Annotated in this window: 48 protein-coding genes, 1 tRNA gene and 2 riboswitches (2 of these 51 running past the window's edge); of the genes, 20 read left to right on the top strand and 29 right to left on the bottom strand. The window is 37.0% G+C overall.

Annotated elements, in window-relative coordinates:
• Together ACNARN_RS03540 and ACNARN_RS03535 are read right to left on the bottom strand one after the other, a co-directional pair.
• Positions 1-339 carry the 5' end (the start) of a hypothetical protein gene (locus ACNARN_RS03540; RefSeq protein WP_198632217.1) on the bottom strand. 492 nt of this gene lie to the left of the window's left edge, so 339 of the gene's 831 nt are visible here — the first part of the coding sequence; its start codon is at positions 337-339; the stop codon falls past the left edge of the window.
• Between the two features lie 226 nt (positions 340-565).
• Positions 566-1414, bottom strand: coding sequence for a hypothetical protein (locus tag ACNARN_RS03535; RefSeq protein WP_198625740.1), 849 nt, complete (start codon positions 1412-1414; stop codon positions 566-568).
• A gap of 312 nt (positions 1415-1726) precedes the next feature.
• On the opposite strand from ACNARN_RS03535, the gene ACNARN_RS03530 reads away from it, so the two are divergent.
• From ACNARN_RS03530 to ACNARN_RS03505, 6 genes are all read left to right on the top strand, one after another.
• Complete coding sequence (locus tag ACNARN_RS03530; RefSeq protein WP_232797464.1) at positions 1727-2173, top strand: DUF6386 family protein; 447 nt, start codon at positions 1727-1729, stop codon at positions 2171-2173.
• Between the two features lie 615 nt (positions 2174-2788).
• A complete protein-coding gene (locus ACNARN_RS03525; protein ID WP_198621004.1) occupies positions 2789-3319 on the top strand; it encodes a fimbrial protein in 531 nt (176 codons plus the stop codon).
• Positions 3320-3382: 63 nt separating this feature from the next.
• On the top strand, positions 3383-4108 hold the full coding sequence (locus ACNARN_RS03520) for a molecular chaperone (protein WP_198625739.1): 726 nt from the start codon (positions 3383-3385) through the stop codon (positions 4106-4108).
• A 16-nt stretch (positions 4109-4124) separates the two neighbouring features.
• The gene (locus tag ACNARN_RS03515; RefSeq protein WP_311748651.1) at positions 4125-6653 is read left to right on the top strand and encodes a fimbria/pilus outer membrane usher protein; all 2529 of its coding nucleotides are present in this window, start codon (positions 4125-4127) and stop codon (positions 6651-6653) included.
• Positions 6650-8029 (top strand): fimbrial protein, encoded by a 1380-nt coding sequence (locus ACNARN_RS03510; RefSeq protein WP_232797463.1) that lies wholly within the window; start codon positions 6650-6652, stop codon positions 8027-8029. Before ACNARN_RS03515 ends, ACNARN_RS03510 begins: the two co-directional genes overlap by 4 nt.
• Positions 8030-8031: 2 nt before the next feature.
• Entirely contained in the window at positions 8032-8721 is a 690-nt protein-coding gene (locus tag ACNARN_RS03505) for a molecular chaperone (protein WP_368887841.1), read from the top strand.
• A gap of 236 nt (positions 8722-8957) precedes the next feature.
• Here the strand turns inward: ACNARN_RS03505 and ACNARN_RS03500 are convergent.
• Positions 8958-9033: transfer RNA gene (locus tag ACNARN_RS03500), tRNA-Lys, on the bottom strand.
• Positions 9034-9292: 259 nt separating this feature from the next.
• On the opposite strand from ACNARN_RS03500, the gene cycA reads away from it, so the two are divergent.
• The 3 genes from cycA to ACNARN_RS03485 all read left to right on the top strand — a co-directional run bounded on the left by cycA (position 9293) and on the right by ACNARN_RS03485 (position 12348).
• Entirely contained in the window at positions 9293-10705 is a 1413-nt protein-coding gene (cycA, locus tag ACNARN_RS03495; protein WP_198621008.1) for a D-serine/D-alanine/glycine transporter, read from the top strand.
• 175 nt (positions 10706-10880) lie between these two features.
• Positions 10881-11315, top strand: a complete 435-nt coding sequence (locus ACNARN_RS03490; protein ID WP_100160390.1) for a universal stress protein — start codon at positions 10881-10883, stop codon at positions 11313-11315.
• A gap of 214 nt (positions 11316-11529) precedes the next feature.
• Positions 11530-12348 carry an MBL fold metallo-hydrolase gene (locus ACNARN_RS03485; protein ID WP_198621009.1) on the top strand — a complete coding sequence of 273 codons (819 nt, stop codon included), beginning with the start codon at positions 11530-11532 and terminating at the stop codon, positions 12346-12348.
• 191 nt (positions 12349-12539) lie between these two features.
• Here the strand turns inward: ACNARN_RS03485 and ACNARN_RS03480 are convergent, their stop codons facing one another.
• Positions 12540-12986 carry a universal stress protein gene (locus tag ACNARN_RS03480; protein ID WP_368887839.1) on the bottom strand — a complete coding sequence of 149 codons (447 nt, stop codon included), beginning with the start codon at positions 12984-12986 and terminating at the stop codon, positions 12540-12542.
• A gap of 235 nt (positions 12987-13221) precedes the next feature.
• On the opposite strand from ACNARN_RS03480, the gene psiE reads away from it, so the two are divergent.
• Positions 13222-13635 (top strand): phosphate-starvation-inducible protein PsiE, encoded by a 414-nt coding sequence (psiE, locus tag ACNARN_RS03475; protein WP_023581865.1) that lies wholly within the window; start codon positions 13222-13224, stop codon positions 13633-13635.
• Positions 13636-13781: 146 nt separating this feature from the next.
• Positions 13782-14597 carry a 23S rRNA (guanine(745)-N(1))-methyltransferase gene (rlmA, locus tag ACNARN_RS03470; protein ID WP_416304156.1) on the top strand — a complete coding sequence of 272 codons (816 nt, stop codon included), beginning with the start codon at positions 13782-13784 and terminating at the stop codon, positions 14595-14597.
• 91 nt (positions 14598-14688) lie between these two features.
• Here rlmA and mntP read toward each other — a convergent pair whose 3' ends face one another.
• The 4 genes from mntP to pabB form a co-directional block, all read right to left on the bottom strand.
• Complete coding sequence (gene mntP / locus ACNARN_RS03465; RefSeq protein ID WP_109374204.1) at positions 14689-15276, bottom strand: manganese efflux pump MntP; 588 nt, start codon at positions 15274-15276, stop codon at positions 14689-14691.
• A gap of 85 nt (positions 15277-15361) precedes the next feature.
• A riboswitch (yybP-ykoY riboswitch) is annotated at positions 15362-15474 on the bottom strand.
• Positions 15475-15965: 491 nt separating this feature from the next.
• Positions 15966-17327 (bottom strand): L-serine ammonia-lyase, encoded by a 1362-nt coding sequence (locus tag ACNARN_RS03460; RefSeq protein ID WP_416304155.1) that lies wholly within the window; start codon positions 17325-17327, stop codon positions 15966-15968.
• A 184-nt stretch (positions 17328-17511) separates the two neighbouring features.
• Positions 17512-18075: a CoA pyrophosphatase gene (locus ACNARN_RS03455; RefSeq protein ID WP_109374206.1), complete on the bottom strand. Its 564-nt coding sequence runs from the start codon at positions 18073-18075 to the stop codon at positions 17512-17514.
• The gene (gene pabB / locus ACNARN_RS03450) at positions 18062-19447 is read right to left on the bottom strand and encodes an aminodeoxychorismate synthase component 1 (RefSeq protein WP_198621012.1); all 1386 of its coding nucleotides are present in this window, start codon (positions 19445-19447) and stop codon (positions 18062-18064) included. The genes ACNARN_RS03455 and pabB overlap by 14 nt, the downstream gene beginning before the upstream one ends.
• Positions 19448-19559: 112 nt before the next feature.
• Here pabB and ACNARN_RS03445 point away from each other — a divergent pair, with 112 nt between their 5' ends.
• Both ACNARN_RS03445 and yebF read left to right on the top strand, forming a co-directional pair.
• Positions 19560-19742, top strand: a complete 183-nt coding sequence (locus ACNARN_RS03445; RefSeq protein WP_109374208.1) for a YoaH family protein — start codon at positions 19560-19562, stop codon at positions 19740-19742.
• Positions 19743-19838: 96 nt separating this feature from the next.
• Positions 19839-20228: a protein YebF gene (gene yebF, locus ACNARN_RS03440; protein WP_198621013.1), complete on the top strand. Its 390-nt coding sequence runs from the start codon at positions 19839-19841 to the stop codon at positions 20226-20228.
• Between the two features lie 104 nt (positions 20229-20332).
• Here yebF and ACNARN_RS03435 read toward each other — a convergent pair whose 3' ends face one another.
• Positions 20333-20566: a DNA polymerase III subunit theta gene (locus ACNARN_RS03435; RefSeq protein ID WP_100160381.1), complete on the bottom strand. Its 234-nt coding sequence runs from the start codon at positions 20564-20566 to the stop codon at positions 20333-20335.
• A 1343-nt stretch (positions 20567-21909) separates the two neighbouring features.
• On the opposite strand from ACNARN_RS03435, the gene ACNARN_RS03430 reads away from it, so the two are divergent.
• Positions 21910-23382 carry an alanine/glycine:cation symporter family protein gene (locus tag ACNARN_RS03430; RefSeq protein ID WP_198625734.1) on the top strand — a complete coding sequence of 491 codons (1473 nt, stop codon included), beginning with the start codon at positions 21910-21912 and terminating at the stop codon, positions 23380-23382.
• 99 nt (positions 23383-23481) lie between these two features.
• Positions 23482-24321 carry an N-acetylmuramoyl-L-alanine amidase gene (locus tag ACNARN_RS03425; protein WP_416304154.1) on the top strand — a complete coding sequence of 280 codons (840 nt, stop codon included), beginning with the start codon at positions 23482-23484 and terminating at the stop codon, positions 24319-24321.
• A 141-nt stretch (positions 24322-24462) separates the two neighbouring features.
• On the opposite strand, the gene brnQ is transcribed toward ACNARN_RS03425, so the two are convergent.
• From brnQ to ACNARN_RS03410, 3 genes are all read right to left on the bottom strand, one after another.
• The gene (brnQ, locus tag ACNARN_RS03420; RefSeq protein ID WP_198621016.1) at positions 24463-25809 is read right to left on the bottom strand and encodes a branched-chain amino acid transport system II carrier protein; all 1347 of its coding nucleotides are present in this window, start codon (positions 25807-25809) and stop codon (positions 24463-24465) included.
• 302 nt (positions 25810-26111) lie between these two features.
• A complete protein-coding gene (yidA, locus tag ACNARN_RS03415) occupies positions 26112-26918 on the bottom strand; it encodes a sugar-phosphatase (protein WP_198621017.1) in 807 nt (268 codons plus the stop codon).
• A 127-nt stretch (positions 26919-27045) separates the two neighbouring features.
• The gene (locus tag ACNARN_RS03410) at positions 27046-27432 is read right to left on the bottom strand and encodes a helix-turn-helix domain-containing protein (RefSeq protein WP_006533085.1); all 387 of its coding nucleotides are present in this window, start codon (positions 27430-27432) and stop codon (positions 27046-27048) included.
• A 338-nt stretch (positions 27433-27770) separates the two neighbouring features.
• Here ACNARN_RS03410 and mgrB point away from each other — a divergent pair, with 338 nt between their 5' ends.
• Both mgrB and ACNARN_RS03400 read left to right on the top strand, forming a co-directional pair.
• Positions 27771-27947, top strand: a complete 177-nt coding sequence (gene mgrB / locus ACNARN_RS03405; protein ID WP_229096604.1) for a PhoP/PhoQ regulator MgrB — start codon at positions 27771-27773, stop codon at positions 27945-27947.
• Positions 27948-28096: 149 nt separating this feature from the next.
• Positions 28097-29479 (top strand): amino acid permease, encoded by a 1383-nt coding sequence (locus ACNARN_RS03400; protein ID WP_198621018.1) that lies wholly within the window; start codon positions 28097-28099, stop codon positions 29477-29479.
• 103 nt (positions 29480-29582) lie between these two features.
• On the opposite strand, the gene pagP is transcribed toward ACNARN_RS03400, so the two are convergent.
• Positions 29583-30218, bottom strand: coding sequence for a lipid IV(A) palmitoyltransferase PagP (pagP, locus tag ACNARN_RS03395; protein ID WP_416304153.1), 636 nt, complete (start codon positions 30216-30218; stop codon positions 29583-29585).
• 613 nt (positions 30219-30831) lie between these two features.
• Positions 30832-31476: a hypothetical protein gene (locus tag ACNARN_RS03390; protein WP_196573928.1), complete on the bottom strand. Its 645-nt coding sequence runs from the start codon at positions 31474-31476 to the stop codon at positions 30832-30834.
• Between the two features lie 316 nt (positions 31477-31792).
• Positions 31793-31881: riboswitch (TPP riboswitch) on the top strand.
• A gap of 51 nt (positions 31882-31932) precedes the next feature.
• Between ACNARN_RS03390 and thiD the strand changes: the two genes are divergently transcribed.
• Entirely contained in the window at positions 31933-32730 is a 798-nt protein-coding gene (gene thiD / locus ACNARN_RS03385) for a bifunctional hydroxymethylpyrimidine kinase/phosphomethylpyrimidine kinase (RefSeq protein ID WP_198630529.1), read from the top strand.
• A 51-nt stretch (positions 32731-32781) separates the two neighbouring features.
• On the opposite strand, the gene fbaB is transcribed toward thiD, so the two are convergent.
• From fbaB to ACNARN_RS03345, 8 genes are all read right to left on the bottom strand, one after another.
• Positions 32782-33831: a class I fructose-bisphosphate aldolase gene (gene fbaB, locus ACNARN_RS03380; protein ID WP_006533078.1), complete on the bottom strand. Its 1050-nt coding sequence runs from the start codon at positions 33829-33831 to the stop codon at positions 32782-32784.
• 49 nt (positions 33832-33880) lie between these two features.
• Complete coding sequence (gene yegS / locus ACNARN_RS03375; RefSeq protein WP_416304152.1) at positions 33881-34774, bottom strand: lipid kinase YegS; 894 nt, start codon at positions 34772-34774, stop codon at positions 33881-33883.
• 297 nt (positions 34775-35071) lie between these two features.
• On the bottom strand, positions 35072-36451 hold the full coding sequence (yegQ, locus tag ACNARN_RS03370; protein WP_109374219.1) for a tRNA 5-hydroxyuridine modification protein YegQ: 1380 nt from the start codon (positions 36449-36451) through the stop codon (positions 35072-35074).
• A 120-nt stretch (positions 36452-36571) separates the two neighbouring features.
• Positions 36572-37279: a two-component system response regulator BaeR gene (gene baeR / locus ACNARN_RS03365; RefSeq protein ID WP_198621022.1), complete on the bottom strand. Its 708-nt coding sequence runs from the start codon at positions 37277-37279 to the stop codon at positions 36572-36574.
• 37 nt (positions 37280-37316) lie between these two features.
• Positions 37317-38693, bottom strand: coding sequence for a two-component system sensor histidine kinase BaeS (gene baeS, locus ACNARN_RS03360; RefSeq protein WP_198621023.1), 1377 nt, complete (start codon positions 38691-38693; stop codon positions 37317-37319).
• Entirely contained in the window at positions 38690-41773 is a 3084-nt protein-coding gene (gene mdtC, locus ACNARN_RS03355) for a multidrug efflux RND transporter permease subunit MdtC (RefSeq protein WP_416304151.1), read from the bottom strand. The genes baeS and mdtC overlap by 4 nt, the downstream gene beginning before the upstream one ends.
• Positions 41770-44901 carry an MdtB/MuxB family multidrug efflux RND transporter permease subunit gene (locus ACNARN_RS03350; RefSeq protein ID WP_416304150.1) on the bottom strand — a complete coding sequence of 1044 codons (3132 nt, stop codon included), beginning with the start codon at positions 44899-44901 and terminating at the stop codon, positions 41770-41772. Before ACNARN_RS03350 ends, mdtC begins: the two co-directional genes overlap by 4 nt.
• Complete coding sequence (locus ACNARN_RS03345; protein WP_416304149.1) at positions 44901-46136, bottom strand: MdtA/MuxA family multidrug efflux RND transporter periplasmic adaptor subunit; 1236 nt, start codon at positions 46134-46136, stop codon at positions 44901-44903. Before ACNARN_RS03345 ends, ACNARN_RS03350 begins: the two co-directional genes overlap by 1 nt.
• A gap of 562 nt (positions 46137-46698) precedes the next feature.
• Here ACNARN_RS03345 and dtpA point away from each other — a divergent pair.
• Complete coding sequence (gene dtpA, locus ACNARN_RS03340) at positions 46699-48165, top strand: dipeptide/tripeptide permease DtpA (protein WP_109374225.1); 1467 nt, start codon at positions 46699-46701, stop codon at positions 48163-48165.
• 118 nt (positions 48166-48283) lie between these two features.
• Here dtpA and ACNARN_RS03335 read toward each other — a convergent pair whose 3' ends face one another.
• On the bottom strand, positions 48284-49657 hold the full coding sequence (locus ACNARN_RS03335) for an MFS transporter (RefSeq protein WP_109373667.1): 1374 nt from the start codon (positions 49655-49657) through the stop codon (positions 48284-48286).
• A 773-nt stretch (positions 49658-50430) separates the two neighbouring features.
• Between ACNARN_RS03335 and ACNARN_RS03330 the strand changes: the two genes are divergently transcribed.
• Complete coding sequence (locus tag ACNARN_RS03330) at positions 50431-50652, top strand: hypothetical protein (protein ID WP_416304148.1); 222 nt, start codon at positions 50431-50433, stop codon at positions 50650-50652.
• Positions 50653-50724: 72 nt separating this feature from the next.
• Here ACNARN_RS03330 and mgtE read toward each other — a convergent pair whose 3' ends face one another.
• The 6 genes from mgtE to purM form a co-directional block, all read right to left on the bottom strand.
• Complete coding sequence (gene mgtE / locus ACNARN_RS03325) at positions 50725-52188, bottom strand: magnesium transporter (protein ID WP_109373665.1); 1464 nt, start codon at positions 52186-52188, stop codon at positions 50725-50727.
• Between the two features lie 232 nt (positions 52189-52420).
• Positions 52421-53953 carry an exopolyphosphatase gene (gene ppx / locus ACNARN_RS03320; protein ID WP_196532479.1) on the bottom strand — a complete coding sequence of 511 codons (1533 nt, stop codon included), beginning with the start codon at positions 53951-53953 and terminating at the stop codon, positions 52421-52423.
• Between the two features lie 4 nt (positions 53954-53957).
• Entirely contained in the window at positions 53958-56039 is a 2082-nt protein-coding gene (gene ppk1, locus ACNARN_RS03315; RefSeq protein ID WP_196532480.1) for a polyphosphate kinase 1, read from the bottom strand.
• Between the two features lie 46 nt (positions 56040-56085).
• The gene (gene speG / locus ACNARN_RS03310; protein WP_088495291.1) at positions 56086-56676 is read right to left on the bottom strand and encodes a spermidine N1-acetyltransferase; all 591 of its coding nucleotides are present in this window, start codon (positions 56674-56676) and stop codon (positions 56086-56088) included.
• Positions 56677-56782: 106 nt separating this feature from the next.
• Entirely contained in the window at positions 56783-57412 is a 630-nt protein-coding gene (gene purN, locus ACNARN_RS03305; protein ID WP_416304147.1) for a phosphoribosylglycinamide formyltransferase, read from the bottom strand.
• A 13-nt stretch (positions 57413-57425) separates the two neighbouring features.
• Positions 57426-57671, bottom strand: partial view of a phosphoribosylformylglycinamidine cyclo-ligase gene (gene purM / locus ACNARN_RS03300; protein WP_349443324.1) — the final stretch only. Its footprint extends 795 nt past the window's final position; 246 of the gene's 1041 nt are visible here — the last part of the coding sequence; its start codon lies beyond the right edge, outside the window — the gene reads right to left on this strand; the stop codon is at positions 57426-57428.

The raw sequence follows: 57671 nt of genomic DNA, 5'->3' as shown, positions 1-57671 counted from the left end.
GTATTTATATTTGATATTATAAGGTGTTGACATTCTTACAAGATTTGTTTCGATTCGCTCATGAATATATTCTTGCGTAGAAGAATCAAATTTAGTAAGAGAGCCACATTCATCAAATTGTATTTCACCTTTATAGGCTTTAAATCGACCTTTTTCAGGTAATGTACTAGTGATGATGATTGATTTTATAGGCCCATAATAAAACTCTAACAGAGTGGGCATATTATTAGACTGGTTCACCTGTTTTTGTAGATCTTTACAAGATGTTGATGTCGCAAATACTGGGAGTGAAATAAAAAGTGTGTATAGAGAAAAAATAAAAAGAAGTGATAATTTCATATAATGCGTCATCTTAAATTTTATTAAAAGAGAACATGCTATAAAGCATATTCATCATTAATTGATTTAAGTAGTTTTACACAAATTGTTTTTTAATGAAAGTATCACGAAGAAGTATCTAACCATAGATAAGAAGATATGTAATAAATATAAAAACCAGTCTATTTTTGATAGTCTGATTTTTATATTATTAACTTAAATTTGATACAAAAATATAATGTAAATATTATTCGTAGTAAATAAACTCGTTATGAAGCATGGCTTTACTGAAATTAATCACTTCATCATTAAATTTAATCGTACTTTCAAGTTCCTCTTTTGAACAATTAGCAAATTTGTCCCATTCAAGGCAAGTAGTGATAAAGGCTTTATCTTCTCCATTAACGCCTTTGATATAGTTTGATTGAGTAACGACTTTTCCTTTTGGATCATACTGATACTCTACATTTATTTTACCGTCTTCTATTACGGATTGTAGTTTTCCTTGAGGATTATAGATGTACTCTGTTGTGATAGTCTCAGTTGTAGGATCAGACGATTTACTCGTTTCTTTAATAATGCGCCCATCTTTATAGTCGAATTGGCTGGTGATTGTATCCAGTAAAGCGCCATCATTTGCATAATATTGAATTATTTTTTTGTTGAACCGGTTCTGTCCATCTTTATGATAGGTTTCTTGCATGTAGATAGAGTGTGAGCCATAGGCATTTTTTATCTGAAATTGATATCGGATAACAGAAGGATTATTAGGTAATGTTCTTATTAAATTAGTTTCTACATTACCTTCAAAGTACTCTTGCATTGATGTGCTATCTTTCAATAACTTTCCACATTCATCAAAGTAAATTTCACCTTTTAGTGCTTTAAAACGCCCGTCATGGGGTATAGAGCTTGTCATCGTGACTGATTTAACAGGGCCGTTGTAAGAACTGAGCAATATAATATTGCTATTAGCAATATTGGTTTGTTTTTCAATATCAGTACATTGAGTCGACGTAGCGATTGCTGGCAATGAGGATACCGCATAAAGGGAAAGAGAGATAAGGAGTTGTTGTAATTTCATAAGACCGTCCATGTATATATTTGTCATATTTTAAGCTACAGCGCTACTCGTCATACTTCAAGCTACAGCGTTGTTGCCTATGTTCATTCACACTAGTCACATACTTATGTATGCTCCTAGTGACTCATTCACTTGTCGCCTAGCTGTAACTTGAATTATTTAGAGTATTTGTTTGCATATATTCAAGTTGTTGCAAATTATTTAGCGTATAAGTAGTACATAAAATATAGGTCTAGTATAGATAAAATCCTATATAATTAAACAATACATAAAGGTAAGAAAAATATTTTGGTACGATCAGAATTGTTTTTTTGGGGCATGAATATGTTAAACGCATTTTCTTTTATGACTGATACGGCAACTCTGGCCATTTTTGATTTACAAGCGATCCGGCATAGAAAATCAGATACAGCAGATTGGTGGAGCATACCTGATGATGAGTTAAATGAAATGAACAAAGGTAATATCGCATTTATTGGTTTGGGTAATGATGGTTTTTACACTATTAACCTATGCGATAAAATTGAAGATCCAGATGTAAAAATAAACATACATTGTCCATCAGGTGAAATTTTTATTGGTGCAGGAGAGGATACAACTGGCGGTAATTTAGAGCCAGATGATCCACAATATCGTGCAGGAGAGATTATTTTTCTTCCAGTAGGATATTATGATGTATCATTAAAAAAGGTAAATAGCCTACTTTTTATTTCTATTATTTACAGTAAAGTGAAAATAAATAAATTTGAGAGTGTTTTACGTTTATATTAAAGGAATATATAAATGGTAACATAAAGGTATAATAACAATTTAAAAATACTATTATTTAAAGCGCCATTCCTGTACTTTATTAATAAGTTAATAAATGTAGATTAAAAAAACATGGTTATGTTAAGTGCAATATAACGAATACGGTAATTATAAATAAAGTTAATCAATTAACTACATCTTAATTAATTAAGATGGTTTAAATTTCACTAAAAGAAAAAATAATATTTCAATAATAAAATAAAGAATGGGAAAGGTTTTATTAAATTTATTGTTCTTATTTTATTGAAAATGACAAATATCAATTTGAACTGGATTAATATAATTTTTAATATTAATCCTAATAAAATTAATAAATATTTTACCAAAAATACGTAATAGTCATATTTAGATTATAAGAATATACTTAAAATCGAAAAATGTATACGTATTAACATCTATGCTCGGCGAATTTAGTTGCATTTTATGAGTAAATAAGCTGATAATTATACATACTTAAATATTAGTACGTAATAAACATGAAATAAGGTTATTAATAAACTTATTTCATGTTCGCCTTTTTATATTACCAATACAATAAACTAGTCTTATTTTGATATATTACCGGAGAGTTTTATTATGAATAAAATACTTCTTGCTACTGTTATAGCAGGTGTTTTTTCTTCTACCGCTTTTGCAGCTTCTGATAATACCATTCGTTTCCAAGGTGAAGTTTCTGATGAAACTTGTACTGTAACTGTTAATGGTAATTCTGCACTTCCTGTTGTTTTATTACCTACTGTTCCTGTTACAGCATTAGACACAGCAGGTAAAACTGCAGGACAAACACCATTTACTATCGCAGTGAGTGGTTGTACTGGGTCTAAACCAACAGATACAAATATTAAAACCATTTTTATTGCTAATAATCTGACAACAGAAGGTCGTATTGGTAATACAGCAGCAAATAACAATGTTAGCTTAGAAATTATTGATCCTGCGAAAACAGGTACCAAAATTGATTTAACTGGTGTAGGTAACGAAGGTTTAGTATTAAAAGCAAACGAAAAATCAGCATCTTATGATTATGCTGTACGTTATTATGCCGATGATGTTGCAACAGCAGGTAAAGTAGAAGGTAGTGTGCAGTACTCTATCTCTTATCAATAATGCTTATATGTCTCCTTTATATAAAGGAGACATTTTTCTATTTATATAAGAGGAAGATAAGTAATGAAAAAAATAATAATGCTAATTGCCGTATTTTTCTTAAGTTATAGCACAGCATCATATTCTAGTGTCACTATGCTAAAAACACGTATTGTTTATTCATCGGATTCACGCTTTGAAGTTTTAAAGTTTATGAATAACGATGAAATTCCCTACATTATGCAAATATGGGCGGATAAAAATAATCCTAATTCGACCCCAGATAATGCAGATGCGCCTTTTGTTATTCAACCCCCCGTGTTTCGTATCGACCCTAAGACAGGGAGAGACGCGCGATTAATTTATACTGGTGAAGGTTTACCACAAGATAAAGAATCTATTTTCTATTTAAACGTAGCACAGATCCCACCTAAAGATTTGAATAAAGATATAAAAGAAGGAAATAGCTTTACGGTTATTGTGCATCATCGATTAAAAATATTTTATCGCCCAACAGCGATTGTCTCGCAGCTAAATAATATCGAGAAACAAATATCTTTCTCAAAAGAAAGTAATGGCAATATAAAAGTTAAAAATGATTCACCTTTCTTTGTGTCATTTGCACAACTTGAGGCCACTAATGCTTCGGGACAAAAATTTATATTTAAATCAACTATGGTTTCTCCGTTATCAACGGAGATATTAGTCGCTGAAAATGGCGGAAAGCTTTCATTTTTACCCGATAAAATGACCTATAAATACCTTAATGATCTAGGTGGACAAAATAGCATGACAGATTTAATTCATTAATAAAAATGGCATTGAAATGAAAGTCATAGAAAAAAGCACAGCACAATTAAATAATAGAATAAAAGTCGTACTCTTAATCGGCTCATTTTCTCTATTTATTCAATCAATGACTTCTGCATTTGCTGATGATTATGAATTTGATCCTTCTTTATTATTAGGTAGCAAAAATAATATCAACATTAATCAGCTTCATGATAGTAATTATGTGGAGCCTGGTGATTATGATGTTGACATCTACATTAATAATCGTTTTTTTGAAAGAAAAACTGTGCGTTTTCAACTAAATGATAAAGGTAAAGTGACACCTTGTTTTAATCAACAACAAATTGATGAAATGGGGATCTTGCTGGATAACGAGATCAGTCAAGATAATAGTCAATGTTTAGTATTAAACCAAATTAATACAAACATTGTAGATTCGTTTGATGCTTCTAACTTTAGAATAATGATTGCAGTGCCTCAAATCTTATTAAAACGAAGACCACAAGGCTATGTCAATGAAGACGATTTAGATGCGGGCAACACCATGTTGTTCACCAATTATTCGGGTAATTACTATAAGAATAAATCGAACGGACAAACTTCAGACTATGGTTTTGGTAGTGTCAATATGGGCGTAAATCTGGGAACTTGGCAATTTCGTCAACAAGCATCTTACTCTTATAATTCATCAAAATCGGGAAGTAATAGTGACTTTAATTGGATAAGAACTTATCTACAAAAGCCGTTACTGACATTAAAATCGATGTTAGTTGTCGGCGATATTTATACAACAGGCGCACAATTTTCAAGTCTGGCATTTAAAGGTATTCAATTAATGTCTGATGAAAGAATGTTGCCAGATTCTCAAAAAGGCTATGCACCTGTTATTCGTGGTATTGCGACGACTACCGCCCGTGTAGTGATAAAACAAAACGGCACTGAAATTTATCAAACAACGGTATCACCTGGACAATTTGAAATAAACGACCTTTATCCAACCAGTTATGAAGGGGATTTATTAGTCGAAATCCACGAAAGTAATGGCAAAGTTTCTTCTTTTACAGTGCCATTTACCGCATTACCTGAGTCAGTAAGGGCTGGTCGCTTTAAATATAACTTTACTGCGGGTGAAGTGAATAACTTTGGTTCAGAAAATAGTTATTTTTCAGATATCGCTTTGCAATATGGTGTGAATAATACGGTAACGCTAAATACAGGGATGCGTGTAGGTCATCAATATCAGGCAGTATTTGTCGGCTCTGTTATTGCTACAAAATTAGGGGCGATAGGTTTTAATTCGGCTTTTTCAAATGCTGAAGTCGGCGGTAATAATTATCAAGGTGGACGATTAGGTATTAGTTATAGCCGTACTTTTAGCCCAACCAATACCGTTATTACACTCGCAGGTTATAAATATTCAACAGAGAATTTCCGCGAATATAATGATGTCTTGGGATTGAGAAAAAGTGCAAGCAATGACATGGAATGGAATTCCAATAGTTATAATCAAGAAAGCCAGTTTACACTGAGTGTTAATCAGTCTCTTGATAAGTGGGGGCAACTTTATATTTCAGGCTCTATCAGTAATTATTATGGTAATAAAGGACATGATGCCCAGTATCAAATCGGTTATTCCAATACCTATAAAGATATTGCTTATAGCCTCGCTTATAGCCGCCAAAAAACGGGGCAAATGACGGCAAATAATACTTTTACATCAATAACAACCGATCCGATATCGGAAGATATGGTGATGTTATCTGTTTCTATGCCATTAGGACGCTCTGATTATTCACCAATGCTATCATTATCTTCTAGTCATTCTAGTGATGATTCAAGTTACCAAACGAATTTATCAGGACTTTTAGGGGAAGATAAAACACTTTCTTATAGTGTAAATGCAGATTACGACACACAAAATAGAGCGGTGGGCAGTGGTTTGCATTTAATTAAACAGCTTCCTTTTACTACGTTATCAGGCAGTATCTCTAATGGTAAACATTACACTCAAGGCAGTGTGGGTATTCAAGGTGCCTTAGTTGCACACAGTGGCGGGGTAACATTAGGGCCTCGTATTAGTGATTCTTTTGCTTTAGTGGAAGCAAAGGGTGCAAGTGGTGCGAGTGTGAGTAATGGTATGGGGGCACGCATTGATCCTTTTGGTTATGCTATTGTGCCTTCCCTTGTTCCTTATCAATATAACAATGTTAGTTTGGATGGGAAAAATATTAGAAATAATAATATTGAGCTACTGGAAAATACTAAACAAATAGCACCGTATTCAGGTTCAAGTACCAAAATCGTTTTTAAAACCCAAGTCGGATATCCTGTATTGATTTCGGTTAAGCCTGAAAGTCCATTGGCATTAGGTGAAAATGTTTATGATAAAGATAAGCACATTGTTGGCATGGTGGGGCAAAGTAACCAGATTTATGTCAGGGTTGAAAATAAAAAAGGGACACTGACCGTCGGTAAAGATGAAGATAGCTGCCAAATCGATTACTCAATACCAGAAGAAAAAGAAGCCGATAAACTCATTTTATTATCAGGTCAATGCTTATGAAATTAAATCGCTGTTTACTTTCTTGTCAGTTCTCTATTTTATTAGCGTTGATGCTATTTCCTTATTTAGCTTCGGCAACATGTTATAAAATAACAACCACGACGACGAATCCCAATAGTGTACTTTATACTGAGCCTGGTAAAGGTTCAGCGAAAAATTGGCAAGGCGCGCGGGATGATTCAGGATCAATGGGAAGTACGCCTAAAGTAATTAATGTTAATAACGATCAGTTTCAAATTCCGGGTACATTAGTGGCGAGTGGCTTTGTCTCTTTTTTTGAGGCGGGTTATGAAGTTTATGATCCTGAACAAATATTATTTCGTTGCACCGCCGATGAGGAAGGAAAGTTAAGAGAATTTTATTCAACGAATGGTGATTATAACTATGGTGGCAAAAATTTAGTTAATCCAGCTTTAGGATTACAAGAAACATATATTAGTCTTGCAAGAGGATTAGGTATCCGTATTAAAAATACTATTACGGGTGAATATTATAGCCGCTATTGGAAATCGCGACCATTAACAAATTTAGAAAGAGATAGCAAAGGGTGGATCTTAGTAAAAGCAAAAGACTTCTCTAATATGGAAGTGGAGTTATTTAAGATTAACTATGAAAGAACAAGTGATATGCCACCCGCACAATCAAGTAGCGGGCTAATTACGTTTATTAACCAACCAGCAGGTTATATCGCTTTTCAAAGCTCTAACTTCTCTTATTTATTAAAAGATGGTACAGATCACGCTACAAATTATCATGGCTTTTATGCTTATTGGCCTGCTGCTGTAAATATGTCTCGTCGTATTTATATTCGTAATGCGTCTACTTGTTTTGTACGAAATGTTACGCCTTATGTTTCATTCCCATTGGTCACTATTAATGAGTTAGCAAGTGGCAAAAAAGTGACTTTACCTATTACTATTGATTTTTATTGTCAATTAGCACCACCTGCGAACGATGGCATGAGTAATATTTCCAGCGGAACGGGAGCAGGGCAAACTGCAATGGGATTTTTACCTAGACCTACAAATGTTAACAAGGCAATTGAATTAGGATTAACAGTACCTAATGGTGCCGCAATTACCCATTTAGTGACAGACGGTTATGGTACTGACTCAAATATGGCAAAAGGGGTTGGTGTAAGAATATATCGCCCATCAGGTATGCCATTAAACTTGTTATCAACATTAGCTAATGAAGGGCAAGGTGAGGGTTATGGTTGGTATCCTATTTATGATGATGCTAGTTCAGTCTCATATAATAATGGTATTGCCGATTTAACTAAAACATTATATGCCTCATTAGAAGCGTTACCGAGAGAGAAAATAACTGCTGGTAAATTTAATGCGACATTACAAGTAATTATACAGGTGCAATAAATATGAAAAGGATCAGTATTTTTATTCTGTTACTGTGTTTTTCGTTTATCGCCAAAGCGAATTTAGCATTAGAGGGGTCAAGAGTGATCCTTTATCATTCAGACAGAGAAGCATCCTTAAATATAAAGAATGATGGTGAGTTTCCTGTGGTGGTTCAAACATGGGTGGATGATGGTAATCCAGAAAATACTCCAGAAACCATAACTGATGTTTCCGCTTTATCATTACCGCCAGTATTACAATTAAAACCGAGTGAATCACAACGAGTACGAGTAATTAATAAATTTACCAATACAGATAAAGAGAAAGAGACACTTTACTGGCTTAATTTATATGAAATCATGCCTAAGCCTGAGAACAAAAAATATGATGAAGGTTTAATTAATGTCGTTGTCAGATTACAAGTAAAAGTATTCTATCGCCCTGATGATTTAATTATGGTGATTTCCGATGTCAGTAGCGCTCTTGTTTTTACGAGATCAGATAAACAGTTAACAATTGAAAATCCGACACCTTTTTATGTCACCATTAAATCAGCATCTGGCGAAAATAATCCTAATATTCTCATTCCTATGATAGCGCCATTTTCAAAACAACAAATTACATTAGAAAACAGTCAAATAAACCAAATTAGCTATATTCTTATTGATGATTTTGGTGGCGAATTTAAAGATAAAAAAGAGATAAAGTAGATTTGCTGGTGGTTTGTATTGGATTATGTAATTAAATTAGACTAATTGTTTGTTTTAATTAGTCTCATTAATTATAAAAATTGAATGAAATATAAGCCAATGTTATTTTTTAATTACCGTATTATTTTGAGTTTCTAGATTAAGATAAATGCGCCATTTTGTCGCCACTTTCTTTCAGATACAAAAAAGCCACTTATTACTAAGTGGCATAAATGTCTGATTTATCAGCTTAAAATTGGTGGGTCGTGGGAGGCTCGAACTCCCGACCAATTGATTAAGAGTCAACTGCTCTACCGACTGAGCTAACAACCCGATGCGCTGATTATTCTCCTCTCAAATGCGATGGTCAAGTGCTTATTTTGATTTTTTTTTAATGGATAAAATATCGCCGATTAAATTAAAGAAAGGATCTTATCTGGTTATCAAAGCATCATTCATTTTACTAAAAGTGATCTTTTCATTACTTATACTGAGATTTGTGTCACAATAATTTCGCAAACATATTACCGCGTCAAAAAATAAAATAGCGGTAAAAACAACATCGAAAATATGAAAACACTTCAGGTATTGTATGGAAGATCAAACAGAAATTTCTCCTCCCGCTAGAGTGAAAAATGCCACTCTACAGCGCGGGCTAACAAATCGTCATATTCAATTAATTGCTATTGGTGGTGCTATCGGTACTGGTCTATTTATGGGATCAGGGAAAACCATTTCGTTAGCTGGACCATCAATTATTTTTGTTTATATGATAATTGGCTTTGTCTTGTTCTTTGTGATGAGAGCGATGGGCGAGCTGTTGTTATCAAATTTAGAATATAAGTCATTTAGTGATTTTGCTGGTGATTTATTAGGGCCGTGGGCTGGTTTTTTTGTCGGCTGGACTTATTGGTTTTGCTGGGTCATTACGGGTATTGCCGATATCGTCGCTATAACGTCCTATATTAGTTATTGGGCTCCTAATTTTCCTGAATGGGGAACATCCTTTATTTGTGTGCTGACATTGCTTATTTTAAATTTAGCAACAGTCAAACTCTTCGGAGAAATGGAATTTTGGTTCTCCATGATAAAAATAACCGCAATTGTCTCTTTAATTATTGTTGGTATTGTTCTTATCAGTATTGGGTTTGAATCGCCAGCAGGACATACAGCAGCACTAGAGAATATTTGGAATGATGGGGGAATGTTCCCTAAAGGGTTAAGTGGATTTTTTGCTGGATTCCAAATTGCTATTTTTGCGTTTGTTGGGATTGAATTAGTCGGGACTGCGGCTGCAGAAACTCGTGATCCAGAAAAATCCTTGCCGAAAGCTATCAATGCTATTCCTATCCGTATTATTACTTTTTACGTATTAGCATTAGCAATTATCATGTCGGTAACTCCATGGCGTTCTATTTTGGCGGATAAAAGCCCATTTGTTGAGTTATTCGTTATGATAGGAATACCCGCAGCTGCAAGTTTAGTAAACTTCGTGGTATTAACGGCAGCAGCCTCTTCTGCAAATAGTGGGATATTTTCCACAAGCCGAATGTTATTCGGTTTATCTAAAGAAGGCGAAGCACCAAAACAGTTTAGCCAATTATCTAAACGTGCAGTACCTGCCAATGGACTGTTATTTACTAGCTTATGTTTGTCATGTGGAATTATATTAATCTACTTTATTCCTGATGTTATGCACGTATTTACCTTGGTAACAACAGTCTCTGCGTTATTATTTATGTTTATTTGGAGTATGATTTTATGCTCTTATTTGGCATATCGTAAAAAACGCCCACAATTGCATGAAAAGTCTATCTATAAAATGCCTTTGGGAATTATTATGTCGTGGCTGTGTCTTGCATTTTTTGCATTTATGACGTTGCTACTCGCTTTTGAACATGATACTCGCCAAGCATTAAGTGTGACTCCATTATGGTTTATTGCATTAGCAATTGGCTATCAGTACGTTAAAAAACGTAAACAAAAAATGGCAATAGAAAAATAAATTACGCATTCTTTTTTTATTAAATGTATAGCCTTATCAATCCATGATAGGGCTATTTTTTTAATTAAAAATTAGGTGTCATTCAAGTGAGTTAAAATATTTTTAGAATATGTTAACTATATCCAGCAATTTTTTAAAAATACACTATCCTACAATTAAAATAAAAGGAGACGGTATGTATAAGAATATTTTGGTTCCCATTGATATTGATGAAGATAACCTGATGAACAAAGCAATTCCGTTAGTGGAAAATATTGCAAAAAATGAAGATCCTTATGTTCACTTTTTGTATGTGTTACCTAAACTTCCACAATCTTCTTATTATCGACTTGTTATGAATGGCGATCAATTAGATCAAGGATGCTTAAAAACGTCAGCGGAAAAAGAGCTTAAAAAAATAATCGAACGTTTTGATTTACCTGATGACAGAATGCAAACTCACATTTGTATTGGTACACCACGAGATGCAATATTGCAGATTGCTGATGAGGTGAATGCGGATTTAATTGTGATTGGTTCGCATAATCCTGAAGATGATTCTTATCATATCGGTTCAACCGCCGCAGATATTACACGTTATGCAAAACGTTCTGTTATGGTAGTAAGATAATAGAGCCGTAAGATAACTCTAACGTGTTTATAAGTGAAAAATAAGAATATTTGCAGAGTTTAGTGATATCGCTGTTATGTTTTGTTCACACGTAACAGCGATTATGCGATTAAAAAGGTAAAGCAATCGCACAAATCAGCAGCTTTTATATTTGGAACAAATTCTTTTTTTAATTACTATTACGTTATCTCCTGATAATAATTAAAAAATCCTTATGTTAACGATCACCGCATTACTAGAAAACAAATCGATTAATCCTGAACTTAACCATTATCCTGGTTTATCATTATTGTTAGAAGATGATGAGTGCCAAGCTAAAATTCTCTTTGATACTGGAAAAGACCTTACCTTTATTTCAAATGCAAAAAAAATGGGTATTGATTTAACCACATTGAAAACGATTGTTGTGTCTCATGGGCATTATGATCATTTTGGTGGACTTACACATTTGTCAGCAGATTTTTTCACCCATAAACCACGAATTATCGCCCATCCTCATTTATTTTCTGTTCGTTATTCAGCCCTTTTTTTAGGTAATAAAAATATTAAATTTAAACGTTTAGCACCTTTATTTGATCGAGCAAAACTCGAAGCGCAGTTTTCTTTTGAATTAACACAAGCACCGTTAGTAATCGAAAAAAGTTTTATCTATTCGGGACAAGTGACTCAACGTCAAGTGAATAAACGCTATGGTGTTATTATTCATGAATCAGGTGAAGAAGATGATTATGTTCTTGATGATAGTTTTCTTGTTTGGCAAGGAAAAAAAGGCCTAGTGATTATCACTGGTTGTAGTCATTCTGGTATTGAATCTATCATTGAGCACGCGAAAAAAATAACCGGAAATAACCAAATTCAAGCGATTGTCGGGGGATTGCATTTACGTTGTGCAACACCATTTGATTTACAGCGTGCTAAAAAAGCCATAGATGAAAATATTGATGTGTATGGATGCCATTGCACTGGGGTATTAGGGCGAAAATATCTTAATGCGAAAGATTTCAATGCAGGACAATCTTTATCTTTTGAGTAGTATTTAATAGAACGAAGTCTATTGAAAGAGACGAAATTTTTGTTTTTTTGGTTTGCATTCTAACAAAATAAGCTATTGAAACAAAAAAATTAAAGTGCATTTAGTGCTATTTATAATGAAGAGAATAGTCGAATACTTATTGGCAATAAATAATATAACTTTATTGCCAAAAGGAAAGTGTTTTGGTGATTTTACTTGCGGATAACCATTACTGAACGCGACGTATTGTTTACAATATAATCCGCTGTCGAACCCAGTAAAATATTACGTTTATTACGAGAACTTGAACCAATAATAATGGTATCTGCATCAATTTTATCTGCTAACTCTAGAATATTATAATTAGGCGTACCAATAACGGCATGGCATTGGTATTGCTCTTTGAGTAAGTTAAATTGTTGTTTTACGCATTGCTCTAATTTTTCAGTCAATAAAACTAAAGCTTGTTGCTTTTTCTCAATGACCGACGAGCTGTCACAATTAAGCCCATAAGCTTCTAAAGAGCGCAAATTAGGCATAACTGTAATGAAATGGAAATAATTTTCTGGTTTCCTAGCTAGGAAGTGAATATCTTCGATCATGCGCTGAATTCTGCTATCTTCTAATAAATCAATTGCAACGAGGTATTTGTTAGCCATAGTGTGCCTTTTCAATAAATTAGCCCTTAAATTAAGTATAAGTAAATCGGCTTACAAGTTGAAATTTAAAAGTAAATATTGCGATTATTGCATCATTATTCTTGGTTTTTTGGCTCTAAAAGATAAAAAAATGGTGTGGTGAATGCGTAAATCCATTAAAATTTAGTAAAATTGTCTAATAGATCTTTTATTGTTTTTACACATCACGGAATGATCCCACTAGGTTATAGTTTATATGAGAAAATCAAGCGAAGACTTACTGAAATGTATTGCCACTATATTACAGTGGGTGCTTAATATTGGGTTACTTATTTTAGCGATTGTATTGGTCAGTTTTCTTATCAAAGAAACATATGTAATTGCTTCATTATTATTTAATTTAGGTGCAGAAGAGTCGTCTTATCAATTATTAGAAGGTATTTTGATCTACTTTCTTTATTTTGAGTTTATTGCACTTATTGTTAAGTATTTTTTATCTGGTGGGCATTTCCCATTAAGGTATTTTATTTATATCGGAATAACAGCAATAGTACGACTCATTATTGTTGAGCATAAAGACTCCGTTGATACGCTAATTCAATCAGGTGCAATATTGTTGTTAGTTATTGCGTTATTTATCGCTAACACTGAAAAACTAAAACGAACTTAATTCGCCTATAAGTTGTGCTTAGTAAGCTACTCAGCATAGAAAGCATGACTTAAGATTAAAAATAAAGAGTAAGGTTTTCCGCAAGATTGGGAGAGGTATGTTATTATCTCTCCCAATTCTATTCTGGGTTATACAAAAATATTACTATGTCTTATCAATGTCCATTATGTTATCAGGCGCTTTCTCTTCAAGCTCACAGTTGGGTCTGTGAAAATAATCATCAATTTGATTGTGCTAAAGAAGGGTATGTCAATTTGTTGCCAGTGCAATTTAAACGCTCAAAAGAGCCTGGTGATAGTGCTGAAATGATTAACGCACGCCGTGAGTTTTTAGATGCAGGTTTTTACCAGCCAATGCGAGATAAAGTGGCTGAGTTAATACAAACATTATTGCCTGAAGATAACAGTGTTGTATTGGATATTGGTTGTGGTGAAGGTTATTACACCAATCAATTTTATCAAAATCTAAAATTACATAATTCACAAGTTTATGGCTTAGATGTTTCTAAGGTTGCAATTAAATATGCAGCTAAACGTTATTCATCCATTCATTTTTGTGTAGCTTCAAGTCAACGTTTACCTTTTTGTGATGCTTCTTTAAATGCGGTTGTGCGTATTTACGCCCCCTGTAACAGTGATGAATTAGCAAGAGTCATTGTGCACAATGGTTATATTATTACTGCTACACCAGCCCCTCGTCACCTTTATCAGTTAAAAGCACTGATTTATTCAGAAGTACATCTTCATCCATTAAAAGAAGAACATTTTGATGGGTTTAATAAAGTGTCTGAACATCAAGTTGCTTATATGATGAATTTAAACGGTAAGCAGGCTTTTGATTTATTACAAATGACGCCGTTTGCATGGCGTGCAAGCGAAGAAGTAAAACAGACATTAGCGGAAAGTAAAAACTTTGAATGTGAAACAGACTTTTTAATTCGAGTCTATCAACGTCATGCTTAATAATGTGAAATAACAATATTTTATTAAGTTAATAAAAAAGCTTAGGTCGTGATATTTCAAACCTAAGCTTTTTAATATGCTTTATTAGCGATTATTTGGCGTACATAAATAATTCTAAGTGTTCGAATACAATATTAAAGCCGATAGCAATTAATACGATCCCGCCAATAATTTCTGCTTTTTTTCCAAGTACTGGGCCAATGTAGCGCCCAATTAGCATACCCAGCGTAGCCATGATCATGGTCATCATACCAATCGTCATTGCGGTATGAACAATATTGACTTGAAGGAACGCTAAACCGACACCAATTGCCATTGCATCAAGGCTTGTAGCAATACCTGTGGCGATTAAAGACAGTGAGCCGTGGCGTTGTGGGGCTTCTTCTTCACAAGGACAATCATCGCCACGTTTTAAGCTTTGGTAAATCATCCGGCTACCAAGAACAAACAGTAATCCAAAGGCAACCCAGTGATCCCATTGAATAATATATTGGCTAGTATATAAGCCTATCGCCCAACCAATAACGGGTGTGCTGGCTTCAATAATACCGAATATAAATCCAGTGCGGAGTGCTTCGCGAAAACGAGGTTTGTGTAATGTGGCTCCTTTACAGACAGCAACAGCAAATGCGTCCATAGAAAGGGCAAGGGCGAGAATGATAGTAGCGTAGAAACTCATAATAAAGCCTCGGTTGGGGTATTTCCATATACACACAATTGACCCCCAACCAAAGAAGTACAATTATGTGTCTATGGTCTTGCCAACCGTATTACGGCATCTGCACCACGCTAGATGAAAATAAGCGAGTATGTTGATACAGATTTCTTAAAATAATTATTCTTATTTTAAGACAGGCTACTCCCCAATGACTTGGTGCAGAAGATAACATATTATTTTCGAAAGGCAACATATTATTTATTATATTTCAAAGATGATATTGATAATAATTATCATTATTAAATCAGATTGCTTTAAATATATTTTAAACGATCTTTAAATGTTAAAAAAATGATAAAATTCAATATGATGAATTATTAACTATATAATAAATAATGGGTTTTAATTATTTTTATAATAAGAAATTAATATTTTATAGAAATGAGTACACCTAAAAATTATAAGCTCTATTTCCTTCAAAATTAAATGAATATTAAATGAGCCTATATTTAATAAGTATATTTAGTGATGAAATTTAATATATAAAAATAAAAAGTTTTAAATTATAAAAAGATAGATTGCTTAATTTCAAATGTATATTTAATAATTATTTTCTTTAGTTATCTAAGGGTTAAGCGATGATTAAAAATAAAGTAGCTGAAATAAAAAAGCCATTCAAAATGAATGGCTTTTCGTCTAAATAGTATTAATTAGTCACACTGTACTTTGATTGCAAGACCACCGCGCGATGTTTCGCGGTATTTAGCATTCATGTCTTTACCCGTTTCATACATAGTTTCAATGACTTTATCGAGAGAAACACGAGGTTCACTGGTACGACGAATTGCCATACGCGCGGCATTAACGGCTTTAACAGAAGCAATGGCATTACGTTCAATACAAGGAACTTGAACTTGGCCTGCAACAGGGTCACAAGTTAAACCAAGGTTGTGTTCCATACCGATTTCAGCAGCGATACAGACTTGTTCTGGACTTCCGCCTAATAATTCAGCAAGACCCGCAGCTGCCATTGAACAAGCTACGCCAACTTCGCCTTGGCAACCTACTTCTGCACCAGAAATAGAAGCATTCATTTTGTAAAGAATACCAATTGCGCCAGATGCTAAGAAATAGCGTAAGTAGATTTCTTGTGTAACAGGTTCGATGCAACGATCGTAGTAAGCCAATACAGCAGGAACGATACCACATGCGCCATTTGTTGGTGCTGTTACAACGCGTCCACCTGCTGCGTTTTCTTCATTAACCGCCAGTGCAAACATATTGATCAGATCAACGACTTTCATTGGATCGTTTGACAGGCTGTTGCTTGATGTCAATAAGCGATTTAATGCAGCAGCACGACGAGGTACACGTAATGGCCCTGGTAATACGCCTTCTGTATTTAAACCGTGTTCAATACACTCTTGCATTGTTTTATAAACATCAGCGAAATAAGCATTAATTTCTGCTTGAGTATGCAGATCCAGCTCATTTTTCATCATTAAGCTGGAAATGGATAAACCCGTTTCTTTACAGTGTTTTAATAGCTCTTCTGCGCTAGCATAAGGGTATGAAACAGGCTTGCTGTTTAATGTTGATTTACCGAAGTTTTCTTCATCAACGATAAAACCACCACCAATAGAGTAGTACGTTTTTCTATAGACTTCTTTGTCGCCAGCAAAAGCATGGATTGTCATACCATTTTCATGTAATGACAGGTTGTCATTGCTAAAATGCATACTTTCTGCTGGGAAATCGACCACTTTTAAGCCGTTTGCTAATGATAGCTTGCCAGTTTCTTCAACTTCACGAATAAAACCGAGAATGCTGTCAATATCGACAGTAGCTGGTGCATTACCTGCTAACCCCATAATAATTGCGATATCAGTATGGTGACCTTTGCCTGTCAAAGACAAGGAGCCGTAAACATCAACAGCTACGCGAGTGACAGACGCAATCAATTCCTGGCTGACTAAATCATCGACAAATTCTTTACCCGCTTTCATTGGCCCTACGGTGTGAGAGCTAGATGGTCCGATGCCCACTTTAAACATGTCGAAAACGCTAATCACGTCAGACTCCTTAATAATAAGAGAGAGGGTTAAAAAGAATGAAATATAGTTATTTATAGTAAAGGGATCGTTTTTACGATTATATCGTCCCGTTAATGATGTAGTTTACAACATTTTTTTAAAATAGCTAAGTAGAGTTGTGAAGGCGATGATAAAAAGCACAAGCTGAATATAAAATAGCGTGTTAAGTAATATGTAAAGCGAGTCTATGTAAAATAGCGGCGGTTAATCCCCAGACGAGATGTCCATTATAGGGATAAAAGTAGATACGATGATTTTCACCAGCACGATGAAAATCTAGTGGTTGATAATGTTGGGCATTAAGTACATGGCTTAGTGGCATTTCAAAGATAGAGGCGACTTCAGCGGGGTTATGGCGTAAAGGTAAACCCGCAGGAATAACACCCACAATAGGGGTAACTAAATATCCGCTAGAACTTTGCAAAGGGGCTAATTGACCAATAACGGATACGGCATGGGGGGGAATAGCCACTTCTTCATGCGCCTCCCTTAGAGCTGTTGCAATAAGGTTGCTATCTTCAGGATCGCGTTTACCGCCGGGTAAAGCGACTTGCCCTGCATGAGAGCGTAACGTTGATGCACGCTCAGTTAATAATAATGTTGGGTTAGGTTTATTGATAATCGGCAGCAAGACGGCTGCCGATTTTTGGGCATGAAGAGGCTGATTTACCTTGTCATCAGGTAATGTGAGTTGAAAACGATTGATAAAAGTATCAATGGGTGTCATCGATAGTAGACTCACTTAAAACAGTTAATATTTGCCCAAGTTTATCGAATGTTTCTTGGTACTCTTTTTCAGCAACGCTATCAGCAACAATACCACCGCCTGCCCAACAGTAAATTTTATTTTTTTCAGTTAATAAAGTGCGAATGCTGATATTGGTGTCCATTGTGCCACAAAAACTGATATAACCAATTGCACCACAATATCCATGGCGACGATGAGGCTCTAATTCTTCAATGATCTCCATAGCTCTGATCTTCGGCGCTCCGGTAATTGAACCACCAGGAAAAGCTGCTCTTAATAGATCCGTTGCTTTTAAATGCTCAGGAAGCGCTGCGGTGATGGTACTGACTAAATGGTGTACTGCAGGGAAACGCTCGACAACAAACAATTCAGGAACCTTAACAGAACCTGTTACTGCAACTTTGCCAATATCATTACGCATCAAATCTACAATCATTAAGTTTTCAGCGCGATCTTTACGTGAATTTGCTAATAATTGAGCTTGTTCATCATCTTCTTTTGGCGATGCTTTACGAGGTAGTGTGCCTTTTATAGGACGTGTTTCAATTTTATTATCAACTAAATGAATAAAACGTTCAGGTGAAACACTAATCACAAAGTTATTTGGCAAACACATAAACGAAGAAAAAGGTGCCTTATTAGCTTGATTCAATGTTAAGAATGCGTTCCACTCACTGCCTGTATAGCTTGCACAAAAACGTTGAGCTAAATTAACTTGATAGCAGTCACCCGAAAGTAAGTATTGATGAATTTTAGCAATTTTCTCGTTATATTCATCACTACTAATGTTTGATTGCCAATCTGTTGTTAAGGTGAATTGTGAATCAAGAGCTGTGGAAGTTTGGCTTTCTAACCACTGTAAGCGCTCATCAATATTGTGATAGCTAATTAAAGTGGCTTTTTTTAAGTCGTGATCGACAATAAGTGCCCAATCATAAATACCAATTGCCATATCTGCGAAACTAAGTTCATTTTTCGCTATTTCAGGTAGATTTTCAAAACGACGACCTAAGTCATAACTCCAGATACCTAAAGCGCCACCCAAAAAAGGCAATGAATCACTTTGTTCTGGGTGAAAATCGAATTGGTCCAACGCAGATTGAATGAGAGTGAAGGGATCTTTTTTGGAACGTTTGACCGTACCGTTTTTTTCTTTAATCGTTGTCGTTTGTTTGCGAGTTTCTAAAGTCACAGCAGGATCGGAGACAACAATATCAAAACGATTATGAGGATGTTCGGCAAAGCCAGAATGAAGTAAACTAGACCAAGGCAATGACGCAATAGGAGAAAATACCCGCAATGCTAGATCAGGGGTATAAGTTAGTTCGCGTTGTTGTAATTGCATATCCATCTTATGACCATGTAAACAAAGTGTGTTGTATTATTTGCACAATAAATTGTAATCAAAAAGATTACATTCATGTAAATACAAAATAGACGTTAATAAAGATAAGAGTAACATTATGTTTCTAGGAATGCCTACATTAACACATGAAGAGCAACAAAAAGCGGTAGAAAAAATCCAATCTCTTATGGCTGAGGGAATGAGCAGTGGAGAGGCTATCCAACTAGTAGCTCAAGAGTTAAGAGAGAAACACGCGACCCGTGAATCTGTTTCTATTGTATTTGATGATGAAAATGAATAAAACAATTTTTTAACAAATGTCACAATTGTGTTATTAACCATATGCTATGCTTAATGAAAACACATCCTGTTTTAAGGGATATTTTCGGGAGGTTATATGAAATTAAGCAAGCTTGTGAGTCAAACAGGGATACTTGGAGCAGGTCTTTTACTTGCCGTTTCTTTTGGAGCATTTGCAGAAAATATCGAAAATGTGAATAAAGATATTGTGCGCTCTGCACCATTTTCGAGTTGTGTTAATTTAGATAACAATCAACTTGTTACAAGAGTAAAAAATGATTATTTACAAAATCGTTTACCTCGCTGGCAAGATGATAAAAATGCATTAGGATCAAAACCTGTTGCAAGTATTAATGCTAATGAAGTTATCAAGATGGATAATAACTATCAGATGGTATTGAATGTAAGAGGGGCGAGAACAGATCTTCGTTACAATGTTCAAGTCAATTGTGATGACAATACTATTACTTATGTTTCCCCTAAATAATAGATAGGTGATAGTGAGTTGTAGTTAATCGATTGAAAGAAAAAGAGATAAACCAAGGTTTATCTCTTTTTTTTACCATTATCAAAATAACGGAGAGTGTTTGACTATTTTTTTACCGGTGGGTCATAAGGTAAACGAGAATAGTGTTGGCTTCTTGCACGATAAAATACCAGCCTTTCTTGAAAGAAGGCTTGAAAAGCTTGAGGCTGTTCTCTTAAAACAGCATCTGCTACAACGGGCATGTTATAGCGCTCTTTAAAAGCAACGCCTGAAGCGGCTAAGCTTATATTTAGCTTATCTTTTTCTTCTTGTGTTAATTCTGAAAGGTTATAACTCATTATCTTTCCCTCTATAACAATATAAGTAAGGTAAAAGAGCGTGCTTATTAATGCAAGTAAATAAAGATATTAGTCATTAATGTGTAGTAAAAATGATGTGCTTTATTTGGGGCGATTTTTAATCAAGGTCATTAAATATAACAATAAAAGTCTATCCTTCTTGAATTGTTATACCACTTTATGAGTAATTCAAATAAGGCTAATGATAAAATGAGCATTTTTAATCCTTATTAAATAGATTTTAAAATAGAGAAAAAAGCAGTTTATCTCTGAAAAGAGTAAATAATATGAATGTTTAATTTGATTTAGATCAATGAAAAGAGTGATGGATTTTGCATTAAAAATAGGTAAATAATGTTAATTTATTAATGAGATATTTCATGTGTTTTTATTTTGTATTATTTGACAATGAGTTATGATAAGGCACTGAAATATTGAGATAAAAAAATGCCCTGTTGGGGAAACAGGGCGAAAATTAATACAACACCAGGGAAAAACATAGTATAAATAAAATTAACCAAATGGTTAATAGGTAAACTTACGTGATTCTACATTTTTTTATTAATATTAAATAAAGGTTATTAAACTTTAATTAATGTTCAAAAAAGAATAAGGTTATTAATGAATAGCTAGTGAATAAAAAAGAGAAGAGAAAGCAATCAACAGTATTCATTAAAAATGAAAGATAACAAACCATGCTAGAATTAATGCATTAGGAAAGTATGATAAAATAAAGATGTAAAGTTTATTTTTATCTTATTTTAATATATTATTAATATTAAAGCATTTTATTGACATGACAATATAAAATATTTATTGTTAATTGTTATAAAAATCTTTATTTCTTAAATGTTAATTACTGAAATTTTAAATCTGACATTAAAGAAAATCTTAATTAAACACTTTAATAGTTCATTTAAATCTTATTTTAGATAAATAGAAAAGATTATTAATTGATGTTTTTTTAATCTGTTTGTTCTTTTTTCTAAAATGACTGATTAACTTAATGACTAAAGTATTTACTTTACTTTTCTGAGTTAATAAAATAAAGAAATAATTATTTATCCTAATGATATGTATGGTTTTTTATCTTTTCAATATTGTTCATTTTAGTTAACGATATAATTAAATTAAAATAATAACATGTAAAAAAATAAACAAAAAATATACATATCACGCAATATTGTGTTACATTTAGTTCGCTTTTCACACAGTAATTTTTGATATTACTTTAAGACGGATTCGGTTCAGTAATTGACTCAATTACACGATATCTGCTTACTTTTTTATTTCAATAGCGATGTAAGGATAGGTTATATACGTTATTACATAAGGGGATTGATTTGACAGGGCTAATAAACTTTGCGAATAACATTTTATGGGGATATGTTCTTATCTACTTACTTCTTGGAGTAGGTATTTACTTTACTATCCGTACTGGATTTATACAAATCCGACATTTTAGTCATATGTTCTCTATTTTAAAAAATAGCCATAAGTCAGATAAATCAGGGATTTCTTCCTTTCAGGCATTATGCACCAGTCTAGCTGCGCGTGTAGGTACTGGAAACTTGACGGGAGTCGCGATTGCTTTAACTGCGGGCGGCCCTGGCGCTATTTTTTGGATGTGGGTAGTCGCTTTAATTGGTATGGCGACATCATTAATAGAAAGTACACTCGCACAACTTTATAAAACAAAAGATGATGATGGTAACTACCGTGGTGGTCCTGCTTATTATATGACAAAAGGACTGAAAATGCGCTGGATGGGGGTTCTCTTCGCCATTTTCTTAATTATCGCTTTTGGCTTAGTTTTTAATGCTGTTCAAGCGAATTCGATTGCTCAAGCTACAGCTTCTGCCTTTAATTTTGATCCACTCTATGTGGGGATCTTTTTAGTACTCACCAGCGGATTTATTATTTTTGGTGGCCTGCGTTGGATTGCTCGTGTTGCTGAATTAGTTGTTCCTGTCATGGCAACAGCTTATTTATTATTAGCATTTTGGGTTGTTGCAGATCATATTGAACGCTTACCCGAAGTTTTCATTTTAATTTTTAAAAGTGCTTTTGGATTACAAGAAGCGGCTGCTGGTGCCATTGCTTACGGTATTAGCCAAGCGATGACACAAGGTATTCAACGCGGTCTCTTTTCTAATGAAGCTGGTATGGGTTCTGCACCGAATGCGGCTGCTTCAGCAACACCTTATCCACCGCATCCCGCATCTCAAGGCTATATTCAAATGCTAGGTGTTTTCATGGATACCTTGGTTATTTGTAGTGCCACTGCGGTGATCATTTTATCATCAGGTGTACTAGACAGTTATCCTGAAGGTATTAACGGTATTCAATTAACACAATTAGCCTTGTCATCTAGTGTGGGTGGTTGGGGAAGTACTTTTATTGCAATTGCAATTTTCTTCTTTGCTTTTACCTCCATTATTGCCAATTATGCTTATGCTGAGAGTAATATGATTTTCCTTGGACGTAATCACACAACAGGGCTATTTCTTTTACGTTCAGCGGTTTTAGCTATGGTGATGTTTGGCGCTTTAGCGGATATGCCTCTTGTTTGGAAAATGGCCGATCTCTCAATGGGATTAATGGCAATGACTAATTTAATTGCAATTATCTTGCTTTCTGGTGTCGCCTTAAAATTAGTTAAAGATTATAACCAGCAACGACAAGCAGGTTTACTGCCGACATTTGATATTCGCCAATATCCAGAGTTACAAGATGACATTGAGGAAGGAATTTGGGACGAGAATATTGTTCCTGATGAACCTTTAGTTCGATGTGAAAAAGTGAGCAATAACTAAAGCACTAATAAAAAAGAGTCAAAACGCAGAACCCATATTCTTTAATATGGGTTTTTTTATTACAATTTAACTTTGGGAATAATCAATCAAGGATCAGAAATGAGGTCTAGTCGGTATTATATAGGATTACTTATTGCAATAAGCCTCCTAACCAGTTGTGCCAAACAACCAGTATTTATTGATAGAGCTGAATATATAGTTAAAGTTATTCCTAATAAGCAGGAAGCAAATGACTGCGTAAAATATCTGGTGATGCACTATACCGCGCTAGATGATGAACGCTCGCTTAAGGTTCTTATTGGGGGGCGAGTCAGTAGTCACTATTTGATCTCTACACATCCTTCATCTATTGATGGAAAGCCAGTGATTACTTCATTAGTGGATGAAAGGCAAATTGCATGGCATGCGGGCATTAGTCAGTGGGGAGACGCAACTAGCTTAAATAATTGCTCTATTGGGATCGAGATAGTCAATCTGGGTTACCGTGATAATGGCAAGTTTAGGTATTGGTATTCTTATACAGCGGATCAAATCGTGACGATTTCAGCGGTAATGAAAGATATTATTGACCGTTATGATATCGAACCTCAAAACGTTTTGGGTCACAGTGATATTGCACCTCTCAGAAAAGTTGATCCGGGTCCTTTATTTCCTTGGGAAAGATTAGCCAGTCAAGGTATAGGTGCTTGGCCTGATAAGCAATTAGTGAAAACTTATTTAGCAGGTAGAGATCCTTCAGAGCCTGTTGATGTCGCGAACTTCCAAAAGTTATTACAGCAATATGGTTATCAAACACCAACGAATGGTGTGTTAGATAATAATGCACAAAAAGTAGTGAAGGCTTTTCAAATGCATTTTAGGTCGAGCAAAGCAGATGGTATTCCTGATGCTCAATCAGAGGCGATTTTAAAGGCATTGATTGAGAAATACCGAACTTAAAGTTTCCTGTGATAAGCTGTACTGAATAGATAGTAAAAATGCAGGTAATAGAAAAGCAAAAAGCGTCTCCAATATAAAATTTGGAAGACGCTTTTTTTATCAACTTATAATCAGCATTACAAATTAGGTGATATATGCTGGTTATTTCGCTGTATTTTCTATTGGAAGATTTTCTTCTTTAAAATTTAAGCTAACAACCAGCGAGATCACAAATGCAATCGCACCTGGTAATACCCAACCTAAGCCATAATCAGACAGTGGGATATAGCTAAATAATTGCAGTAAATCAGCATTTAACCATTTCAATTGTTTCAACGTATCGAAAAGGCTCATCAAAACAATGATTGCAATTGTAAAGCGATAGGTAAAGCGAGGCGCTTTTAATTTATTACGAATAAATTGCAGTAATACCAATGTGACTGATGTTGGATAAATCATTAATAATGCAGGAATAGTCACTCGTAATAGTGTATCAAGACCAAACGTTGATACGACGGTGGTCATTAATGTAAATACCACAACCCAAAAGCGATAGCCTAAACGGTGATGGAATGTCGCAAAGTAGTCTGCCGCAGCACTTGTTACACCGACAAGTGTTGTCATACTGGCTAATAAAACAATACCTCCCATCAACCAAGTACCCACAGAGCCAAATAACGCATCAACATAACGTGAGAAAATCTGGCCACCGTTAGTAGCATTGAGTGCTGGATCAGCAAAAACAGAAACAGAGTGGCTTGTTGCACCTAAGTAGAAAAGGCACAGATAAAGTGCTGCTAATAGTAAGACTGAAATCATGCCTGCTTTTATGGTAATAAAACCGATCTGGCGTGGTTCAGTAATGCCTTTGGTATATAAAGCACGAGCAACGATACCACCAAATGCCATAGCAGAGAGGACATCCATGGTTTGGTAACCATCAATAAAACCAGAGAAGAAGCCATTTACCGCATAAAGGCCTGTTGGTTCACCAATTGGGGAAATCGGTTTAGCCACAACAGCAATACCCACAACCACCAGCAGAATTAACAGTGCTGGTGTCATAAACTTACCAATGGCGCTTATCATTGTGCCTTGTTTGAGCATGAAAAACATACTTGTGATATTGAAAACAAGTGCGAAAGTAAGGTGTGTTGCCGTATTTTTCTCAATAAGCCCTAAAGGTAAGAAACCCATTTCATAAGCAGTATTGGTGACACGAGGCATCGCAAAAGTAGAACCTACGATAAGATACAGTGCTACCCAGAAAATCACAGCCACCCATGAAGGCAAATCAACAGAAAGGCGCTCTCCACGTCCACGAATTGCGACGATAACCAAGGTAAGAAAAGGGAGTAAGACACCTGTAACCAGGAAGCCTAAAGATGTACTAAACCAGAGGCTTCCTGATTGGAAACCCGCCATAGGAGGGAAAATAATATTGCCAGCGCCAAGGAAGAGTGCGAAAACCATCATCCCAAGAACGAGCATGTCTTTTGTAGAAAGCATAACTAAAACTACCTGTCTGTGAAGAAAATATATTAATGATTTATATTTGTTATTCTATATCTAGCCTAATTAACAGCTTAATATGTTGTGAAAATGCAGTTTGAATAACGAAAAGTGAATTGATAGTAACAAATTCTGAAGGATATGTAAGAAGAAAGGCAGATTTAACGCTCATTTAACAGTAATTATAGAATAATAAAAGGCTATGTTTTTGGTCGAAAAGCAGTGTGATCCTCTGCTAAGGATCACAATTGCTATATAATTTTGTAGACATTCGCGATAAAACACAAAAAAGATCGTGTTTAAATAAATTTATCGATAGCTACTGCAACACCGTGCTCTTCATTAGAAAGTGTGACGAATTTAGCGACTTTCTTCACTTCTTCAGGCGCATTTCCCATCGCAACACCTAAACCCGCATATTTTAGCATTGCCAAATCATTACCTTGATCACCAATACACATGATTTTTTCTGGTGTGATTTTCAAATGTTCAGCAACTTTTTTAACCGCACTCCCTTTATTGACATTGGTATTTAATACTTCAATAAAATAAGGGGCACTACGTAATATGCTGTATTGTTCATAAATATTAGTAGGAAGATATTGAATAGCATTATCCAAAACGGCAGGTGCATCAACAATCATAAACTTACTAAAATACATATCAGTTTGCATTTCATTCAGTGGACGATAATAAAGCGGAGTCCAAGATAAAAAGGCTTCTTGGCAGGTGAAATGGCTAATATGACTGTTGGTAGTATAAATCTTATTATCGCTGATAACGTGAAAATGGACGCCAATCTCACGAGCAAGGTTTTCAAAATAGAGATAATCTTCAAAATTGAGCAGATCTTGAATAATCACTTCACCATTATCTGCTTGATGGATTTGGCTACCATTATTGCTGATGCAGTAACAATCAGAGGTATCAAGACCGAGTATTTTTAAATAGGGATAGATGCCATTGAAGGAGCGTCCTGAAGCTAATACAATCTTAACTCCCGCCTCTTTTGCTCGCTGAACTGCTTGTTTTACTTCTGGCGTAATTTCGTGTTGTTTGTTAAGCAAGGTTCCATCTAAATCAATCGCGATAAGCTTAATACTCATTAGCATCCCCATATTAAATAAAAGCAATTATGATAAAGGAAGGGCGAAGCGGTCTATCATCACATAGCTTGAGTATTATTTATGTGACATTAAAGGCTATCTGTATAATGCCACATAAATGGAAGGGTTAATCACAACAAGGTGATTGTAAATGTAAAGGCTGTTTGGTTTCTAAAACGATCTCTTGATTTTGCCGAAAGTCGAAAGGCGTGATGCCATACTCTTTACGGAACATATAAGTAAAGTGAGATTGTGAACCAAAGCCGAAATCAAGGGCGATATCGAAGATAGAGCGCTCACTGGTACGTAATAAGTGAATAGCACCAGCTAATCTACGCTGACGGATATACTTTCCTAAAGAGGTGCCCGTGACTTCTTTAAAGATTTTCTGCATGTGCCAAAGAGAATACCCAGAATAAGCCGCCAACTCTTCAAGATGGATAACACGGCCTAAATGCTCCTCAATCCATTTACTTAGGGCGCAAACCAATGCGAGATGATTATCTTGTGGCATTACAGTTCCATTCTATCAATGAAGTTAAGGTAAAAATCAAAATTAACTCCCTAATCTTATACAAAAAATAGCAGACAGAGAAATCCATATTAATGGACAGCTATCTCTAATCGTTGGCAAAATGTGTACTTAAATAATATAAGGTCATTTTACATACAGTTTAGAGCGAAATAATGCAAATTATCTGAAGTCTGTCGAGGAAGCGTTTACCTTTCATAATGAAAGTTATGCTAAATTTACTCATAGAGATAATTGATTGCGAATTTTATAACAACAACTCCCTGTCTTGTTATCGTATTTAAGCGAATGCTTATAATGTGATAAGTCATACTAACAAAATGTATTTAAAGGATTTTAAATTGAACGCAAAGAAAATAATTATTAGCTTAATTATTGCATTAGTCATTACCTTTGGCCTCTATCTTGTGGCTTTAGATAATTTTTGCGATCGAGGAGAGGATTTCCAACAAGGTCTTTGTCGCTTTACCACATTATTCCCCTCTAAGCATCACTAAAAGATAGCTTTTCTTATTATTTTTCGCCTAGCATAAAATGTATTTGTTATTCAAGTCAGAATAGTGTTTTAATGGTGGCTTGAAATAAACAAAATCGTAAATATTAGTTTACACGTTAAGTTGATAAAATAATAAAGAGAAGAGGATGTATGGCGAGAGAGTCGCAACAGACAGAACTTAAGCGCGGTCTGAAAAATCGACATATCCAGTTAATTGCGCTGGGTGGTGCTGTCGGCGCTGGTCTGTTTCTTGGTATAGCGCAAACTATTAATATGACAGGCCCATCAGTAATATTAGGATATGCTATTGGTGGTTTTATTGCGTTTATGATCATGCGCCAATTAGGCGAAATGGTTGCCGAAGAGCCAGTTGCGGGTTCATTTAGTCACTTTGCTAATAAATATTGGAGCCCATTTGCTGGCTTCTTATCTGGCTGGAACTATTGGGTGATGTTTATTCTTGTCGGTATGGCAGAATTAACAGCAGCAGGTAAATACATTAACTATTGGTTACCTGATATTCCTGTTTGGGTTTCCGTTGCTATCTTCTTTGTGGCAATCAACTTAATCAATTTGATCAACGTTAAGATGTATGGTGAAACAGAGTTCTGGTTTGCCATTATTAAAGTATTAGCGATTGTTGGTATGATTTTATTTGGGAGTTACTTACTGGCAAGTGGTAATGGTGGCCCTCAAGCTTCGGTTAGCAATTTATGGGAGCTAGGCTTTTTCCCTCATGGTTTTACGGGGTTCATGTCTGCATTAGCCATTGTGATGTTCTCTTTTGGTGGACTTGAGCTGGTGGGGATCACTGCGGCTGAAGCTGAAAACCCAAAAGTGAGCATCCCAAAAGCGACTAACCAAGTTGTTTATCGTATTTTAATTTTCTATATCGGTTCATTGTTAGTGTTACTTTCACTTTATCCTTGGACTCAAGTTGTGAAAGGTGAAAGCCCATTTGTTCTGATTTTCCATAACTTGGATAATTTCTTAATCGCGAATATTTTAAATGCCGTGGTATTAACTGCTGCACTGTCTGTTTATAACAGTGGTGTTTATTCTAATAGTCGTATGCTTTATGGTTTGGCAAAACAAGGTAATGCGCCACATGCGCTTTCTCGCATTAATAAACGTGGTGTACCGGTAGTGTCGTTACTATTGTCAGCAATTGCGACTTCATTAGGTATCTTAGTTAACTATTTATTACCTGATCAGGCACTAGAACTATTAATGGCGTTGGTTGTAACCACGTTAGTACTTAACTGGATCATGATCTGTTTAGCGAATTTAAAATTCAGAGCGGCAAAAACAAAAGAGGGTGTAGAGCCTTTCTTTAAAGCACTTTGGTATCCATATGGTAACTATATCTGCCTTGCTTTCTTATGCATGATTTTAGTGATTATCTTATTTATGCCACAAGTGAATATTTCGGTGATTTTAATGCCATTCTGGATTGCGTTCTTATGGGTTGGATTTAAGATTTCCCGCATGAAAAAAATACCTAATAGCGCCCAAGCAAGCCAAGATATTTAAATACTACTGACTTATTTGGATAATAAAAAACGCATCATTAAGATGCGTTTTTTATGTTCTATTTTTATTATTTGCAATTATTTTGAACGGAAAAAATAAAAAATTACTGCCAACGTAACCAAGCAAATAACACGTTACCATTGTTATAAGTACCAGGCACATAAGTGGCTTGTAATGAAAGATGTCCGTAACCGACAGAAACTAACGGTAACGGGAGTGGCATAGGAATATAGTTGTATTCATGGCGCGCTGTAATACTTAGTGTAAAACCTGCGCCCATACGAAACCCGTCTTTATCACCGGGATACCACATTTTCTCAAAACCATAACCCATAATAGGCTGTACACGGTTATTTGAGTCCATAAATGCCATCGCATAAAGAGAGTGCCAATCACCATCGTTGTCATAACGATATTTCCCCATACCAAAGCCCCAAGGTGTTTCGTTATAGCGATCCGTTTTTTCTTTATCGTAAGTAAAACGATTATGCCAAGTCCATACAGGCAAATAGTAGTTATATTGGTCATTGTCCCAAGTTTGATTGACATTACGTTTGAATTTTCCCCAGTAGCTTTCTTCATTATTAGATTGAGATGGATTACTGATGATTTGTTGGTTTTCTGTCGTAATAATCTGATGGGTATTGGAATTATTTTCAGAAGCGAAAGCAGACGTTGTTAATGCAAGAGACAACAGCGTTGTGGCTAATACGCTAGGGTGAAAATAGGATGATGACATAATATAACTCCGAGTACGGCATAAACAGTGATTCTGGTGATGACAAATAAACATTATTAATAGTGTTATTTAATCGACAAGTATTTAAGATAAGAGGTATCTGAAACTTTACTTCTTAAATAAAATCTTAAGGGATAAGAATCGGTTATAAAGAAAATAAATAGATTTATTATATTTATGGATGTAATTTTGTCTGATATTAAATGCTGTTTATCTTTATAATAATGTATTGTTTTTAATGAAAAATTAAGTTTTTATTAGATTGCTAATAAATAGCTGATAAATAAGGTTAAAGAGAAATAATTTTAGGTTGGTCATTTTCAACAGCAAAATTCCATAAAATAGCTATTTTTATGACTTAATGAAAATATTGAGATAAATTTAATATCAATAACATTAGGTTATAAAAAGAGATTAATTTCCAGCGGATAATAGAGTAACGAATAAGAAGAGTTAAATAAAAAAAAGAAAAAAACAGAGGTTGGTTTATAAAACGTTTAGGTTTAAGCGCTAACAACAGGAGTGTTGTCTGTTTTTTATACAGACAATCCTATGTTGAAAGAGTGCAAATTAAAGAATTGTTGCTTACACTCTCTCAACGTGAAGAAAGCATTTATTGAGATAATTTTTCTTGGCTAATAACAAGGAGTCGGTGAGTATGAGTATCACGATCCTTACCCCAGCAGAAAGCGTCCCACTTATTGTAGAAATCTTCAATACTGTTAATTAAGTGTAATGGTCTATCTTCTTCTGTTCCATCTGAGGCATAAATATAATGACCTTTACTAAAAGCCCATAAAATCATATCAATCCAAAAACCTTTACCATCAGAGGTTTGTTCTTCATCAGTAACAACGATATTATGAACTTTTAAAAGATTACAGAAAAAAGTACGAGGTAATTCTCTTATAGCATTACGATGTTTAGGTATACGGGAACGCCACACTTTTATTTGAGTGCATGTTGTTTTTCCATAAACTATGTCTTGTCGGAATCTAAGCTCAACAAGATAGGCTGTTTCACTTTCTTTGTCTGTAGTGACAAGCCTGTACTGATCTTTACGTAATGATTTAACTAAACGGTATCCTATTGGAATGTCAAAACCTTCCAAATCAACATCTTTTACACCTTGAGTGAGAAACTGAAGTGTATGTTCAATATTTTTAGCTGGTAGTTTCAACTTTTCATTAAAATCTGCATCAGGAATAAGATAAGGCATTGATTGTCCATTATTCTGTTGCGATGGTTCATTTTTCATTTAGCCCCTCCGCATTGTGTGATTGTCCAGAAATGCATTATAAATACCTCATCTAGCAGATAATATATCGATTGTCGTTAAAACGAACAAAATAATTTATTTTATTCTTATTATTTAAATATAGCTGAAATATATTCCTTAAATTGATGTGTCATGCAATAGAAGCCATCGGCTTAGTATTTATTATATACAACCTTAGCTGATTTATCTTACTGAATCACAAATCTCAACAATAGAGAATCTATAGATTGAGATGAGCTATCAAACTAGCTTCTTTATCTTGAGCATGCGATACTCCTTATCGCCTGAATTTACAGGCTTTGGCTCGGGGCGCCTTATGGCTGAGATGAACCCGTATAACCTGATCTGGATAATGCCAGCGTAGGGAAGTCAAGGTAACTCTGCTGATTAACAGAGCCCGACTTTTCTGTAACTGGTGAAAGGAGGAGTTAATCAGTGAGATTCAATGCATTGTCTATCGCAGGCACCGACCCTAGTGGTGGTGCAGGTATTCAGGCCGATCTGAAAACATTTTCCGCACTGGGTGTATATGGCACAACCGTAATGACGGCACTGGTTGCCCAAAATACCTGTGGTGTCCGTAGTGTCTATGATTTATCCCCTGATTTTGTTGCAGCTCAATTAGATGCTGTCTTGTCTGATGTTCGAATTGATAGTGCCAAAATTGGCATGCTCTCTAATGCCTCAATTATTGATGTGGTTTGCGACAAACTTCAGCAATATGCGATCCCTTTTGTTGTACTTGATACCGTGATGATTGCAAAAAGTGGTGATCCTCTATTACAGCCTGATGCGGTTAATAAAATGGTTACTCAGCTTTTGCCTCTGGTTGATTTGATCACGCCTAATTTACCTGAAGCGGCAGCACTGCTAGGTTGTGAAGTTGCTCAAGATGAAATAATGATGAAGCAACAAGGCTATGCATTGCTAAAACAGGGATGCCAAGCGGTGTTGATGAAAGGCGGGCATTTAACCGAAAATGAAAGCCCTGATTGGTTGTTTACTCAAGAAGGTGAGTGGCGATTTACCTCAAAACGCGTTAATACAAAAAATACGCATGGGACAGGATGTACACTTTCAGCCGCTTTGGCCGCTATTCGTCCTCAAGTTTCTAACTGGCAAATTTGTGTTGAACAAGCAAAAGCCTATTTACAACAAGCATTAGAACATGCCGACAGTTTGGAGGTTGGACAAGGTTTTGGTCCTGTACACCATTTTCATCGCTGGTGGTGATGTAAAAAAGCCCCTATAAAAGGGGCTTTAGCGTGTCGCAGAATTGTTTTTTTAAGCAATAGTGACAGATTTGTTTAGATAAACATCTTGTACTGCATTAATTAGCGCAACGCCATCTTTCATTGATTTTTTGAAGGCTTTACGACCTAAAATTAAACCCATACCACCCGCACGTTTATTGATAACCGCAGTGCGTACAGCATCTTCAAGGTCATTATTACCTGAAGCGCCACCAGAGTTAATTAACCCTGCACGACCCATATAGCAGTTTGCTAATTGATAACGAACTAAATCAATTGGGTTTTCAGTGGTGAGTTTGGTGTAAACACGCTCATCAGTATGACCAAAACCAATCGCTTTAAAGCCACCGTTATTTTCAGCCATTTTTTGTTTAACGATATCCGCACCAATTGTAGCGGCTAAATGGTTCGCTTGACCTGTTAAGTCTGCACTTGCATGGTAATCAACACCGTCTTTTTTAAATGCAGGGTTACGTAAATAGGCCCACAATACGGTGACCATACCTAATTCATGAGCACGTTCAAAGGCCATTGAAATCTCTTCAATTTGGCGACGGCTTTCTTGTGAACCAAAGTAAATGGTCGCACCCACTGCAACAGCACCCATTTCAAAGGCTTGTTCTACACTGGCATACAGTGTTTGGTCATATTGCGCTGGGTAGCTTAAGGTTTCATTGTGGTTTAACTTCACAAGGAAAGGAATTTTGTGTGCATAACGACGAGAAACAGAAGCAAGAACACCATAAGTAGAGGCAACACAGTTACAACCCGCTTCAATAGCCAACTCAACAATATTTTTTGGATCAAAATAGAGTGGGTTTGCGGCAAAAGAGGCCGCGGCAGAGTGCTCAACACCTTGGTCAACAGGTAGAATAGACAGATAGCCCGTTCCCGCTAAACGTCCGTGATTAAACAGGGTTTGCATTGAACGTAACACGCTATTAGGGCGATTGTTATCAATCATAACACGATCAACAAAGTCAGAACCTGGCAGGTAGAGATTTTCGCTTGGGATGGTTTGGCAACGATGTTCTAATAATGATTTTGCATCAGCACCTAACAAACTTACTATATCAGTCATTACATACTCCAGTTCATGATGAGATGAGAGTGATTGTCATTTATCTACACTAAGATAACAAGTCACATTGAGGCGGTAACCGGCAGTGGATCGCTTCAGGTAACACAATAAATTCAAATTTATTCCCTAAAAGCGGTTCTCCATCTAAATTAAATACCATTTCATGAGAAGCACTAATGTTTACCCAGCGACTGTCGCGCTCGATAATCTTGTCGTTTTTTTTACGATCAAACAGGCTATTCAAAAGAGAAGGGAGTAATTCGTGTGCTTCAACAATGGTGATATTGAGTTTATTGTCGTTAATTAATGCTTCGGGGCAGAGTTGTTGTCCTCCTCCTGCTTGACGACCATTACCAATACCTAAAATCAGTGATTCACCTTCCCAGTGAAAATTTTCAGCTTCAATTGTGCAATGATCCGCTTTTAAAGAGTCAATACTTAAAAGGCCATTAATAAAATAGGCAGCCCCACCTAATGCTGATTTTAAGGCTTCAGGGGTTTCTGTTGTGATTTTTGTTCCAAAGCCGCCTGATGCCATATTGATAAAATAGTGAGTCTTATTCACAGCGATAACATCAATTGGTACAGCGCGACCTTTAACGGCTAAATTAAGTGCATTTTCCATATCACGAGGGATTTGTGCGCTGGTCGCAAAATCATTTGCTGTGCCTAATGGAATAATACCTAGAGTGGGAGGAGATGAAGGTGAAAGATGAATTAATTCAGATGCAACACGATTAATTGTACCGTCACCACCAGCTGCAATAACAGTTTCAGCATTTATATCAATAGCTTCTTGTACAAAACGTTGCACATCACTCGATTCCCAAGTCACTCTCACTTGGAGATCAAAACCTTCATCACGTAATTGGTAAACGGCTTTTCTCAATGCGCAATTATTCGCGCTTTTTCCATTAATGATTAGCAAACTAATTTTACTCATTGATGAGTTCCTTTAATTGAATCACTCTTTTAAAGGTAATGGATATCGAGAAAATTACTATGTTTTTTACAAATGATAACGAAAAAAGAGTGTGTTTTATACAAAAGGGGGATTGATAAGAAGGGAACAAAAAGAAAAGGCAAATCCAAGGGAGATTGGATTTGCCAAGGAGGTGGTTCCTAGTCTTACTGTATTCATTCTAGTTCTTTATTTTTCGGAACTGATGATACGGTAAACAAATCATTATTGATGTGATCTGTATTTGAAATTGACCACTTTAAATCAGATTATGACGCTTTACTTCACTTCTACCGCATCAATTTTATGCGGTTGACGTGTTGTTGTACCTTGTAGGTTGCGGATCAGCAGTGCAAAATCTAAATCAACATCTTCAGGAACAGATAAATAAACCATGTGACCATTACCTGGTGCAACATCCGTTGGCTGCTGTTTTTTGTTAAACAGCGCTTCTAGCGTAAATTGAATATTTCCCGTTGGTGTCATTAATTCTAGGCTATCACCTAAAACAAATTTATTTTTAACATCAACTTCAGCTAAACCGTTTACGCGTTTACCTGTAAATTCACCGACAAATTGTTGAGTGTCAGAGACAGAATAACCATATTCATAAGTTTGGTACGCATCATGGGTATGACGACGTAAGAAACCTTCTGTATAACCGCGGTGTGCTAAGCCTTCTAATGTAGTTAGCAACGTTGGATCAAAAGGTTTACCTGCAACAGCATCATCAATTGCACGACGATACATTTGTGCAGTACGGGCACAGTAATAGAAGGATTTAGTACGACCTTCAATTTTCAGCGAATGTACACCCATTTGAGTTAATTGCTCAACGTGTTCAATCGCGCGTAAGTCTTTAGAGTTCATGATATAAGTACCGTGTTCATCTTCGAACGCAGTCATATATTCACCAGGGCGTTTTGCTTCTTCGATTAAGTAAACTTTGTCTGTTGGCGCGCCAACACCTAAAGTAGGCTCAACGTTTTTAACTGGGATTGGTGTGTATTTTTCAACGATATTACCAACCTCGTCTTCTTTGCCTTCTTCGACTTTATATTCCCAACGGCAAGCATTAGTACATGTACCTTGGTTCGGGTCACGCTTATTGATGTAACCAGATAACAGGCAACGGCCTGAGTAAGCCATACATAATGCACCGTGAACGAAAACTTCTAATTCCATATCAGGAACTTGCTTACGAATTTCAGCAATTTCATCAATAGAGAGTTCACGAGAAAGGATCACGCGAGTTAATCCCATTTGACGCCAAAATTTTACGGTTGCCCAGTTAACGGCATTGGCTTGCACTGAAAGGTGGATATCCATTTCAGGGAAGGCTTCTCGTACCATCATGATCAAACCCGGATCAGACATAATCAGCGCATCAGGGCCCATATCAATGACGGGTTTTAAGTCACGGATAAAGGTTTTTAATTTAGCATTATGAGGTGCGATATTAACCACAACATAGAAGCGCTTACCTAATTCGTGGGCTTCTTGAATACCTTTAGCAAGGTTTTCGTGGTTAAACTCATTATTACGCACACGTAAGCTATAACGTGGCTGACCTGCATAAACGGCGTCTGCGCCATAAGCAAATGCATAGCGCATATTTTTTAATGAGCCAGCAGGAGAGAGCAATTCGGGTGTAAACATGGTTAATTTCCTGGTTCTGATTTCAAGTCAGTCCCCCCACACATTGGGTAGGGGTATATCATAAAGGGGTGGATTCTAGCGCTTAAGTGTAGCGAGGTTCAATGTATTCCTGAAAAAATATCATCGAAAACGGTAAGCTTGGGTTTCCCAACGATAGCCTTGACCATAAATTGAGCGAATAAATTCAATTTGATCGTTAAGTTGCTCAAGTTTACGTCGTAAGTTTTTAATATGACTATCAATGGTTCTATCCGTCACAATGCGGTAATCATCATAAAGATGATCCATAAGCTGATCTCGCGTTAATATCTTGCCTGGTTGTGTGGCTAAGGCCTTTAATAGGCGAAATTCAGCGGTGGTTAAATCGAGAATTTTATTATTGTATTGGATTTGATAAGCCTGTTCATCAATCACAACTAACTTATCGCTCTGAACAATATCTTGAGGACGATAAAAACGACGCAATAACGTTTTGACTCTGGCGACCACTTCTCTTGGGCTATATGGTTTGCAAATATAATCATCAGCACCAATTTCAAGACCTAATAATCTATCGACTTCTTCTGTTTTGGCAGTGACCATAATAATGGGAATGTCGGAGAATTGGCGCAACTCTTTACAAATTGTGATGCCATCTTTTACAGGTAACATAAGATCTAACAAAACTAAATCATAGTGCTGCTGTTTTACACAATGGCTGACTTCCGCGCCATCGGCTAACCAATGTGTTTGATAACCTGATGCTTGCAGATAATCAATGAGCAATTGTGCAAGTTTGGGTTCATCTTCAACAATTAGGATTGAATAGGGTGATTCAGTCGTTGTCATTTATCAGCTCAATAATTATTAGCGCAAATGATAAGGCTTAATTATCATCAGAATATGCAGGTAATTCTATAAGGATTTTCATGCCACCTAAAGAGGAAGGCATGGCACTTATCTTACCATTATGAGCTTCAATAATATTTTCGCAAATCGCAAGTCCTAATCCAGATCCACCACTTGCTCGATTTCGTGAACTTTCAGCACGATAAAAACGCTGAAAAACCGCTTTATATTGCGATTCATCAAGCCCTGGTGCGCTATCTTCTAATGAAATTAGCACACTATTATGGCCTTTCTTGGTACTGATATGTAATTGACCTCCAGAATAGGTATAACGAACGCTATTTTCTAACAGATTGTGAAAAAGCTGGATAAGCCTATCTGGATCGGCTTGTACAATCAGCGACGATAAATCATCTAACTCGGTGAATAGGGCAATATCTTTGGTTTGGTAAGTGTGACGATAAGAGGCTACCGCTAATAAAATTACTTCATTAATATCAACAAAGTCTTTGCGATAGGTTAAAGAGCCTCTATCTGATAATGAAAGCTGGTGGAGATCATTGACGAGTTTAGTCAGATTCGTCACTTCAAATAACAGAGAATTTAAGGTTTCGGCTGTAGGTTTTCTCACACCATCTTGTAATGCTTCAAGCTCACCTTTTAAGATAGCCAGTGGTGTTCGCAATTCATGAGAGATGTCGGCCATATAATCACGGCGAATTTGCTCATTTTTTTCTAATGTACTGGCAAGTTGGTTAAAATCAGTGGCGAGTTGGCTGATTTCATCTTTACTAGTAGGATGAACCCGAACAGAGAAATCGCCAGCAGCCAGTTTATGGGTTGCTTCAACCAAACGCTTAACAGGGCGTATCATGCTGCGAGAAAGAACCAATGTGATTAGCAGTGCAAACAGAACAGTTGCACCTGCAATAATCCAACTGGTACGCAGTTGTTGCTTATCAAAACTGATATCGGCTTCACTACTGATTTTATCTGCGGCACTGACAATCACCCATCCAACAATTTCATCGTGAAAGGTAATAGGCTTTTTAAATGTCTCTGCGGGAAATTGATTGTCATGTCCAAATAAGCGCTTCATGTCTTTATCTACAATCCAAAACTGTGTACGCCAACCGCGAGGCGGAGGGCCATCACCACTTTGGCTTATCTGATCAATGGTTCTTAATATTTGATAGACAGAATGTTCATCTTTGTATAAAAAATGCCAATCACCAGCTAATTCATATTGTTCAGTTAAGGCTTCTGCAATATGAGTTGCTCGCTGTTCACTGTTTTTCTTGATATAGCCAATAAAGCCTTGTTGAAAGCTACTACGAATACCAATATGCATAGCAAAGACAACCACCATGCACGTTGCGAAAATCACCAGAAACAGCTTGCTTCTCAATTTCATGCATTTGCCTCTTTTTTGCTGATACGTCGTTGTTGCCAACGTTCACGCAATCCATCAAAAAATAGATAAATAACAGGGGTGGTATAGAGCGTTAATAGCTGGCTCATTAATAAGCCACCGACGATGGTAATACCCAAAGGTTGTCTTAATTCTGCACCATCACCACTGCCTAACATTAACGGCAAAGCACCAAATAACGCCGCAAGTGTCGTCATAATAATAGGACGAAAACGCAATAAGCTGGCTTGAATAATCGCCTCTTTGGCAGACAATTTACCTTCACGCTGTGCGGTAATTGCAAAATCCACCATAATAATGGCGTTTTTCTTCACAATACCAATAAGCAACATAATGCCAATAAGTGCAATCAGACTAAAAGGTGTATTAAAAAGCTGTAATGCTAACAACGCACCTACGCCCGCAGACGGCAGGGTAGATAAAATGGTTAGCGGATGAATATAGCTTTCATACAGCACACCTAACACTAAATACACCGTGACTATTGCTGCCAAGATAAGAATAAGCTGTGACTTTATGGTTTCTTGGAAAACCTGTGCAGTGCCCGCAAATGTGCCTCTTACCGTATTGGGTACACCCAATTCAGTCATTGTGCGTTCAATAGAATTAATGGCATCAGCTAACGTATAGCCTTCAGGTATATTAAAAGCAATAGTTGACGCTGCGGATAATCCTTGGTGATTCACACTTAATGGTGCGTTAGCAGGATACCAACTGGCGAATGCGGATAATGGAATACGTTCACCTTGTGAATTGACCACATACATTTTATCTAATGCAGAGACATCTTGGGTATATTGTTCAGACACTTCCATCACCACTTTATACTGATTTAATGGCGCATAAATGGTGGAGATCTGGCGTTGACCAAAGGCATTGTTAAGTAGATTATTCACATCACTGACATTAATACCTAATTGCGACATCGTATCGCGATCATAAGTCAGAGCCATTTCAGCGCCTTTGTCTTCTTTATCTGAGTTAACATCCACAAGCTCAGGTAATTCGCCTAAGGCTTTACGTACAATAGGCTCCCATTTACGCAACTCGCTTAAATCATCTGCTAATAATGTAAATTGATAACTGGCATTGGCTTGACGCCCACCCGCTCTTACATCCTGTACGGGCATTAAAAAGAGGTTAGCTCCGGGTTCATTCGCTAATTTTGTGCGTAAACGATTAATGACTTGATTCGCACTGTCAGTTCTTTCTGACAACGGATTGAGGGAGATAAACATAAACCCACTGTTAATGCGACCGCCACCAGTAAAACCAGTCACGCTATCCACGTCTTTATCCGCATTAATTTCCTGCATAAAGCGAGCCATTTTTTCTTTCATCGACTGGAATGAAATACTCTGATCCGCTCGCACAAATCCCATTAATCGACCTGTATCTTGATCGGGGAAAAAGGTTTTGGGCGCGCTAATATATAAATAAACATTTAAGCCCAAGGTTGCGAGAAAAATCGTCATAACCCAGCGTTTATGGCGCAATGCAGTTTGTAATGTGACGCTGTAACCTTGTTGGGCGCGGAAAAGTAACTTACCAAAACCTCGTAAATGCGACTGTGCTTTCGGTTTTATTCCTTTTAATAAATGTGCGCACATCATGGGGGTTAGCGTTAACGAAACAAACAAAGAGATAGCGATTGCTGTCGTTAACGTAATGGCAAATTCTTTAAATAATCGCCCAACAAGACCATCCATTAACAGTAATGGAATAAAAACGGCAACAAGAGAAATGCTCATCGAAAGTACGGTAAAACCCACTTCACCGACACCTTTTAGTGCGGCTTGTTTAGGCTTTAAACCATTTTCGATATGACGAGAGATGTTTTCAAGTACGACAATCGCATCATCAACCACAAAGCCTGTAGCAACCGTTAATGCCATTAATGAAAGGTTGTTTAAGCTAAAGCCACAGAGATACATCGCTGAAAAAGTACCAATTAATGAAACGGGTACAGCAACAGCAGGGATCAGAGTGGCGCGACCTGAGCGTAAAAATAAGAACACCACTAAAATGACTAACGCCACCGCAATGGCTAACGCACGTTCAACTTCAGCTAGGGATGCGCGAATAGTCGGTGTTCTATCTTGTGCAACTTTTAAATCAACACTGGCAGGAATAAGCTCACGCAATTCAGGAAGTTCATCACGAATACGATTAACGGTTTCAATAATATTTGCACCTGCTTCACGGCGAATAACCAACAAGATAGCAGGCTCACCGCCACTCATACCCGCAGCGCGTGCGTTTTGTACGGAATCAGTCACTTGTGCCACATCACTTAGACGCACAACCGCATCTTGATTGTAATGCACAATAATTGGGCGATATTCAGCGGCTTTGCTTAGTTCATCATTGGTTTGAATTTGCCAACGATTATCATCATTATTCACAAAGCCTTGAGGTCGTCGCACATTAGCTTGGTTTATGGCTTTTCTGACATCATCTAGGCTTACGTTTTGATTGAACAATGCATCAGGATTAAGGGCGACACGAACCGCAGGTAGTGAACCGCCACCGACAGAAACTTCACTGACGCCTTCAATTTGTGAGATTTTTTGTGCCAATCGTGTTGATGCTAAATCGTAAAGCTCACCCGTGTTTTGTGTGTCAGAGGTGAGCGTTAAAATCGTAATCGGTGCATCAGAAGGATTCGATTTATAATAACGTGGGCGGCTTGGCATCCCTGAAGGTAGCAAGCTTTGTGATGCATTTAATGCCGCCTGTACATCTCGTGCCGCCGTATTGATATCTTTATTTAAATCGAAAACCAGTGTGATATTGGTACTACCTAGCGAACTGCTTGATGTCATCTCATCAATCCCCGCAATACGCCCTAAAGAGCGCTCAAGCGGCGTAGCAACAGAGGATGCCATCGTTTCAGGAGATGCCCCAGGCAATGAGGCATTGATATTAATAACGGGGTAATCCACCTGTGGCAAAGGCGCCACAGGAAGTAACATAAAGCCCAATACACCGCAAAGTGAAATTGCTAAACTGAGCAACGTGGTTGCTACAGGTCGTTGAATAAAGAGGGCGAAGAACTTCATGATACAGCCCCGTTATTATTTTCAACGTGTTTATTGCGGTTGATATAGAGCGATAATTTATCAAATAACAGATAAATTACCGGTGTCGTAAATAGGGTTAAGATCTGGCTCATAATTAAGCCTCCAACCATACAAACCCCTAATGGTTGACGTAATTCTGCCCCTACACCTGTACTCAACATTAAAGGTAAAGCACCTAAAAGCGCCGCCATTGTGGTCATTAAGATTGGGCGGAAACGTAATAAACACGCTTGATAAATAGCTTCGTAAGGCGTTAAACCTTGTTCTCGTTCAGCGGCAAGGGCAAAGTCTATCATCATGATCGCATTTTTCTTTACGATCCCGATAAGCAAGATGATCCCAATAATCGCAATAATATCAAGCTCATTGCCTGCTGCAATTAAAGCAAGTAATGCCCCAACACCCGCTGTTGGCAGTGTAGATAAAATAGTAATAGGGTGAATAAAACTCTCATATAGCACGCCTAATACAATATACATTGCTACAATTGCTGCGATAATCAGCCACAAAGTACTCGAAAGCGCGCTTTCAAATGCCAGTGTCGCCCCTTGGAATTGGGTGGTAATATCTTTTGGCATAGAAATCTGCTCTTCAGCCAATTTCACTGCATTCACCGCTTCTTCAAGAGAGGATTGTTCAGCGACATTAAATGAGAATGTTGCTGAAGGAAATTGTTCTTGATGATTAATAGAGAGCGGTGCCAAGCGTTGCTCTACGGATGCAATAGATAATAAAGGTACCATCGCACCATCTTTACCCGTTAAATGCACGGCTGAAAGTGCCTGTAATCCATCTCCGTTGCGAATATTTTGTTCTAATACCACGCGATACTGATTTGCTTGAGTGTAGATAGTGGAAATTAAACGCTGACCAAACGCATTATAAAGTGCATTATCAATATCACTCATTGAAATACCTAAACGGCTTGCTGAGTCTCTATCCACTTTGATATACGCCATCATGCCGTTATCTTGCCAATCACTGCTAATATCAGTCAATTCAGGGCTATCTTTTAATGCTTGAGAGAGTTTGGGTACCCAAGAGGCCAATTTATCTAATGATGTTGCTTGTAGCGTAAATTGATACTGAGTACGAGAAACTTGCGTATCAATCGTTAAATCTTGAGTTGGTTGTAGATAGAGAGTCATTCCTGAAATAGAAGCAATACGCTCTTGTAAACGAGGAATAATCACATCTATCCGATCTTCACGCTGATCAAGAGGCTTCAACGTAATTTGTAAACGACCGGTGTTTAAGGTTGCGTTGCTTCCATCAATACCCACGAAACTAGCAATATTATCAATAGCAGGATCATCAATTAATTTATCAACGACCTGTTGCTGTTTTTCTACCATTGCTTGGTAAGAAATAGATTGTGAGGTTTCAATGGTGCCTTGCAATAGCCCGTTATCTTGTAATGGGAAGAAGCCTTTAGGAATAAACATATATAGCAATACGGTTAGTACTAATGTGCTAAGTGCTACGCCAAGCATTATCCATTGATGGTTTAAAACACGTTTGAGCCAAACTGCATACACTGCAATCATTTTTTCAAAGAAACGCTCGCACGCCATTTCAAAACGGTTGTGTTTGATTTCATTTTCAGGTTTTAGCAATCGAGCACACATCATTGGCGTTAATGTGAGCGAAACCACCGCAGAGATTAGAATGGCAACAGCAAGGGTGATTGCAAACTCTCTAAATAGACGACCAACAATATCTCCCATAAATAATAGGGGGATCAGTACGGCAATCAGAGAGAAAGTGAGTGAAATAATGGTAAAGGCAATCTCGCCAGCTCCTTTTAAAGCGGCTGTTAACGGTTTATCACCACGTTCGAGATAACGGGAAATATTTTCAATCACAACAATGGCATCATCGACAACAAAGCCTGTGGCAATGGTTAATGCCATTAAAGTGAGGTTGTTGACAGAGAATCCACAAAAATACATCACCGCAAACGTACCTACTAATGAAAGCGGTACGGCAATACTTGGGATTAAGGTTGCGACACCATTACGTAAAAAGAGATAAATGACCATTACCACAAGGGCGATAGCTAAACCAAGTTCAAACTGCACATCTTTAACTGAAGCGCGGATCGTTGTCGTTCTGTCTGTTAAGATCTCAACATTAACGGATTTTGGTAAATTAGAGACTAAATCCGGCAATAAATTACGAATATTATCAGTGGTATCAATAACGTTGACACCAGGTTGTCGTTGAACATTAATAATAATCGCTTGCTCATTATTCGCCCATGCTCCTAATTGATTGTTTTCAGGTGCTTGTTCAATAGTGGCAATATCAGATAAACGGATTGGTGCGTCATTTTTATAGGTAACGATTAATTGGCGGTAATCTTCTAATGATTTCATCTGATCATTAGCAGATAACGTCACAGAGCGAGTTGGCCCATCAAGGCTCCCTTTCGCTGAGTTAACGTTCGCATTATTGATTGCTACACGAATTTTTTCGCTATCTAAACCGTAAGATGCTGCGGCTTGTGCATTGAGTTTGACTCTAACAGCGGGGCGCTGACCACCCGCTAGTGCCACCAAACCCACGCCATTAACTTGTGAGATTTTTTGCGAAATACGGGTTTCAACCATATCTTGCAACTGTGTCATTGGTAATGTTGAGCTAGTAACCGCCAAGGTTAAAATAGGCGGATCAGCCGGATTGACTTTGCTGTAAATCGGAGGATAAGGTAAATCGGATGGTAGCAGATTAGTCGCTGCATTTATCGCAGCTTGTACCTCTTGCTCTGCAACATCTAATGGTAATGTGAGTTGAAACATCAGTGTGATCACTGATGCACCACCAGAGCTTTGTGACGACATCTGTTTTAATCCAGACATCTGCCCAAATTGACGCTCTAATGGCGCGGTAACCGCGGATGTCATTACATCAGGGCTTGCACCAGGATAGAGTGTAACAACTTGAATTGTTGGGTAATCGACTTCTGGCAAGGCAGACACTGGCAACATACGATAGCCAACAATACCCGCTAACAGTATGGCAACCATAAATAAAGTTGTTGCAACAGGGCGCAGAATAAATAAGCGAGAAGGACCGCCACCTGTACCGTGTGTTTTTTCTGTCATTACGCTTTCTCCGCGACAACACGGTCATTTTCTTTATTTTTTGGTGCTGTTGGTGTCACGATATCGACTTTTGCACCTTGTGTTAATCTATCCACACCATCGGTTACAACACGTTGATTTGCTGATAAACCCGAAGCGATAACCACTTTTTCTGCATTTTGTAATGCAACTTCAACACGTAATTTGCTCACTTTATCTTCGCTATCAACAACCCAGACAAAGTGACCTTCATTCCCCATTTGCAATGCTGCATTAGGAATAACCACTGCCTTTTCTAACGTGGTGACGTAAAGGCGTACATTCACGAATTGATTAGGGAATAGTGTATTTTCTTGTTGAGGGAAACGGGCTTTTAACTTTATGGTGCCTGTCGCTGCATCAATTTGATTATCAACACTAAATAGTGTGCCTTGTGCTAATTCAAATTGATTATTTCTATCTAACGCCGTAACAGGCAAATCTGCATTGTTTTTACGTGCTTGAATAACATTCGCTAAATCTTGTTCTGGCAAAGTAAAAAGCACATCAACAGGGTCCATTTGATTGATAACAACGATAGGCGTGGATGAACCGCCAGAAATATAGTTTCCTACATCAACTTGCTTTAAACCCACTCGGCCTGAAATAGGTGCCGTGATTTTGCTGTAGGTTAATTGCAGTTGTGCATTGCTGATAGTGGCTTCATCAATACGAATACTGGCTTCAGATTGTTTTACTAAAGCTTGCTGGTTATCTAACTCTTGTTGTGAGACTAAGTTAGTTTTCGCTAATTTCTGATAACGCACTAAATCAAGGCGTGCATTTGCTAATGTGGCTTGATCTTTTGCTAGCTGTCCTTTGGCTTGGGCTAATTGTACTTCAAAAGGGCGCGAGTCAATTTCAGCTAAGAGATCGCCTTTTTGAACTTGTTGGCCTTCGGTGAAATGTAGCGCCATTAATTGACCTTCAACACGGCTAGTGACGGTCACGCTGTTAGTGGCTTTTACTGTACCTAAAGCAGATAAAAATTGAGGGACATCTTCTTGTGTTGATGTTGCAACTTGAACAGGCGATAAAGGAGGACGACGAGATCCAGATGTACCTCTACTCTGGGTGTTTGTTGCTTGAGTCCCTTTATTTTCGGGCGACGCTGTTTTTGCTGCATTAAATTGCCAATAGGCGTAACCACCTGCGATTACGACGATTAAAGCGATAATGAGAGAAACTCTTTTTTTAGCATTTTTGTTTTTATTCATTACTTTTGTGATCCCACTGGCAACTAGCTAATCAGAAATACTGAAATGAAAATCTGGAATGGTGACATTCTACCTGTTTCTTCACAGTTAAAAATGGAGGAAATATGGAAATTAAGTCAAGGAATGTGTTTTGTTGGCGTTATTTTAATCAGTTAAAACAAATTGCTACTGGCATTATTTTACCGTTGTTATTCAATAAGAACTAATTTAGCAAAATATAGGTAAACAGTAGCGTAGCTTAATTGTTTATATAGGGATAATTAAGTGAAAAATAAATTATTGATTATCAGTGAGTTATTTTGTTTGATGTTTTTTTAATCGCATAACTATTTTGTACAAATGCCTGTAACTATGATAAAACGCAATAGTTAGTTATAATTCTTAGATAATTATGCTTTCCAGTGATAGAATGCCAACCTTGTTTTTCTCTGCGTTGAACTCTTTTCAAAGAATAACAATCCAGTATGAAATTCACCGAGCTTTAACTCTGTCTTAAATAACGAAATTTTTGTAAAAAATTAGCCTAAATATAAAGGCGTAATAGAATAATTAGAGGTTTTTAGTGTCAACTGCAAACACACCTGACGATGGACAAAAACCGAGCCTGAATGCATTTAAACAGCCTCGCGCGTTTTATCTTATCTTCTCAATCGAGTTATGGGAACGTTTCGGCTATTACGGTCTTCAAGGGATCATGGCCGTTTACTTGGTTAAAATGCTGGGCATGGGTGAAGCGGAAGCTATCACTGTTTTTGCTGCATTTACCGCGTTGGTCTATGGTTTTGTTGCTATCGGTGGATGGCTTGGGGATAAAGTCCTTGGTACTAAAAGGGTTATTATTCTTGGTGCAATCGTACTGGCAATTGGTTATGCAATGGTGGCATTCTCTGATCACGATAAAGACGTGATTTATTGGGGACTTGCAACGATTGCAGTAGGTAATGGTTTATTTAAAGCTAACCCATCTTCATTATTAGCAACTTGCTATGAGAAAGACGATCCGCAATTAGACGGTGCATTTACCATGTACTACATGTCTATCAATGTGGGTTCTTTCTTCTCCATGTTAGCGACACCGTGGTTGGCGGCTAATTATGGCTGGGATGTTGCATTTGCACTGAGTGTTGTGGGTATGCTGATCACACTAGCAAACTTTGTTGTTTGTCGTGGTTGGATAAAAGATAAAGGTTCTAGACCTGACTTTGAACCGCTTAACTATTCAAAATTATTATTAACGCTGGTGGGTATTGTTGCACTGGTCGCTGTATCCACTTGGTTGCTACATAATAATGAAGTGGCAAGTTGGTCTTTAGCAATCATCTCATTAGGTATCATCCTGATTTTTGCGCGTGAAACGTTCATGATGAAGGGCGCTGCTCGCCGTAAGATGATTGTTGCATTCTTGCTGATGGTTGAAGCGGTTGTATTCTTCGTTCTTTACGATCAAATGCCAACTTCTTTAAACTTCTTCGCGATCCATAACGTTGAGCACTCAATCTTAGGTTTCAGCGTTGAACCTGAACAATTCCAATCACTTAATCCATTCTGGATCATGTTAGCAAGCCCGCTACTAGCGGCTGTATATAACTTTATGGGTGATAAACTACCTATGCCATATAAATTCACTGTGGGTATGTTCTTGAGTGCGACCGCATTCTTAGTTCTGCCATTAGGTGCTAGCATGGCAAATGAAGCAGGTATTGTGTCTTCATGGTGGTTGGTCGCAAGTTATGGTTTCCAAAGTATTGGTGAGCTGATGATTTCTGGCCTAGGTCTTGCGATGGTTGCTCAACTTGTACCACAGCGTTTAATGGGCTTTATTATGGGCGCTTGGTTCTTAACTTCGGCAGCCGCTGCAATTATTGCAGGTAAAGTTGCGAGTTTAATGGCAGTACCAGAAGACGTACAAAGTGCTCATGCTTCATTAGAAATTTATAGCAGTGTCTTCTTACAAATTGGTATTGTAACAGGTGTTATCGCAGTTCTAATGCTGATCACCGCACCGATGCTAAGTAAAATGACACAGTAATTTGTGCCATTAAAAATAAAATTCAGAAAAACTGCAAATCACAAAAAAATACCGCCCTGATTAAGGGCGGTATTGTATAAGGGGACTGGTAGAACGATTTTGTGATATTGATAAAGGCCTAACTGATCACTTTATCAATCTGCAATGCAACATCTTTTTCTCTTGTGGTGGGTTTTACAGCCGTCCAACCTTTATAAGCTAAAGGTAAGAAAGCGACTGCAATAGCTAATAATGATACGCCTGCAACATAATATGCACCTGCCATTGCAGTTTTTTCTAACCATATTCCTGTTAACATCGGCGTTAATCCACCGAATAAGGCATAAGCCATATTGTAAGCAAAAGACAAACCAGAAAAACGAATTGATGGTGGAAATGCTCTTGTGCTAACGATAGGTGTAGTTGCAATCGCCCCGACAAAAAAGCCCATCAAACCATAGTTAAACGCTAACTGAAAACCTGACATTGCTGCATCTAAACTGCCATAGAAATGGAATGCAGTAACAATCAAACCACCCCATGATAATGTCATTGACGCGCGTGTTCCTAATTTGTCACTAATCCAACCCCAGAATATGCAACCTAAGGTTAAGGTTAATGTTGCAACGCAGTTCGCTTCTAATGATGTCGTTCTATCAATTTTGTAGATCCCTTCAACAATGACACCGGGGGTCATCAAAATGGTGACAACAATAGCTGTTGATAAAGACCATGTTAATGCAGCAGTAATTAAGCACGCTTGCTTGTGATTTTTAATAACTGAAACCACAGGCATTTCTTGTGCTAAGGCTTTTTTTGCAGCCATCTCTTTAAAGATAGGTGTTTCTTGTAAGAAGCGACGTAAGTAGACAGAAATCAAACCGAATACGCCACCTAAAATAAACGGTATACGCCATGCAAAGTCATTTACTTCTTGGCTGGTATAGCTACGTTGAACGATAATTGCCACGATTGAACCTAATAAAATACCGCCTGTAATGCCTGAGGTTAATGTTCCTACACCTAAGCCATAACGTTGTTTTGGCGTGTGCTCTGCGATAAACACCCAAGCACCTGGCATTTCACCACCAATGGCCGCACCTTGCATAATGCGCATTAACAACAACAATAATGGTGCAGCAACACCAATACTGGCATAAGTTGGTAATAAACCAATAACTAATGTTGGTACAGCCATTAAGAAGATACTTAAGGTAAACATGCGTTTACGTCCAATAATATCTCCGTAGTGTGCCATAATAATGCCACCCAAAGGGCGGGCAAGGTAACCAGCAGCAAAAATACCTAATGTCTGCATTTGTGCAATAAAGGCGTTATCACCGGGAAAGAACAAGTGGCTCAATGTTTTCGTAAAGAATACGAAGATCACGAAATCATAGAACTCCAACGTTCCCCCTAGCGAGGATAAACCCAACGTTTTATAGTCGTTGCGGTTCAATGGTCTTGCCGTAGGTTGACTCAACGGCTGAGTGGAGTGTGATTGTGATGTCATAATTACAACCTATAATAATCATCGTGATAAAAAAATAATGCGTAATAAGATCACAAGTAAATTCTTTGAAAATTAACGAATAAAATAGGGTGAAAATAAATAACATCGAATGGTTATTTATAGGCTATTTATGCGAGAAAGAATAATGTTGTGATGATGGTTTAAGTTATAACAGGAAGTTCTTAATAATGTAAATAGATGAAATTAAAACAACGAAATGAACTTTGTTATTATTATTTCTTGTGTTTTTATGCGGTTTAATTGTAGATACTTAATATTAAACTCTTATTTTATTTTCTTTATTGATATATTGTAAAAATATTAAAATGCTTATTAATAAGTGAAATTTCGATATTATCAAATAAAATAGATATTATATTGAATATATTTATTACGATTTAAATTATAAATTGAATAATAAATTCAGTCATAATTTAATTTATTATTTTTCGTTAATAAAGTAATTATTAGATAATTAAGAAAGTTATTCTCATCAATAATGAAAGATATGATCTGATAGAAAATAGATTACTAGAATATTCTGCTATATGTTAAAAATATTTTTGATAAACTTAAATTTCAAAAATTTCAATGAAATTGAAATTCAATACCAATAAATCTTGGGTGTATAATCATATTTTTGTGTTTTTATGCATTGTGTGATTTTTTTGAATTTTATTGTCGAATTAGAAATAAAAACAAAAATAAGCGTCAAAAAAGTGATTGTTGGTTATAATTACATCAGTAAGTCAAATTGAACTGTCGGAGGATTTATGGTCTCTATTTCAATGAGTGCTGTTCTCTTAGCTGCAATTGTTTTGTTCGCATCACTTTCTATCGTTGCATTAGGTGGTGGCTTAGTACTAAAAGCCATGCTTAATGACGCCAATCAAAATGGCAGTTATCTATTAAGTGCCTCTGTTAAAAAGACTTTTATTACTTCATTGGTTATTGCATTGTTGCTTGTCTATTATTACCTATCAACAACGGCTTAATATTTGTTTGATTGATATAAAAAACGCCACTGCATTTTATTATCAGTGGCGTTAGTGTAATGAGAAAATGTCTTAAACTAAGAAGATAGTTGCTAAACCTAAGAAGATAAAGAAACCACCTGTATCCGTAATAGCGGTTATCATAACGCTTGAACCAATGGCAGGATCTTTACCGAATTTTATCATCGTCATTGGTATTAATACGCCCATAATGGCAGCCATTAACAGGTTGAGCACCATTGCCATTGTCATCACGGCACCCATTGCAAGGTCACCATAGAGAAGGAAGGTGACAATTCCCATGATCCCTCCCCACACAATACCATTGATAAAGGCAACACCAAGTTCTCTTAAAATTAAGAAAGAAAAGCTTCCAGTTTGAATTTGGTGTAGAGCTAATGCACGGACAATCATTGTGATAGTCTGATTACCTGTATTTCCCCCAATACCAGCAACAATTGGCATCAGTGTTGCTAAAGCGACTAATTGGGAAATGGTGTGTTCAAACACACCAATAACACGAGAGGCAACGAAAGCAGTACATAAGTTGATAGCAAGCCAAGTCCAACGTGTTTTAACCGCTTGTCCGACTGGTGCAAAGACGTCTTCTTCTGGGCTCAAACCACCCATACGACGAAGATTGGTATCGCTCTCTTCATGCATGTTATCAACGATATCTTCAACAGTTAATCGCCCCATTAGAAGACCATTACTATCAACAACAGCCGCAGAAATTAAGTCGTAACGTTCGAACGCACCCGCCGCGTCTTCGCCTTTTTCTTCTGGCATAAAGCTCACGGTGTCTGTTTTCATTACATCAGAGACAAGCTTATCAGGAGATTGCGTTAAAACAGTGGTTAATGGAAGCTCGCCCAACAGATGATTTTTATTATCAATAACGAAAATTTTATCCGTTGCTTCAGGAATAGAACCCCGTTGGCGTAGATAGCGCTGTACCGTTTTTAACGTAACATTACCTCGCACAGTGACGAACTCAAAATCCATCATCTGGCCGACGCTGTCTTTTGGATATTGAAGAACTTCTCTTATTCTATTACGCAGACTTGGTTCTAAATAGGTAAGAAGTCGACGCATCGTATCGCGAGGTAAGTGCTCTGCGATGTACGCTTGCTCATCCACATGTAATGTGGCGACCGATCGTAATAATTCACGGTCAGTCATATCTTTAATTAAGCTGTCCCAAACGGCGACAGAAGCTTCGACTAAAACAGCACCACGTTCATTATTATCAACCAAATGCCACAATGCGAGACGTTCGTCATAGGGAAGGGCTTCAAGAATATCTGCAATATCTGCCGCGTGTAGATCTTGTAGTAATTCTCTAACAGTGGTGATTTTTTCATGAAGTTCATGGTGGCTCAGCCTATCATTTTCACTTGCTTCACCTAAAACGGTTTCAACAAAATGATCATCTTCGAGAAAGATGCTCAAAATTTGCTGACGCAGGTGTGCCACTTTTTGTGAATACGGATTGATGGCAGCCGCAGTATCATTGTTGATAGCTGGTTGAGACATGTTATTCCTTTTTAATTCTTACGAGGGAGATAACCATTGACACTAATTATTCCATTTTAGGATGATTATCGGTCTTCTCCGTATAAAAAATATGAATCTTGAACAATATTGCGTTGGTGATGTTCATATTATCGTCACAAATCAAACCTATGTTGTTATGTGATAGTTGTTGTATGATAGATGCAACAAAAGACGCATTGACTAGCGTCTTTTTCTGTATAATATCATATTGTTAAGCAGATTCCTCTTTTATATCCAGTTTCCACCCCGGAACTGACTGCCAATGTTCTTGTTCTTTTTCTAAATCCAATTCCATCAATGTGTTATCAGAAAGATAATTTGCAGGAAAATAAAGCGTCCAATGATTTTCATCTGTAACTAAACGCAAAGATGCAGGTTTTGTCGTCGATTGTCGCTGATTATTAAGTAAAGTTGCTAATCTTAGTATTTGTACGAGTGGAAAATACTGTTTCTTTTTATAAAGATTAAATTTAGGTAACTCATCTAACTTGATCCCCTTTCGGTGATAGCGAACGAGAGTTGTTAATAACAGTTGTTGCTCTTGATTAAAGCCAGGTAAATCAGTATTTGAAAGAATATAAGCAGAATGGCGATGTAATCCACTTAAATTAATACTTAATCCCACTTCATGTAACATAACAGCCCAAACTAAAATAGCCTCTAAATCAGGGCGAACTAGCTTAGGATTTTGCTGTGCCCACTGAGCGTAAAGAGATTGCATAGTTTCAAGAACACGTTTTGCTTGTTCTCTATCGATATTATAGTGTTCTGCAAGGCTTTTAGCTGTGCGCTGGCGGATATCTTGATGGCGAAATCTGCCTTCCATTTCATAAAGCACACCTTCACGTAATGCACCGTCAGATAGGTGTAGAGCTTTTAATCCTAATGAATCAAAAATACCGCATAAAATCGCCAAACCTGGCACAAAAACATGTTTACGTTCATCGGATAAACCTGGAAGGGCGATATCTTTAAATTTCTTAAATCGTAAAACTTGTTTAGTGAGCATAAGTAGGCGTTCTGGAGTAATAACACCGTCTTTTTCACCAAACTCAACTAAGATCTCATGAGCCGCTTTAATTGTTCCTGATGCCCCTAAAGCCACATCCCAGCCAGTCATTTTGTATTGCCATGCAATTTTTTCCATTTTACGCGCTGCCTTTTCTCGCGCTTTGCGAAAAGCAGATTCGCTAATTTTTTGTTCTGGGAAAAATTGACGGCTAAAACTAACACAACCCATGCGTTGGCTTTCGATTAAAATTGGCTCAAAATTTTCACCAATAACCAATTCTGTTGAGCCACCACCGATATCGATAACGAGCTTTCGACCTTTTTCAGATTGAGTGTGCTCAACTCCCATAAAAATAAGTCGAGCTTCTTCATGCCCTGAAATAATTTCAATAGGATAAGGAATAACTTCTTTGGCTCGTTGAAGAAAGACTTTCGCATTAGTGGCGACACGCAAAGTGTGTGTTCCCACGACGGTGACATTTTCTGCGGGAAAACCCTGTAACCTTTCAGCAAAAAGGGAAAGGGCGGAGAGCCCACGTAACATAGCCTCTTCGCTTAATTCGTTATCATCATCAAGTCCATCAGCAAGATAAACTCGCTGTTTTAAACGACTTAAGACTTGTAATGCGCCATTAACAACACGCGCAATTATCATATGAAAACTATTAGAACCGAGGTCAATAGCCGCAATTTCTAAAGGACGTGGTGAAGAGTCATCTTGTGATAAAGGCATAAAATTACGCTCGTGAACCGGGTTGTTCTAACAATTTAATATACTCATAGACAGCAAGCTGGGAACGGATCTTACGTTTATTTCCACGAGGAACATAGCTATTTGTTAAATCTTTATCGATATAACGTGCTTTTACGGTGTCATTAAATTGAATATCCAGTATATCAAGAACGCGCTGTTTAAGTTGAGGATCAAGCAAAGCTACTGCAACTTCAATGCGATAATCAAGATTTCGCGTCATCCAATCGGCAGAGGAGAGAAAGATTTTTTCATCCCCTTTATTGGTGAAAACATAAACACGATCATGCTCTAAAAAGCGGTCAACAATACTGGTTACTTGAATGTTTTCACTAAATCCCGGCTGATTAGGCACTAAAGAACACATTCCTCGAACTAACAGTCGTACTTTTACGCCTGCTTCTGAAGCGTCATAAAGGCGATTAACTAATTCTTCATCAACTAAATTATTCACTTTTAATGTAATACCCGCAGGATGCCCTGCTTGTGCACTGTGAATTTCATTGGTGATTAATTGATTTAAAAGGGTGCGCGAGTTTTGTGGCGAAACCATTAAATGCTCAAAGGTGACAGGGCGATAAGGGTTTTCAATAAAGCTAAAAACGCGACGTACTTCATTGGTAATTTCAGTGTTAGCCGTTAATAGTGAATAGTCAGTATAAAGACGCGCTGTTTTTTCGTTAAAGTTCCCCGTACCGATATGAGCATAGCGAATGATTTCACCATTTTCTAAACGTGAAATGATAAATAACTTCGCGTGAATTTTTAAACCCGGTGCAGAGAAAATAACGTGAACGCCCGCTTCAGTCAGGCGTTTTGCCCAGTGGATATTCGCTGCTTCATCAAAACGTGCTTGTAACTCAACAACTACCGTGACACGTTTGCCGTTATGCGCAGCGTGGATCATCGAATCAATAATTCGAGAGTCTTTAGCAACACGGTAAATATTGATTTTGATTGAGATAACACTTGGGTCAAAAGAGGCTTGGCGCAACAATTCCAACACATGCTCAAAGGTATGATAAGGATAATAGAGCAAAACATCACGCTCACGTATCGCATCAAAGCCATTACGGAAGTTATCAAACCAAATATGGCGTAAACGTGGAATAGGCTTATTTAATAGAAATTTACTACCCTCATTTGGGAAGTTAATAAAATCTTTAAAATTATGATAACGACCACCAGCAATGACGGAGTCATTATTCGATAAACCTAATTTACTGCGCAGCAACGCCACCATTTCATCAGGCATATCACGTTGATAAACAAAACGGACAGGCTCTGCGGTAAGGCGTTGTTTTAATGTTGATGACATCATTTCAAGTAAACTTGATTCCATTTCTGTTGCAAGATCGTATTCTGCATCTCGCGTCATTTTCATGGAATAAGCACTTAATGAGTCATAATCAAAGAAGCCTTTAAACACCTCATCAAGACAGTAGCGTAAAATATTATCCAATAAAATCATGGATTTTTTCTTACTACGCCCTTGGTCTGTCGGCAGAATAACAAAACGAGGTACTTTATCTGACGGAATTTCTAACAGGGCATAATGAATAATTTGCCCTTGCACAATTTCAACCGCTAAATAGGTGTAGTCATCTTTAAGAAACTCAACCAAGTCTGTTTCAGGATTAATTAAAATAGGCGTGATGTGTTTTCTTAAATTTTGACGAAAATATTGGCGTAACCAGATTTGTTGATTAGGCGAGATTTGGCGTTCATTAATTAAAAAGATTTGGTTTCGCGCCATTTCAAGTAACAAATCATTATATAAAGCATCAAACTCTTGGTCGGCTTTAGCTACTTTTGATTGAATTTTCTTTATAAGATGACGAGCATGGCTTGATGCAGAGCGTGAGCCACGTTCTTCATTAATCAAAATACGGCGTTTTACATCGGCAAAACGAACCTTGTAAAACTCATCAAGATTATTTGAATAGATCCCCAGAAACCTGACTCTTTCAATTAACGGGTTTCTTTTATCAGCCGCTTCTTGTAATACACGTTCATTAAACGCAAGCCAACTGATCTCTTTATCAATATAGAGTCGTTCCTGGGACATCTGAACTCCAACAAGGGTTAAAGTTAAAACTTAATATCTGAATAAATCAGACGTGTTGCTTAATAGTCGCACCCGGTTTAACAAAATTCTCGGGTTTCGCCTCTTTGGCTTTTTGTTCAAAATAAGGTGCTTGGAAAGTACACATTCTAATCGCAGAACGGTAGGCACCGTTAACAAAAAACTCATCTATTAAATCACCTTCTTTTTTAAAGCCAAGCTTTTCATAAATATGAATCGCTTTAGCATTCTCTTTATCGACGATTAAATAGAGTTTGTATAAATTAAGTACAGAAAATGCATAATCCATCGCAAGTTTCGCCGCGCGTGCAGCATATCCATGGCCTTGATGCGCAGGAGCGATGATAATTTGGAATTCAGCACGACGGTGAACATAATCAATTTCAACCAACTCGACAAGTCCAACTTTAGTGCCGTCACTTTCGGCAATAAAACGGCGTTCACTTTGGTCGTGAATATGTTTTTCATAAAGGTCGCTTAACTCGATAAAAGCCTCATAAGGCTCTTCAAACCAATAGCGCATAACGCTGGCGTTATTATCAAGTTGATGGACAAAAGAGAGATCTTCTCGTTCGAGAGGACGTAATTTTATAGGTGGAACTTTCTTACCACCGGACATAAGCACCTCGGTGAATGCATTGAATAAAAAGAGAAAAGGGTGACATAAAAAAAGTCACGCGGGCTATAGTGTAGCACAATGTGACTTTTTATCTTAAACGAAATAGTCAACCAAGGTTGTCGAAAAGCGCAATATCATCGAGAAAGGCTTGATTATTCTGAATTTTTAATCGCTCGTCAGCTAACCAACCGATCGCTAATGGATAAATACGATACTCTTCTGCTTGTATTCTTGTTTGTAATGATTGTTCAGTATCATCTGGTAAAACAGGAATGCGAGCTTGAATAATCATGGGACCACCATCAAGTTCTTCTGTAACAAAATGGACGGTAACACCATGAAAAGAGTCTTTATTCGCTAAAACTTGGCGATGAGTGTGTAATCCGGGATATTTAGGAAGTAAAGAAGGATGAATATTTAATAATTTATGCTGATAATGAGTCACAAAATCAGGCGATAAAATACGCATAAAACCGGCTAAAACCACAATGTCGGGCTGATAAGCATCGATTTTTTCAATTAATGCTTTATCGTAATCAGCTCTGTCATTATATAGCGTTGGATCAACAAAATATGCTGGAATATCAGCAAGTTTTGCCCGTTCAAGACCATACGCATTAGCTTTATTACTTAAGACAGCAACCACATTACCCGTGATTTTATTTGCCCTACAGGCGTCAATAATCGCCTGTAGGTTGCTGCCGTTTCCTGAGATGAGGACGACAATATTTTTCATTCACATGTTTTCATTAGTTAATAATAACTTGTGCTTCACCCGCAGCTTGTGGCGCAATTTCACCAATTAACCATGCGTTTTCACCACACTCAGCAAGATGTGCTAATGTTTTTTCAACGTCATTTGGGTTAACGGCAATTAACAATCCAACACCACAGTTAAAGGTGCGATACATTTCATGTGTGCTGACTTGTCCCGCATCTTGTAACCATTTAAAAACCAGTGGCCATTCCCAGCTTTTACTATCAATACGCGCTTG

It is taken from the genome of Proteus sp. TSJ240517, assembly GCF_047921575.1.
In the GTDB taxonomy this organism is placed as follows: domain Bacteria; phylum Pseudomonadota; class Gammaproteobacteria; order Enterobacterales; family Enterobacteriaceae; genus Proteus.
This window is presented reverse-complemented; position numbering and strand designations above follow the sequence as displayed.

Excerpts from the sequence above, each read along its gene's own strand:
- psiE (WP_023581865.1), top strand. The coding sequence starts at position 13,222 with ATGAGAAAATCAAGCGAAGACTTACTGAAATGTATTGCCACTATATTA.
- ACNARN_RS03400 (WP_198621018.1), top strand. The coding sequence starts at position 28,097 with ATGGCGAGAGAGTCGCAACAGACAGAACTTAAGCGCGGTCTGAAAAAT.
- yebF (WP_198621013.1), top strand. The coding sequence starts at position 19,839 with ATGAAATTAAGCAAGCTTGTGAGTCAAACAGGGATACTTGGAGCAGGT.
- ACNARN_RS03525 (WP_198621004.1), top strand. The coding sequence starts at position 2,789 with ATGAATAAAATACTTCTTGCTACTGTTATAGCAGGTGTTTTTTCTTCT.
- yegS (WP_416304152.1), bottom strand. The coding sequence starts at position 34,774 with ATGAGTAAAATTAGTTTGCTAATCATTAATGGAAAAAGCGCGAATAAT.
- ACNARN_RS03480 (WP_368887839.1), bottom strand. The coding sequence starts at position 12,986 with ATGGCTAACAAATACCTCGTTGCAATTGATTTATTAGAAGATAGCAGA.
- cycA (WP_198621008.1), top strand. The coding sequence starts at position 9,293 with ATGGAAGATCAAACAGAAATTTCTCCTCCCGCTAGAGTGAAAAATGCC.
- pagP (WP_416304153.1), bottom strand. The coding sequence starts at position 30,218 with ATGTCATCATCCTATTTTCACCCTAGCGTATTAGCCACAACGCTGTTG.
- ACNARN_RS03515 (WP_311748651.1), top strand. The coding sequence starts at position 4,125 with ATGAAAGTCATAGAAAAAAGCACAGCACAATTAAATAATAGAATAAAA.
- mgrB (WP_229096604.1), top strand. The coding sequence starts at position 27,771 with ATGTATTTAAAGGATTTTAAATTGAACGCAAAGAAAATAATTATTAGC.
- ACNARN_RS03510 (WP_232797463.1), top strand. The coding sequence starts at position 6,650 with ATGAAATTAAATCGCTGTTTACTTTCTTGTCAGTTCTCTATTTTATTA.
- ppx (WP_196532479.1), bottom strand. The coding sequence starts at position 53,953 with ATGCCTTTATCACAAGATGACTCTTCACCACGTCCTTTAGAAATTGCG.
- ACNARN_RS03345 (WP_416304149.1), bottom strand. The coding sequence starts at position 46,136 with ATGAATAAAAACAAAAATGCTAAAAAAAGAGTTTCTCTCATTATCGCT.
- ACNARN_RS03335 (WP_109373667.1), bottom strand. The coding sequence starts at position 49,657 with ATGACATCACAATCACACTCCACTCAGCCGTTGAGTCAACCTACGGCA.
- ACNARN_RS03520 (WP_198625739.1), top strand. The coding sequence starts at position 3,383 with ATGAAAAAAATAATAATGCTAATTGCCGTATTTTTCTTAAGTTATAGC.
- ACNARN_RS03505 (WP_368887841.1), top strand. The coding sequence starts at position 8,032 with ATGAAAAGGATCAGTATTTTTATTCTGTTACTGTGTTTTTCGTTTATC.
- baeS (WP_198621023.1), bottom strand. The coding sequence starts at position 38,693 with ATGAAATTGAGAAGCAAGCTGTTTCTGGTGATTTTCGCAACGTGCATG.
- ACNARN_RS03445 (WP_109374208.1), top strand. The coding sequence starts at position 19,560 with ATGTTTCTAGGAATGCCTACATTAACACATGAAGAGCAACAAAAAGCG.
- ACNARN_RS03330 (WP_416304148.1), top strand. The coding sequence starts at position 50,431 with ATGGTCTCTATTTCAATGAGTGCTGTTCTCTTAGCTGCAATTGTTTTG.
- ACNARN_RS03530 (WP_232797464.1), top strand. The coding sequence starts at position 1,727 with ATGTTAAACGCATTTTCTTTTATGACTGATACGGCAACTCTGGCCATT.
- baeR (WP_198621022.1), bottom strand. The coding sequence starts at position 37,279 with ATGACAACGACTGAATCACCCTATTCAATCCTAATTGTTGAAGATGAA.
- pabB (WP_198621012.1), bottom strand. The coding sequence starts at position 19,447 with ATGGATATGCAATTACAACAACGCGAACTAACTTATACCCCTGATCTA.
- ppk1 (WP_196532480.1), bottom strand. The coding sequence starts at position 56,039 with ATGTCCCAGGAACGACTCTATATTGATAAAGAGATCAGTTGGCTTGCG.
- ACNARN_RS03485 (WP_198621009.1), top strand. The coding sequence starts at position 11,530 with ATGTTAACGATCACCGCATTACTAGAAAACAAATCGATTAATCCTGAA.
- purN (WP_416304147.1), bottom strand. The coding sequence starts at position 57,412 with ATGAAAAATATTGTCGTCCTCATCTCAGGAAACGGCAGCAACCTACAG.
- mgtE (WP_109373665.1), bottom strand. The coding sequence starts at position 52,188 with ATGTCTCAACCAGCTATCAACAATGATACTGCGGCTGCCATCAATCCG.
- mntP (WP_109374204.1), bottom strand. The coding sequence starts at position 15,276 with ATGAGTTTCTACGCTACTATCATTCTCGCCCTTGCCCTTTCTATGGAC.
- ACNARN_RS03435 (WP_100160381.1), bottom strand. The coding sequence starts at position 20,566 with ATGAGTTATAACCTTTCAGAATTAACACAAGAAGAAAAAGATAAGCTA.
- speG (WP_088495291.1), bottom strand. The coding sequence starts at position 56,676 with ATGTCCGGTGGTAAGAAAGTTCCACCTATAAAATTACGTCCTCTCGAA.
- ACNARN_RS03390 (WP_196573928.1), bottom strand. The coding sequence starts at position 31,476 with ATGAAAAATGAACCATCGCAACAGAATAATGGACAATCAATGCCTTAT.
- mdtC (WP_416304151.1), bottom strand. The coding sequence starts at position 41,773 with ATGAAGTTCTTCGCCCTCTTTATTCAACGACCTGTAGCAACCACGTTG.
- brnQ (WP_198621016.1), bottom strand. The coding sequence starts at position 25,809 with ATGCTTTCTACAAAAGACATGCTCGTTCTTGGGATGATGGTTTTCGCA.
- yegQ (WP_109374219.1), bottom strand. The coding sequence starts at position 36,451 with ATGTTTACACCCGAATTGCTCTCTCCTGCTGGCTCATTAAAAAATATG.
- ACNARN_RS03350 (WP_416304150.1), bottom strand. The coding sequence starts at position 44,901 with ATGACAGAAAAAACACACGGTACAGGTGGCGGTCCTTCTCGCTTATTT.
- yidA (WP_198621017.1), bottom strand. The coding sequence starts at position 26,918 with ATGAGTATTAAGCTTATCGCGATTGATTTAGATGGAACCTTGCTTAAC.
- rlmA (WP_416304156.1), top strand. The coding sequence starts at position 13,782 with ATGTCTTATCAATGTCCATTATGTTATCAGGCGCTTTCTCTTCAAGCT.
- ACNARN_RS03410 (WP_006533085.1), bottom strand. The coding sequence starts at position 27,432 with ATGCCACAAGATAATCATCTCGCATTGGTTTGCGCCCTAAGTAAATGG.
- ACNARN_RS03490 (WP_100160390.1), top strand. The coding sequence starts at position 10,881 with ATGTATAAGAATATTTTGGTTCCCATTGATATTGATGAAGATAACCTG.
- ACNARN_RS03535 (WP_198625740.1), bottom strand. The coding sequence starts at position 1,414 with ATGGACGGTCTTATGAAATTACAACAACTCCTTATCTCTCTTTCCCTT.
- fbaB (WP_006533078.1), bottom strand. The coding sequence starts at position 33,831 with ATGACTGATATAGTAAGTTTGTTAGGTGCTGATGCAAAATCATTATTA.
- ACNARN_RS03455 (WP_109374206.1), bottom strand. The coding sequence starts at position 18,075 with ATGACACCCATTGATACTTTTATCAATCGTTTTCAACTCACATTACCT.
- ACNARN_RS03425 (WP_416304154.1), top strand. The coding sequence starts at position 23,482 with ATGAGGTCTAGTCGGTATTATATAGGATTACTTATTGCAATAAGCCTC.